This is a genomic window from Mucilaginibacter sp. KACC 22773 (assembly GCF_028736215.1).
Classification (GTDB): Bacteria; Bacteroidota; Bacteroidia; order Sphingobacteriales; family Sphingobacteriaceae; genus Mucilaginibacter.
Genome location: NZ_CP117883.1, coordinates 1,960,832 through 2,018,502, shown reverse-complemented (window position 1 = coordinate 2,018,502; position 57,671 = coordinate 1,960,832). Strand labels below are relative to the sequence as shown.

The window sequence follows — 57,671 nt, the reverse complement described above, 5'->3', positions numbered from 1 at the left end:
GCGTCTCTGTATTTAACGGCAAAAATTGTTTGAATGTAGATTTGATGATAAGTGTTTGCCATTTTATCGGGGCAATTGATGTTTACTATTTATTTTATATGTACCGAGCCTACGGCTCTCACTCTTCATTTATTTTTATACCACGGGTTGAAACCCGTGGCTACAAAATTGATCGGGGCTACGCCTCTGTATTATGTTTAGCCATATCTGCTCTGGTCAAATGCAGCTAAGGGCCATCGGCCCGAAACATTTTGTAGCCCCGGGTTTCAACCCGGGGTACATAAATACAAACAAGCATAAGTGCCGCAGGCACGGCCCATATTATCAGCCTGGTAGTTCTAAAATATTTATATCGCTGCCCTATTTCACCCCCATCGCCAAATATCCCGCCAATGCATTTATTCTGCCTGCAACCACCCCTATCTGCTCCTTTACTTCGTCCCAATTGCGTTGCTCAATTGCTTCGCGGATGCCGGGGATGGTTTTAACACCATAGCCGGTATAAAAGCCCGGCGCGTAAATGGTGTGTTTGTACCAGCCACGACGAGGCAACCCTTCGGCGGCAAGCAATTGCTGCTCGGCCTGGTACAGGAGTTTGTTTAGTTTATCGTGGTCGCCATCTTTCAGGGCGGCGGCGTTCCAGTAGGTGGCCAGTTTATCGGCGCTTTTCTTTAAGGAATCCAGCGCGCCGGTTAGTGGTTTAAAATCAATTGGGGGTACGGTATCTTTAGCAACCGGCGCTTTGTACAGGTGGGTTGGGTCGGCAGCCAGGGTGTAATCGTTAGCTTTTATCAGTTGGTTATCAATTTTGGTGGCTTCGCGGGTATCATCGGCCAGTTTGGTAAGTTCGGTGGCATATTTGGCAATGGTAGCTTGCAGGCTCCTGAAATCAAATGGCAATACTTCGGCATCGGCCATGCGCAATACCGAGTGGCCGGCAGTTTGCGCCAGGGCAACACCGTAGGCAAACTCCGGATCTTTAAAACGTTTGTAATCATCAAACGAATCATATATAGAGTGATATTCGCCACCGCCGTCTTCGCCGCCAAAACCAAAATCAAGCGTAGGGATACCCAAATGCTGCAGGAATGAAGAAAAATCAGATCCTGAACCCAGCGCTTCCAGCTTTTCGCCTTTACGCTCCAATATCTCTTTCTTGTCGCCGGTTGATTTGGCATTTACCAGTTGCATCGCCTTTTTCCTATCGAACACACTTACTTTGGTTTGTGGGTCGGTTACGCCATTCGTTACCTCGTCAATAAAACTTTCCAGCGCCTGCGAACCGCCTGCACCCAAAAAACCGCGGCCGTTACTATCCGAGTTGATATATACCACCGTTTTCTGCTGCAATTCTTTATCATGTGCCTCGGCATACTCTGTCGAACCTATTAGGCCGGGTTCTTCGCCGTCCCATGAGCAATATATGATACTGCGTTTGGGTTTCCAGCCGGTTTTTAGCAGGTCGCCAAGGGCTTTAGCTTCCTCAATCATGGCTGCTTGTCCGCTTATAGGGTCGTTGGCGCCGTTCACCCAGGCATCGTGGTGATTTCCACGCATTACCCACTCATCGGGATAAGTTGATCCTTTTATTTTGGCAATTACATCATAAGCGGGCACCATATCCCAGTTAAATTCCATTTTAAGGTGAGCTACAGCCTTGCCGCCGCCTATGTGGTAAGTTATAGGCAATGAGCCGGCCCATCCGCCGGGTGCAACAGGGCCATCAAGCGCGGCCAATAAAGGTTGTGCATCATGATAGCTTATAGGCAGTACCGGTATTTTTAATATCGTGGTCGCGTCTTTTCTATCTAAACGTTTGGCATCCTTGGTAGCGCCAACACCGGGCGTAAGCGGATCGCCGGGGTAAATCACCATGTCCATTACCGAGCCGCGCTGCACGCCAAATTCATTCTTGTACGCTCCTTTGGGGTATACATCGCCGGCAGAGTAGCCGTCATCAGCAGGGTCAGAGTAAATAATGCAGCCTATAGCTCCGTGCTCATAGGCTACTTTGGGCTTTATGCCACGCCACGAGCGGCCATATTTGGCAATTACAATTTTACCTTTAACATCAATACCCATGGCAGCCAGTTTAATGTAATCATCTGGCAAACCATAGTTTACAAATACCAGCGGACCGCTAACATCGCCATCGGCACTCCAGGCATTGTAAGTTGGCAGCTGATTGGGCTGGCCGGATGTGGCATCTTCGGGCACGGCCTGTTCTTTTAACACAGCTGTATAAGTTGTTGGTGCAGTAAGCTCAAGTACCCGCGCTTTGGGTGTTGGGAAAAGTACCGTATAGGTTTCTATATGCGCATCAAGCCCGTAGCTTTTGTACATGGCCAATATCTTTTCGGCCACAGCCTTACTACCGGGCGAACCGATATTATGCGGAAATGCCGAAAGTGTTTTAATGGTTTCGCCAATGCGCTGCGAACTTAAACCTGCATCAAACGTTTTTTCGGTTTCCAGTTGTTTTGCCGACGATGCCGGTGTAAAGCCAATTAATGTTTTTTGCTGCGCGAAACTTGCCGACGACAGCGCCAATAAGCCAAGGGTAAGGGTTTTCTTCATGACAGTGTATATGGTGATGCGTGAAGATAATAAAATTTGTTCATGGTTCATGGTTCATGGTTCATGGTTCATGGTTCATGGTTCATGGTTGATGGTTCATGGTTCATGGTTCATGGTTCATGGTTCATGGTTCATAAGTGGAATTCGATATCAATGCTATTGTTTTGGCTTTTTAATTTTTTTTCCCGGTTATCAAAAATCTTGCTACTTGATACTAACTACTTGATACTTTTTTGGGCGTTCCCTGCGGGCGGGCTTTACGCTGCAAGTCCTCGCAGGCCATCGCACCCTACCCCCTCGCTCCGGGCTTTCCGCTGCAATCCCTAACGCTTTTTTGTCTGAACCGCGATTCATCGGATTAGAGGATTACCGGGATTTTTTTGATTGTCTCGTCCTCCAAATCAAATCCAAATAATCCGAAAAGTCTGCTTAATCCGAGTTCAGACAAACTACCGGCATCAGTAAACAAATCAAAATTATTTGTCCTTGCTTTTCTTTCCTATCATTTTCTTTAGCTCATCTCCAAAAACAGCACCGCCCAACAACAGCACCAGCAACACCGAGCCAGCCATGGAAATATCTTCCCCAACATAATACGATGCCGGATGGAAAACAAACTCCACCTTATGCTCCCCTGCCGGGATTGAAGCCGCGCGTAGCAGGTAATTTGCACGGAAATATGGTTTCTCTATCCCATCAATCAGCATCTTCCAGCCTTTGTCATAATATATCTCCGAAAACACCGCTACACCACCTGTTTTTGACGCCGATTTGTATGTCATATGGTCGGGGTTATAGCTTACCAGTTTGATAACGGAAGTAGTATCGCCTGCCTGCAAATTGCCGGCAACGCTTTGATAACTTTTATCAGCCACGGCCTCGTTTTTTGGCGAGAAGCTGCTAAGTGCCTTCATTTCCGCGTCTGCGCCATCAACATATTTTATACTTTTTATAAACCAGGCATTACCGCATGCCTCGGGATTTGGCAATAACATTTGTCCTTGTTTAGATGAATCGGGCACGATGACATATTTGGCATTTAACATGTTCAATACAGCCGGATTTGCTCCCCTGGTAAATTGATTATCTATCAGCTCATCATATCGTTTCATTCGTGCAGCCGAGTACCCGCCTAAAGTTTTATGGAAAAACGGGTTCTGTACATCTTGTTTTATAGCGGCGGTGGCGTCGTATACCCTAAAATCAGGATCCGGATCTTTAGCTATCTCCACATCAACAGGTCTTTGCGGCACTGCCGATTCCTGTTTATCGGTAAAATTGGCATCCTTTAAATAACGTTTATCTACCTGCCAAAGGTCAACCAGTACGATAGCGAACAGCAACATAGATACTGTCGTGAGGCTTAGTTTTTGCTTTATAAGCGCCCAAACAATACCGAAAGTAATCAGCACAAATACCAGCGAACGGATGGCGTCGGAGCGTTCAAGATTAATCCGGTCTTTTACTACCGCATTGGCCAAAGCGTTAGCAGTTGCAGCATCGCCTTTTAAAGCCTGAGTTAAATTTGTGATACTGCTTAACTGGTCGCTTGGCCTGAAACTGAGCAGCAATTCGGGCACCAGGATCAATATCAGCACCAGCCCACCGGTTATATACAAGGCAAGCAATAGCTTTTTAACCAAAACCTTTTTATCAACCGTAATAATAACCTCCTGTATGGCCAGGAAGGCCAGCACGGGGAAGCAAAGCCCGGCCACCGCCAAAATAGATTCAACCGCACGGAACTTATTGTATAGCGGAAAGTACTTCAGAAATATATCGGATACATATGGCCAGTTGCCGCCGAATGACAGCAGCATAGTTAATACCACCGTACCCAACAGCCACCACTTCATTCGGTTTTTTACAATAATGAGGCCCAATACAAACAGGAAACAAATACTTGCACCAAAATAATAGGGGCCGCTGGTGCCCGGCCGTTTCTCGCCCCAGTAAAGTGACAGGCCAGGGAACGACGATATTTGCTGAGCGTAATTTAAAGCCTGCTCCGGCTGTTCGCCTTTATCTGTAAATACTTTAACAGTTTCCGAATTTTGATCAATCAATTCCGGCCCGGATGCACCACCCGAGGCATTTGGCACCAAAAAGGTAAGGCACTCGGCAACGCCCTGGCTATACTGGTAAATATAATCTTTAGCCAGGCCATTTTGCGGCTCTTTGGTGGCGGTGGTTAAATTTGATTTGCCACGGTAGCTATCCTTGCCGTATTCATAAGTGCTCCACAGGGTTGATGCATTTACCGCGAAGGCCAATAGCGATGCAGCAAGCAAATACCCTAACGATTTGAGGAAAGATGCTGTAGTTTTATTTTTGATAGCGTGATAAAGCTCGATACCAACCAAAATTAAAATGGCCAGCATCAGGTAGTAGGTCATTTGCAGGTGGTTCACCTTAATTTCGATAGACAGGAACAAAGCCAATAAGGATGCACCCAACAAATACCGCCTCCTTAAAGCCAGCATAATACTGGCTATTATTGGCGCAAAAAAAGCGATGGCAAAAGCCTGGTTAGTGTGACCGGCCGCCAGTAATATCATATTATAGCTTGTAAATGTAAAAGCCACAGCACCGGCAGCTGCCAGCCAGGGGCTGAGCTTTAACACATTAAATAAAAAGTAGGTACCAAACAAAAATACCAGCACCATACCAACCGGGTTAGGTACGGTGTAGCCAATAACACCTATAATGTGCGTGGCGATGTTGGCCTTGTAAGGTGCCCAGATCTGGTATGCGGGCATGCCGCCGAAGATCTGGTTCGTCCACAAAATGGTGGTATCGCGGGCGTGGTAATCCAAGATCTCTTTTTGGGTCGACTGCGCACCAAGCACATCCCCCTGGCCCAACGTTTTGCCCTGAAATGCAGGCGAAAAATATAAAAAACACAGTACCAAAAAAACACCCGCAACGGCAAAATGTATCCCGTTACGCTTTAGCCAATCCATCATAAGCAGTAATAATTATATAATTTTTAAAAATACAATTATTATTGGTCATTGGTCATTGGTCATTGGTCATTGGTCATTGGTCATTGGTCATTGGTCATTGGTCATTGGTCATTGGTCATTGGTCATTGGTCATTGGTCATTGGTCATTGGTCATTGGTCATTGGTCATTTAAGGGCAAGTTTGATTGGCAACGATTGTTTTAATTTTTTTAATAAATCTACCAATGACTAATCACAGCGCAGCGAAATGACCTATGACCAATGACAAGCGCAGCGTCAATGACTAATGACAAGCAAAGCGTAATGACCAATGACAAACAGGTTATGGTGTAATTTTATAACTCTCCTTAATAACTGCTTCATTTACGGCTTTTACCCTGTTTAACTCCATCTTTTCAACCGCGCGGTCGTAGGTTAATATGCCATTTACCTCATGCTCCACATCGGTGGTTTGGGTGTAGATGGCAACACTTAGCCCTTTGTATTTCATCAGCTGTTCCACTTCGTCCAGTAAAAACACATACCTATCGGTAAGGCGTGCCTTTGTTGGCTCATAATCATAGGCATTGTTTTCTACCGGCCACATATGGTTACGAACAAACATGCCAACGCCACCAAATTCGCCCAAAGATGCCGCGCGATGGTCGTCGGGCACCGAGGCATCGTATGGACCTACATAGATATGGGTATCTACATAATCGCCATTGCCGGGGTCGCCGTAAGCTTTTTGATACGAGGGGTTATTATTAAAGCCCGAATTGCCATTAACCAGCCGGGATGGGTCGTACTGCTTAACCCAGTTAGTTATATTTTTAACATCAAACGCGCCCCAGTTTTCATTAAAAGGCACCCAGGTAATAATGGACGGCGAATTATAATGATCGTCCATAATCGCCTTCAATTCCTTCCGGAATTCCTTACGGGTTTTAAGGGTATCTTCATTTTGATACCAGATGGCCGGCATATCCTGCCAAACAAACAAGCCCATTTTATCGGCCCAGTAATAAAACCGTTGCGGCTCGGTTTTCATGTGCTTGCGGATAAGGTTGAAACCCGCATTCTTGGTAAAACTGATGTCAAATTTAAGCGCCTCATCTGTAGGTGCCGTCAAAATCCCGTCGGGCCAATAGCCTTGGTCAAGCAGGCCAAGTTGCATGATAAACTTGCCGTTCACTAAGGGACGGATAACGCCGTTAACCTTACCCAATTTTATATCGCGCATCCCGAAGTAACTTTTCACTTCGTCGGCAACGCTGCCATCGGCATTTTTCAGGCTGATCTTTAGATCGTATAAAAATGGGTCATCTGGCGACCAAAGTTTAGGTGCTTTAATGGGCAGGTAAAAGTAAGTATCGCGGGCTGATTCTGCTTGCGATACCACTTTGTCGCCATCAAGTGCCACGGCAGTTAATTTTCCGCTCCCCTGTGTATTTACCTGCACTTTTAGCCGGTTATTTGCCAGGTCGGGCAGTAAACGGATGTTATCAATGTAGGTTTTGTTAACCGGTTCCAGCCAAACGGTTTGCCAAATGCCCGAGCAGAAGGTATAATCGCCACGCGGCCCGCTTTTTCCTGATGGCACACGGCCATCATTTAAATCATACGCCGCCACAACCACAGTATTGTTGCCCGCTGTTAAAAAGGGCGTTATATTAAAGCTGAATGCATCATAGCTACCGGCGTGTACTCCCGCTTTGTGGCCGTTTACAAATAAGGTGGTATGATGGGCTACGGCATCAAAATGAATGATCACCTGTTTATTTTTCCAGCCGGCAGGCACCTCGAAACTGCGACGGTACCACATATTAATTTCCTGCTTACGCTGAATGCCGGATAATACGGATTCCGGACAGTAAGGAACACGGATTTTATTTACTTCGCCGGCAAATGACAATGGCTTTTGAGGAGCAAGCGCATCCTGCACATTTTTTCCGCCCTGGTAATCCCACTGGCCATTAAGACACATCCAATCGCTGCGCTGCAATTGCGGCCTCGGATATTCGGGAAACGGAACCGGGGCGTCCATAGCCGCTTTTGTCCAGGCTGTGGGTAACACTGCCTCCTGGGCAAATAAAACAGAACAGCTATTAACGGTAAACAACAGGGACAACAATACCCGCTTAGTTTGTTTTTTAGTCATGGTTTATAGGTTTACTTTGATGTTAAGCCAAACTTAAAATAATTTATTCGATTAGCTGTCTTGATCTGTTTAGCTGTTTTCTTCCTGGTAGTAAAATAAAAATGGCCGGCGAAATATCCACCGGCCTTGAATCTTTTATTTAAAAATCATTGTTCCAAAACTAAGCTTCGCTTAGTTCAGCAAAGTACTTATGGAACAACGGGATAGTTTCAATCCCTTTATAGTAGTTAAAGATATCGTATTTTTCGTTGGGTGAGTGCAGCGCATCACTATCCAAACCAAAGCCCATTAACACTGTTTTAAGGCCAAGTTCGGCTTCAAACAGGGCCACAATAGGAATACTACCGCCGCCGCGTGTAGGTATAGGTTCTTTGCCAAATGATTCGGCGATGGCTTTTTGAGCGGCTTTGTAGGCAATGCTATCTGTTGGCGTTACGACGGGTTCGCCGCCGTGATGCGGTGTTATTTTCACCTTTACATTGGCTGGGGCTATACTCAGGAAATGTTTAGTAAACAGTTCAGTAATCTGCTCAAATGTTTGGTTAGGTACCAGGCGCATAGATATTTTTGCGTGGGCCTTTGATGGCAATACCGTTTTGGCGCCTTCGCCAATGTAACCGCCCCAGATGCCGTTAACCTCTAAGGTAGGGCGCGTACCTGTTCGTTCAAATGTTGAATAGCCTTTTTCGCCCCAAAGTTCAACAACATCAAGATCTTTCTTGTACTCAGCCTCATCATAAGGTGCGTTGTTAAGGGCAGTACGTTCGGCCGGGGTAAGTTCAATTACTTCGTCGTAAAAGCCGGGGATGGTGATATGGTTATTTTCATCATGCATAGCGGCAATCATTTTACTCAGGATAGTAATAGGATTAGCCACCGCTCCACCATAAACGCCCGAATGCAAATCGCGGTTAGGGCCGGTAACTTCTACCTCGACATACGATAACCCGCGCAGGCCGGTCTCTAATGACGGATGCTCCATGCTGATCATCGACGTATCCGATATCAGCACCACATCGGCTTTCAGTTTTTCTTTATTGGCCTTAACAAATATGGATAAGTTTGATGAGCCAACTTCTTCCTCGCCCTCAATCATAAACTTAATATTGCAGGGCAAGGTATCTGTTTGCATCATCAGCTCAAATGCTTTTACATGCATATAAAACTGGCCTTTATCATCGCAGGCGCCGCGGGCATAAATTTTACCATCGCGCACAGTTGGCTCAAACGGAGGTGTGTGCCAAAGTTCAATAGGATCGGCTGGTTGTACATCATAATGTCCGTAAACCAGCACGGTTGGCTTTGCGGCATCAATTATCTTTTCGCCGTAAACAATGGGATAGCCGGCCGTTTGGCATACTTCTACATTATCGGCGCCTGCGTCGCGCAGCTTTTGGGCTACATGGTCGGCAGTATTTAAAACATCTGTTTTGTATTTGGGGTCGGCGCTAACCGAAGGGAAACGCAAAAGGGCAAATAATTCGTCGAGTAAACGTTGCCTGTGCTCATCAACATATTGCTTTATGTGCTGCATGGTATTTAGTTTGGCGCAAATATATTGATGTTTATTGATTTGGGCGAACGCTGCATAACGACGGACGTTACAAAACCAAGCGCCCTATCAAACACAAATTCCCCGAAATATCCAGGGAATATAAAAGTGTTTCGGGAAAACGAACGCCTGTACCTTTAAAAGCTGAAGAGCACATCGGCCCACGTTAATTAATCGGCAGTGCCCAGGTCAGCTTTGGGACCGTGACCTGCTTTAGCAGTGAATGACACGGTTTGGTTTTTTGTAGTATCGGGAGTTGCCTTTGTTTCCTTATTATTTAATGAGTAGGCTGTAATTCCTGATGTTAATATGATGGCTATTGCGATGATGATCTTTTTCATGTTGTGGTGTTGTTATAAGCTGTCAAAATGGAGAGACAATTATGCTGTGAAGTCAGCATTGCCTAAATCTCTTTTTGGGCCACCGGTAAAATCTGCATTACCCAAGTCTCTTTTTGGACCACCAGTGAAATCTGCGTTACCCAAGTCTCTTTTAGGGCCACCGGTGAATGCAAAGTCAGCATTACCTAAATCCCTTTTTGGGCCACCTGTGAAATCTGCGTTACCTAAATCTCTTTTTGGACCACCTGTGAAATCTGCATTACCCAAATCTCTTTTGGGGCCGCCTGTGAAATCTGCATTACCCAAATCTCTTTTGGGGCCGCCTGTGAATGCGAAATCAGCATTACCTAAATCCCTTTTTGGGCCACCAGTGAAATCTGCATTACCCAAATCTCTTTTGGGGCCGCCAGTGAATGCGAAATCAGCATTGCCTAAATCTCTTTTTGGACCACCTGTGAAATCGGCATTACCTAAGTCTCTTTTTGGACCACCTGTGAAATCTGCATTACCCAAATCTCTTTTGGGGCCGCCAGTGAATGCGAAATCAGCATTGCCTAAATCTCTTTTTGGACCACCTGTGAAATCGGCATTACCTAAGTCTCTTTTTGGACCACCTGTGAAATCAGCATTACCTAAGTCTCTTTTTGGACCACCTGTGAATGCGAAATCAGCATTGCCTAAATCTCTTTTTGGACCGCCGGTGAAATCTGCATTACCCAAATCTCTTTTTGGACCACCGGTGAAAGCAAAATCAGCATTACCTAAATCTCTTTTTGGACCGCCGGTGAATGCGAAGTCAGCATTACCTAAATCTCTTTTTGGACCACCAGTGAAATCTGCATTACCTAAATCTCTTTTGGGGCCGCCGGTGAATGCGAAATCAGCATTACCCAAATCTCTTTTTGGACCACCGGTGAATGCAAAGTCTGCATTACCTAAATCTCTTTTTGGACCACCGGTGAAATCGGCATTACCTAAGTCTCTTTTTGGACCGCCGGTGAAAGCAAAATCAGCATTACCTAAATCTCTTTTTGGGCCACCTGTGAAATCTGCATTGCCCAAATCCCTTTTGGGGCCGCCAGTGAATGCGAAGTCAGCATTGCCTAAATCTCTTTTTGGACCGCCGGTGAAATCTGCATTACCCAAGTCTCTTTTTGGACCGCCGGTGAAAGCTGTTTGACTGGATGATAAGATTGCTGTTTTTTTATCTGCACTTACAAATGATGTAAGGATAGTGCTTAGTGCTAATGCTGCTATAATTGATTGCTTTTTCATGATTTTTATTTGAAGAAAGGGGATGTAGTATTTTGTTTGATTGTGAATGTTATTGATGTATATAATTTAGTCGGCCTGGCCTAAATCCTTTTTGAAACCCGATATTGACGGTGCAAGGGAAATAGCTTCTGGTTTTGCAGTTTGTTTAACAGTAGTTTGTGATGATAAAATACCTGTTGCAGCGGTTAAGCTAACAAGGGTTATGATGATGAACTTTTTCATTTCGTTTTTAATTTTTGAGTTCTTAAATGTTTTTACTGATCATTTTGAAAATTAATCTGCACTGCCAAGATCCCTGCGTGCACTGTTTTCGTACGAATGCAGTGACGCCGTTTCGCGGATTATAGTTTGCTTTTTACAAGACGAAATAACCGCGGTGAATAAAACTGCCAGGGTGAGGGTGATGAATTTTTTCATGATCATTATATATTTTGTGTACTTGTGTAGTCCAATTATTTTTTTCCGTTGCGCTGCCTGATAATCAATCGGCATTTGCCAGGTCTTTTTTAAAGCCCGAATCTACTTTTATGAAACTCGCGGCCTGCGGCAGCTCAACTCTTTTTTGCGAAACCAAAATCGCCGATGATAAAACTCCTGTGCTTGCTACAAGCAATGTTAAGAGTGTCAATTTTTTCATATTTATAAATATTTTATATTAAAATTATATTACTTTAAGTATTAATTAATCATATAGATCCAACAATTTGTAAAGGCTTTTTTTGATAGCCTGTAAAATCTCCCAGTTATATTTTATCCTCTTCTTTTTGCCAAATAATGCGCACTACTGTTAAAAATTGTTACATTTTTGTACCCAAATTGTACATATTTTATAAAATTAAATTGTTAGTTTTAAACATAAAATCCCGCAATTATCAACAAAGCAACTTTATACTTTATCAATTATATTTAAGCAACAGGCAGCATATTAACACACATATAATATTTCTTGATATTTTTCACTGCCTAAAAGCAGTTTTAAACGTCATTTTTATGCTAAAAAAATATTATTAAATTCACATTACAGTAATTTAATAAACTGTATATCAATCAATTAACAAGACAAATATAGATATGTTTTTTAATTTTCAAGAAAAATTCATAAAATAATTATCAACATCTTTTTCTTAAGGATTGCTAATATATTTCGGTATAATTTATAACTTTCACTTTCAATATATTGTAACAGCGCTTTAATGAAAAGAACCATCACATTTCTTTTATTTTTTCTTACCACATTTGCCTTATACGCGAAGGATCTTGATGGAGATGCAAAGGCAGATACGAATGAAATTATCCGCATCAATAAACAGGCGCTGGCAAATCGTTTAACCGATCCTGAACAAACAGTTATTGATGCTACCAAAGCCATGGACCTGGCGCGTAAATTAAATTACAACAATGGTATAGCCGAGGCATACCGCGTGTTGGGCCTGGCCAATTATTACCTTGATCAGCCCGAAAAATCATTTGAAAATTATTTAAGCGCCGCTACTTTTTTTACCAGGGCCGGAAACCTGGGCGGCGAAGCCAAAGTGTATAATAACATGGGAAATCTTTATCGTGACCATGACAGCAACAAATCACTCGATTACTTTTTTAAATCCCTGGCCATCGCCAACAAAATAAACGATATCCGTTTAATTGCCTCGCTTAATCTTAATTTGGGCAACGTTTATACCCGCAAAAACAGCTACAGCCAGGCACTTAAATATTACAATAACAGCCAATCTATTTTTAAATCGCTAAAAGACTCGGTGAACCTGGTGCAATGCGCACAAAATATTGGTGTGGTTTATTTTAAGCTGGGGCAATATGATAAGGCTTTAGTGATGTTACTGGAAGCTAATTCGAACGCCAAACGACAGGATTTAAACGAATCAATAGCCAGTATTGATTTAACGCTGGCATCGTTGTACATGAACCAGAAAAAATTTGATGAGGCCGAAAATATAGTAAACGAAGGCATAAACTATACCCGGCTGGTAAAAGACCCTAAACTGGAATACGATTACAAACATACCACATACGAACTGGAATATAACCGTAAAAACTACGCAAAGGCCATGTTTTACCTGCGCGAAATATATAAAATTGATAGCGCTACTTTTAAAACAAATACATCGGTACAAATGAAGCTGATTGAGGCCACACGAAAGCAGGAGGAACAGATAAAAGAGAACGAACGCATTGCCGAACGACAGGCGTATGACCGTACCAAATTTTGGGCTGTAACAGTAGTTGCAGGCCTTTTACTTGTTGTAATAGGGTTGTTGTTTGGCAACGTAAAACGTAAGGCAAAAACAAATGCCCAACTTACACTACTTAATGGCGAAGTATCAAGGCAGAAAGACAATCTTGACCGTATAAACCACCACCTTGAAGAGATCATAGATGAGCGAACCAAAGACCTCCAGATCAAAAACCGTAAATTATCTGAACACTCCTCTTACCTATCGCACCAGATACGGGGGCCTATAGCTACCCTGCGTGGCCTTATCAACCTTGAAAAAGAAGGACTTGTAGACGAAAAAGAATGTATAGCCATGATGGATAGATGTGTATCCGAAATTGATGAAAAAATCATCGAGATGAGCGATATGCTGCACAGCCCACCAAAATCCGGCGCAAGCTGATCGGTTAAAAAAATCAGCGCGGGCATTCGAAACAATAAAAAGGCGAGTTGCAATTATCTAAAGTTAAGCCACTTTTGTATACCGGGTAATTTTCAGTTTTAATCAAATAAACGAATTCGGTTAATGGCTCACAACTTAGCATTGTTACACTACAAAAGCTTTAAATTCATTAAAAATACAAAATCAAACGTCCGGATATCTAAATAAAACCGTTGCAACTAATTAAAATTAAAGGCCATTGGCAGCGTACTATGGATCTGGGCTTCAAAAAGCCCCAGGTAAATGCAGTACCATGATATCATTTGCAGTATAAGCAACTGGCGGTGCCTTTTGTAGCCTTGGGTTTCAAATGCGAGGGTTTCATCGCCTGCCGTAACAAAAAACGTTATTTCGCCTTTACGGGGTTTAAAAGTAGAGCGCAACATATCAAAAGCTTTAACTTTAAGCTTACTGTGCGGATCATGAATAGTACCATTTTTTAAAGCTTCGTTTTTAGAGATGGAAATCAGGTAATTAGACATATTGAGCATGTTTTTCAGGGTGAAAAACATGCCACAATTTTTACTCCAAAACCTAAAATTTATAGGCGATATAAAACTTTTATGTTTATATCGCCTATAAATTTTACAAATGTTTCCTGCTATTAAATATTATTAATCAATATTTAATAGCAAAAAAAAACGGATGAGCAATGTGTAGCAATTAGTGTATGGTAAACCCGGATGTGTAAGATTTACAACACAGCTATTAAATTTATACGGCTACAGCGCTTTTATTGCGCAATTCTTCATAAAGTAAGATTACTTTACGTTGCAAATTTGCAATCTCAGTTTCACGATCAACCAGCTTCTTTTGGGCAACGCTAAGGTTGGATGGTGTAAGATCAATTTCTTCGGCATCAAGTGCAAGCAGGTTAACTACGTTAAGCTCAAATATGTTTGCAATTTGTTCCAGGCGCGAGAGGTTAATATCCGTGACCCCAGTTTCAATTTTTGAAAAGGCAGGGATAGAAATGCCTAAACGGTTTGCTACATCTTCCTGGCTCCAGCCGTGCTGGTGGCGTAGGGTACGAATGTTTTTGCCGACAAACTTATTTGTCTTCTTTTTTGTGTTCTCGCTCATTTGGGGTATCAATAATAAATTAATTATTAAAACATATCCAAACGTTATGCCATCATTAATTTACCTTTAAATCTGTGTCGTCTCAACACAATCTATGTGGCGAAATTGGTGTGATTGGGGAAACAATTCCACAAAATCGGAATTAACTGTTAGTTTATATTGTTAATTATATACAGTTTAGCAAATTTTAGCAACAGTTGTTTTTGGCCTATTTCTTTAAAAAAGATAGTGGCCTTAACATCGGGTTTGCTACCTTCCAGGCTCAACACTTTGCCAAAGCCAAAGCGTTCGTGCTCTACCTCCATACCTACCTGCAGGTTTGAGGTATCTGATGGTTTAAACCCAGCCGATACCACGTGTGCCTTGGCCAATATTGATGTTGTTTTTACAGGTGCCGATGTTGCAGGTTTCGGTTTCGAGAAAGCATCAGGTTGTTTATTGCCCCCGCCGGTCCAGGCTTTGCGCTCGTCATCAAAAAACGGGTTGTTGCTGGTTGTTGGTTTGGCGCTATAATCAAGCTCAAGGTATTTGGCATCTATCTCATCCAAAAAGCGGCTTGGTTCGCAGCTAATAAGCGTTCCAAACTTAAAACGTGATGTGGCATAGCTAATGGTAAGTTTTGATTCGGCACGGGTTACAGCTACGTAAAACAAACGTCGCTCTTCTTCCAGGTCGCTGCGCGAGTTGAGCGACATTTGCGATGGGAAAAGGTTTTCTTCGAGCCCCACCACGTTCACCTGCGAAAACTCAAGCCCTTTTGATGAGTGGATTGTCATTAGCGATACCGTATCGGCATCCTTATCTTTATCCTTATCATCGTTGGTAAGCAGGGCAATATCCTGCATAAAAACATCCAGGCCTTTCTCTTCAATATCCTCGCGCTCGCTAAACTCTTTGATACCGTTCAGCAACTCCTGTATATTTTCGTAACGGTTAAGCCCCTCTACAGATTTATCCTCATACAGGTCTTTTAAAAGCCCTGAGTGCTGCGCAATATACAAAGCCGACTCGTAGGCTGATTTGGTTTTGGCCAGCACCTGGAAGCTTTGAATCATGGTTGCAAAGGCAGCAAGGGTCGATGGCGGCTTACCATCATAATATTTAGCCGGTTCGGCAATTACCTCCCAGGGGGTTACCTGGTGCGCATCGGCACTTACAATAATTCTGTCAACACTGGTATCGCCAATGCCGCGTTTGGGGTAATTAATAACGCGTTTCAGCGCTTCCTCATCATTGGGATTAAACGTGAGGCGGAAATAGGAGATTAAATCCTTGATCTCTTTACGCTGATAAAATGATAGTCCTCCGTAAATTTTATAAGGCACCCCCAACTTTCGTAACGCCTCCTCCATTGAGCGCGACTGGGCATTAGTGCGGTACAGGATGGCAAAATCGTTCCATTTTTTCCCCAGCCGACTCCTGTCTTCCATAATAGCCTCGGCCACCATTTTGCCCTCTTCGTTATCACTGAAGGCACGCATTATCTTTATTTTATCGCCGGCTTCTTTCTCGCTAAAAACGTTCTTTTTAAGCTGCTCTTTATTATTACTGATGATGCTGTTGGCAACATTCACAATATTCTGGGTCGACCGGTAGTTTTGCTCCAGTTTAAACACCTTCAAATCGGGGTAATCCTTCTCAAAATTCAGGATATTTTGAATATTTGCCCCACGGAAAGCGTAAATACTTTGCGCATCATCACCCACAACACATAAATTTTCATTAACAGCGGCCAGTTTTTTCACAATAAGGTATTGCGAAAAGTTAGTATCCTGGTACTCATCAACCATCAGGTATTTAAACTTGTGCTGGTATTTGTTAAGCACATCGGGGTGCAATTTAAGTAACTCATTGGTTTTGTAAAGCAAATCGTCAAAATCCATGGCGCCGGCACGGAAACAGCGGGTAGCATACATTTCGTAAATTTTCCCCAACTGCCCACGCCCTGTAGCCGTATCATCGGCCTGTATCTGCTCGTTCTTGTTATATTCCCTGAATGATATCAGGTTATTTTTTGATGCCGAAATACGGTTAAGCACAAAATTCACCGCATACAGTTTATCATCTACGTTCAGCTCTTTGATAATGGCGCGCAATACACTTTTGCTATCGTCTGTATCATAAATGGTAAAGTTGCTGGGGTAACCAATTTTTTCGGCCTCTACGCGTAAAATTTTGGCAAATACCGAGTGAAAGGTGCCCATCCAGATGTTTTTGGCCTCAGGGCCAACTACATGCGTGATACGCTCGCGCATTTCGCGGGCGGCTTTGTTGGTAAATGTTAAAACCAATATATTAAACGGATCAACACCCTTGCGGATAAGGTGTGCTACCCGGTAAGTGATCACCCTTGTTTTGCCCGATCCGGCGCCGGCAATAATCATTACCGGCCCTTCGGTTTGCTCTACTGCTGCCCTTTGTTCGGGGTTTAAACCCTGTAAATAATCCAAAATCTTTTCCTCTTTTTCTTGAAACAGCGAAATTAAGGTTTTGTGCCGAAAGGGGAAAGTAAGATTAGCATAGAAATACTAACAATGAGGTTTCAGATGTGCAAATTTCAGATTTAAGATGTGCAGATGGTGTCTGAACTCAGATAGCAATTTTCACATCTAAAATCAACATATCTGTAATCTACACATCCATAATTAGTTAGCCCTATTTTTTTATTTATTTCTCTTCTTTATTAACTATATATTTAATACATTCGTGTAATATATAGATTGAAGCAAAAAAACAGTCTAATAAATTAAAAACGTTTCTGTTTTTGATATTAAAATGACATTATAATACTCAAAAATCAAAACAAATTAACCTAAAAGAAACTTATCTTAATAACAATTAAAACACTGCACCATGGAAACCAGGGAAAAAGAAAAGAACGAGGCCACCAAAGAAATGCGCGACCCTAAAACTATCAAACAGGAAAAGACCGAGGCTGCAAAAATCCTTGCCAAAAGGTACAAGAGAAAGCCTTTGCTATAAACGCGCCACACAAAAAGCCTGTTGAACTTAAGCCAACGGGCTTTTTGTGTTTATAATTTACATTGCTTCCCGTATTTTTGCGAATGGTTACTAATACTGCATAAGCAACCTTCACAGCAACAATTTATATTTTTCACCTCACTACTCAGCATCGGGCTAAACTTATTTCCTACTATCGGCTTCGTCCGTACTATATATCTCAAAATAATTAAAACATCTGTACGTAGCAAAGCTGTTGCCAATTGAATAACAAACCCATTACCCCGAATTGCTAAATTTGACTAAAACCTTTTTATGAGCCAGATAAACAAAGACGACATTAAACAGGAGGTGTTCGACCTGTATGACGATTATGCACACAACCGGCTTAACCGACGCGATTTTGTGCAAAGGCTTTCGCTTTATGCAGTTGGCGGCTTAACTGTACCCGCCCTGATGAGTTTCCTGATGCCCGACTACCAGGGCAACGTGCAAATTAAACCCGATGATCCACGCTTAACATCAGGATATATCAATTATCCATCGCCAAAAGGCGGCGGGACAATAAAAGGCTTGCTATCAAAACCGGCTGAGGCTAAGAATAAGCTTGGGGGGATCATTGTAGTTCATGAAAACCGCGGCTTAAACCCCTATATTGAAGATGTAGGCCGAAGGGCCTCCCTGGCGGGCTTTATTTCACTCGCCCCAGATGCACTTACACCGCTGGGCGGCTATCCGGGCAATGACGATGCCGGCCGTGCCCTGCAAAGCAAGCGCGATAAAGGCGAAATGGAAGAAGACTTTATAGCAGCTTTCAATTACCTTAAAAACCATAAAGATTGTAACGGCAAGGTAGGTGTGGTAGGTTTTTGTTTCGGCGGAGGTATTGCCAATACCATGGCTGTACGCGTGCCCGATTTGGCAGCTGCCGTCCCTTTTTACGGTGCCCAGCCCGCTGCTGCAGATGTACCTAAAATTAATGCGCCGCTGATGCTGCATTATGCCTCGTTGGATACCAGGATTACCGAGGGCTGGCCGGCCTATGAGGCGGCGCTAAAAGAGAACGGCAAAAAGTACCAGACATTTATTTACCAAAACGTAAACCATGGCTTTCATAACGACACCACCCCCCGGTATGATAAAGCCGCCGCCGAACTGGCCTGGAAGCGTACTATTGATTTTTTTGGAGAGCAGTTGAAATAGGGTTGATCGGGAACACAGGTCGAAGTCTTAAGAAACTATGCCTTGGCCGAAGCAGTTCGAAGTATCCCTTCGAACTGCTATTTCTGTAGTTAGCAACTACAGAAATGCCTTAAGCCAGCCAATGGCTACAATAGTTATGTAACCAATTGGCTCATTATTATCGAGATTAAATGACATGATTGCTGTAGTTACAAACTACAGGCATAATCATCCGATTCGGCGAATCGGGAGCGGGCGGGGAACTAAATATTAAATAAATCCCGTGATAATGTTTATCTTCATGCCTGTTATGAAACGTTACCTTATCACCCTGATCATTTTTTGCAGTTTGTTTAACCAAGTTTGGGGGCAGTCGCCAACCGCGGCTATTGACAGCCTTATTAAATACCGGATTATAACCGTCAAACAGCGACCGGTGCTGAACAAGGAGATCAGCAGACATAAGGGCTACGCTTCTTCTCGCGTGGCTATTCTTTGGGGTTTGCAAAGTATCATACTGCAAAAAATATTCCATATAAGTTCGCATAAAGTAGGCAGCGTTTTTGTTTCTTATAGAAATACCTTTGTCAATAAAACAAGCCAGGACAGCATTAATACTTCTCTTCGCCTGCTTTTGAATAATATCAGGAAGGCAGGTTTGCTAACCGATAAAGTTTATACGCGTACGCTAAAAAGTATAGACAGTAATAGTTATTTGATGGATGTACAGATGGTTGGCAGCTTGGCAGAAATGAGTTCAAGACTGGAGTGGCTGACGCCAGGCAAATTGTTACCGGTTGCCGAACAATTGCATAAAACCGGTATTGTAAGCGATTCGTCATTTACACAGCTCCAAAACGATATTAAAAATGGTGTTATAGAATCGGGTAACGAATTAAACCGCTATTGCAAACGTGGCAAAACGCTCGATCTTAAAAAGTATCCGGACGAACCTCATCTTTGGATGGAGCAGCTTCATCGCGATATATCATCCGTAATGCCGGGGCTTAATTTTACCAATTTTAGTTACACCACAACACGCGATACAGACCGGACTTCGATGCCAGAGGGTATACCTGAAATAAAATTCAAAGTGAGCTTAACCTGCAACGGCCGTATTTACAAATATACGAGCGATACATTTGATTACGGTGCCCGGCAAGCTAAACTGCAACCTGAAGAAATCTTTGTAAAACTTTTTTTCCGCATCTTCAATAAAGTTTTGGCCGACCAGCAATCGCCGTTCCGGTTACATAATATCATGTTTAGCGACGGTAGTTTCGCCGAAGACAATTTGAGGTATTTGGCAGTTATTGCGCTGACTGGAGATCAAGCCGAAATATTTATGAACAATCCTTGTATGCGATATATGATGGTAAGTATGGACAGCTACGACAATACCCTTACATCGGGCAGAGTAGACAGCACCATTGCAGAGTGGAAAAAGATCGGCCTTTTTGCCCACCTTTCACAACTTGAAATAGAAAAAGCAGTTGATGACGCCAAAGCAGACAATTGGTTTTCGATAAACAATCTTCTGTCCAATTTTCCGCATGTGCTTTACCCGCTGCATACCGCATCGATGGAACCGCGTACTCCATATACCAGCATACTAAACCACTTTGCAGAGATTACCCACGGCGCATTTAATCCGACAGGAATTACCGAAAAAAAGGTAACCGGCGGTTATAAATTACAATATGTATTTAAAGGTAAAACTCATTCTTATACGTTCCACACCAAATACGGATGGCCCGACACCCAGTTTACTTTATTAATGAAAAGCCTGGGGCGGGATAATAATTTACCGGGCAATTTTTACCAGCTTAAATATGAAGACACCGTCATTTACCTGACGGATGAACAGCACATTTATGCAGTAAAAAATAATTTGCTGAATTTTGATGCAACAACGCCCTAAAGCGACACTGATAGAATTACCAACCTACAACCATTTACTAAACCAATCCAGCGTCATTTTAAAATGTTCCGGCGTAGATGTATGAAAAAGCTTCGGCGTTACATCGCGATTAATTTTATCAGTAGCTTTTTTGGAGGCATAGGACTGCATGGCCGATGCATAGGCGATGTTTGCACCGGGTAATGGGCAATTCGGGTCATTTTCGGTACCCACAATCAGCAGCGCTCGCGGCGCCATTAGCCGAAGCATGGAGGGGCAGTCAAATTCGCCGGTAATATTGGGCAGCAATTTATCCCATACCGCCTTTACGTTCCGTTTATTTAAAACGGAGTCACCAAGATCTTTAGCAGCTTGCAAGTGAGCGCCCTGGATAGTACCGGCCCGCGCCTGCCATTTATCATTATCTAACGACCATTTGAAGCTTTGTACCGAAATATCCAGCACAATTACTTTTATCCGCGTATCAGCCGATGCAGCAAGCCACGTTTCGATGCCGCCCATAGATATACCGCCCATGCCAATACGGTTTGCATCAACATCTGGCCGGCTCGCCAGGTAATCGGTTACCCGCCAAAGGTCAAAAGCGGTATCAAACAAAAATGGGTGAGTTTGGCGGGCTTTGTCCTTATTTTCCCAGGCCGCGGTAGCGGCTGCCACATACTCTGTTGAGCCATGTGCGCCGCCGGCAATACGTTCGCCATGAAAGCGGGCGTCAACGGCCACGCCCATGATGCCGCGTTTGGCCAACTGGTACAATATTTTCTTGTTATCCTCTTTGCGGCCGCCGGTGCCATGTAAAAAAATAACCGCCGGGTACGGTCCGGTTCCGGTAACCGGCTTGTAAATAAGCATGGGTACCCTTTCATTTTTTTCGCTGTAAATAAAACCATGCTCAATGATAACCGAATCTGATTTGGTTACTTCAAAAGCGGGATTTAACGAAACACGCGGCCTTTCAAGCAGCTTTTTAAAATCGGCTGCAACCTTATCAGCAGGCGGATAATTTATTTGCTGGGCGAATGAAGCAAGTGAGCACAACCACAACACAATGGCTGGGTAAAGTATCCTGGTTTTAAACAACATAATGGAACTGGTTTATGGGCACAATGTATAAAACATAGCGCTTAATATTTGTAACAATACCATTAGGTGTGTATCTCAGGGATTGCAATTTTGCACAAATGCGTTCGGCCCGGGGCTGGTATTTCAGCCAGCCGCAGGCCAAATGCATTTATTCATAAACAACGCTACCGCCCATTACAATACTTTATAAACTTGCCCCGTTTGGCTGCCCAGTACGCTTTTTAGGTACGCCTGCGTTACCCGGTGCATGCTCACCGGGATATGCCCATGAAAATATGGGAAATAGGCCGGCGATTCTTCTACCACATCAGGTGCCACAACATTTATGCGTACGTTGTTTTCAAGCTCAACCGCTGCTCCGCGCACAAAACCGTTGATAGCGCCGTTCATCGCGCTTAAATTAGCCCCTAACACAATCGGATCCTCGGCCAACGAGCCCGAAGTTAAAGTAAACGACCCTTTTGGGTTGATGTAGTGCTGGCCTATCAATACCAGGTTAACCTGCCCCATCAGTTTGCTGTTAACTCCAATCCTGAAATCAGCATCCTTCATACTGCCCAGGGGCCCAAAATGGCCATCTCCGCTTGCGCAAACCAGGGCATCAAACTTGCCTGCCTGTTTGTAAAAGTTTTCTATCGATTCGGGCGAAGAGATATCCACCTGCAAGTCGCCGCTTTTTGATCCGGCCTTTATCACTTCATTGTCCTTTTGCAATGCTTCGGTAATGTGTTTTCCAATTGTGCCTGTGGCACCTACAATAATTATTTTCATAATAGCTTTCTTTTTTTCAACAATATTAAGCCAATACTTTACTTTTGTCAAGTAATGGCACAGTTGTCAAGTATTGACAAATTTGTCACTAATGTTAAATACCAATATGTTAACAGCAGAAATAAATAAAAAATATATCGACCCGGTTTGCGATTGCCCCATAACGGCGGCTATTGGCATTGTAGGTGGCAAGTGGAAACCCGTTATTATCTGGATTTTGATAACCGGCCCCAAGCGGTTTGGCGAGCTACATAAAACAATACCAGGAATAGCGTTGAAAGTTTTATCGAGGCATTTAAAAGAACTGGAAGCCGATGGTATTATAACCCGTAAAGTATATGCCCAGGTACCACCGAAGGTAGAATACACGCTTACCGAAAAAGGACAGTCGCTAAACGATGTTATGCAGTTGCTGGCCGATTGGGGCCGCAAAAACATTGTGGTAGCGGAATAATCCCGTTGATAACATTTGCACCATACCACAGCCATATTTTATAATAGTTGACAGGATGTTAACGCAGCAAAATTAAACTTATCTTTAAACCATCCCTCAAATAGCCGTAAAATGGAACAATTAGTAGTTTTATTTACCCAAAAGTTAGGAATGGATATTCATCATTGGGAAACATTTTGTTGGCTGCTGAAAACAAAAGACTTAAAGAAAAAGGAGCATTTGATCAGCGAAGGTTCGGTATGTAATTTTATTGGTTTTGTATCGTCCGGAACGCTCAGATCGTATGTAAGGAACGATGAAGAGGAATTTAACAATGATTTTTATTTTGATAATGATTTTGTAAGTGCTTATACCAGCTTTTTAACCCAAACAGCCACCAATTGCAATATAGAAGCCCTAACCGACTGCACCATCCATTATATCAGTTACCAAAAGCTAAATAACCTTATTGCCCAGGATAGCGCTTTTCTTAAACTCGGCAAATATATTTCTGATACATACTTTATCAGGAAATGTAAGCGGGAAACATCGTTTTTAAAGTATTCGGCATCACAGCGACTGGAAAATCTGAACTCACTTTATCCGGGGATAGAACAGCGGGTTTCGCAATACCATATCGCGTCTTATTTAGGTGTTAAACCCGAATCACTCAGCCGCATCAAACTCTTAACATATATCAATAAATAAGGTATACTTTAAACTGAACTTCGTACTTCATTAATCACATTGAAGTATGCCAATAATCAATTTAAAAGTAAGCGGCCCCGAAGATCCTGCTTTAGCCCAACAGCTTGCAACTGAGATCAGCAGAATCACAAAAGATGTTTTAAATAAAAAGCCTGAGGTTACGGCAGTCGTCGTATCGTTTGTTCCGAATTATCTCTGGTTTATCAATTCCTTGTCCCTGGCCGAATTACAGGCAAAAAGCTTTCATCTCGACATCAAAATTACCGACTCATCCAACCTTAAAATTGAGAAGGCCAATTATATTGATGCTATACATATTGCCTTAACTACGCTTCTTGGCAATATCCACCCGGCAAGTTACACCGCCATCCAGGAAATGAAAGCAGATGCATACGGCTACAACGGCACAACTATGGAGTATAACTACATCACTAATCAAACAAAACCTAACACAGTTAGCCCAGGCGTTTAACGCCCTGTCTTATCCCGTTCGTCTGTATTTGTCACTCTATAAATCTTATAAAATCACCCGGAATGAAAACCATAAAACTCATCTTGTTAATACTATTAATAACCATACAGCAATCACACGCTCAACGCACCACAGCCAATAAAAAAGAAATAAGTACCCTTATAAACACCTACATAAAAAGCGTAATTGAAAAGGATTCCACAGCATTTTACAATTTGTTCAACGATGGCCCTGTTACCTGGTGTGCCGCCCTTAAAGACGAATCGCAAGCCAAAGAAATAGAACGGAAAGGAGCAAAAAAGGCAGGCAGTAATTATTTTTCGGGAAGCTACAAGGGCTTTTTCAGATCATTGTTCAGCTATAAAACAACCGAAGACAAGTTTGATAATATTCAAATTATTGAAGATGGAACAGTTGCATCCGTAACTTTGGATTATAGTTTTTGGGCCGATAATAAAATGACCAACTGGGGCAACAAATACCTGGGCCTGATAAAAAGAGATGGAAAATGGAAGATCACCAGTGTTATTTACTCCCTGGAACTCATCGAATACTTTAAACAGCCAGCACTAAAAAAACGGCAACAACTTACTGTACCGGGTGCCGCGCAATAAATTCCAGCCGGGATACCAAAGCATCAAACTTGCTGGTAATACCCCGATTTAAAATTTAACTTTCACTTGTAGCTGCAACGCCATATTGAATTGCAGCTGCAAGTACATCAAGGTTTATATTTTTTACTGTTTTAAACTTAATACAATAACCGGTTACGCTGGCCTTGCCCAATGTTTTTCCAAACGTTTGTGCTAAGTATGTTTTATCCTTAATGCCGAGGATGTAAACAGATATTCCGGTTGTGTTTGCGCTCAACCCAATCTGATAAAGCTCCCTGGTTTTGCCATCGGCATATTTAATAGTGTAAGATCCGTATCCTATATTAGGATTTGAAACCGTTTTATTTTCACTGTCTTTACCATCAAGAAACCATATTTTGCATCCTGGTAATACTCGTAGTATAAACTCATGCAACTCCTGCATTTCAACACGTTTGGGTTCGGGCTGGCCGGCGATGTACGTTTTGATTTCTTCTTGTACGTTCATATTAAATATTGAATTATGGGTTAATTAATCCTATTTTTCAAAGACTCACTTTGTTTTTGGTCATTCAGCAATTCGCCTCTTTTACGTTTTTTCGAAAGTGCCTTGTTCTTTGCTTTGATCCACCATCCAAATTTCAAGCTGGTAAAACCACCAGCCTGCAAGCCTTATATTTTTAAAAAACTTTCGTTTATTCAGGCAGACTAAAAAGGTAAAATAGCTTAAATTGCGTTAACAGATTTATATCAGATCGCTATAAACCAAAGCTAAGCTTAACAGATGGGAAATTCTGAAAAAAATACAGAGTCATTTGTTCACACAGTTATCCGCACAATTATTACTACAACAATAATTGCTGCCATTTTATATTGGGTTCACGTATTTCCATCCGGCGGAAAAAGCAAACTTGTGTTGTTTGAAATGATTTGGTCGGTAGTGTTTTGTATTGTTTTTTGCGGGCACTGGCTGGAATTGTTATTCATCAACCGCATAAAATTCTACTTACCCCAAAATATGCTATCGCTGTATTTTATAAGAATTGTTTACTGGTTTTTATGTGCTATGCCCCTATTTTTCGCAGCAAATTTAATTGCTGATTTATTTTCGGCCAGAACAGTGCAGATGGGCCGCTGGTGGATGTTTGGCTTTTTTTATATCGGCATTCAACTGCTGATGCATGCCATTATGCAGGTAAGGTTTAAAAAGAGTTTTTATAACGGAGTTTACTGAAGGTCTTTATACGCATAAGTTACCCGATAAAACCAGCAACCAAGCTTGCGGCACTATGTCCTGGCTAAGTCAGTAAAATAAACACCTCGGGTAATTGAGCCACACAGACAAGTAAATTGAGCCGTAAAAGACACCGGGCATAGGGTATAAAGCTGATCTTTGTATCGTTAAAAGATAAATATCAGCTATGAAAAACATAACAAAAATAAACCTTGGCAACAATGGGCCATTGGTTTCTAAACTCGGATTAGGCTGCATGCGCATGTCGTCGGTTTGGGGCGGACCGGTGAATGACGAAAGTGAGAGTATTGCAACCATTCAGGCGGCATTAGATAACGGGATTAATTTCCTGAATACAGGCGATTTTTATGGAAGTGGCCATAACGAGCTGCTGGTAGGCAAAGCCATCAAAGGCCGAAGGGACGACGCATTCATCAGCGTTAAATTTGGCGCTATTTTCTATAACGGCCAATGGATAGGGTTGGATTTGCGTCCCGCAGCCATCAAAAACTTCATCAACTATTCGCTGGTGCGTTTGGGGATAGATACCATTGACCTGTATCAGCCCTGCAGGCTTGATAACAGCGTTCCGATAGAGGATGTGATTGGCACTGTTGCCGATATGATTAAAGAAGGAAAGGTACGTTACCTTGGCGTTTCTGAAATAACTGCCGATCAGCTGCGTAAGGCCCATAGCGTACACCCTGTAACGGCGCTGGAAATAGGTTATTCATTAGCAGACCGCCAGATAGAAACCGACTTGCTACCTACAGCGAAAGAACTGGGTATTGGCGTAGTGGCCTTTGCCAACACCGCCGAAGGCCTGCTTACCGGTGACATGAAGGCACCGCTGGCGGCCAATGATTATCACAGCCACTTCTCGCGTTTCCAGGGCGATAATCTGGTAAAAAACCTGGAGAAGGTAGAGGTATTGAAAACAATGGCCAGGGAAAAAGGGGCCACTCCTACCCAACTGGCGATAGCCTGGGTGAATGCGCAGGGTGATGACATTATGCCATTGGTAAGCATGAGCCGCAGGACCCGCCTGCCGGAGAATATCCAGGCTATGGAGATTGAATTTACCCCCGGCGAGATGAATACACTTAACACGCAATTTGCTCCTGGTGCTATACTTGGAGGCACGTATCTGCAGCGATAAGGTTTTGCTGTGCAATTAGTTAAAATGGAAGATTGAAATATCGAACACTGAATGTCGAATATCGAATAATGAGGAAAAACTTCAGTGTTGGATATTCGACATTCAGTGTTGGATATTATTTCCCCTTTATTTTTTGCTTGCTGCGCTTTGGCCATAAGCCCCGCTTGTTTTATATCTTTACGTCGTGACAAATCCAACCGAAATAATACCAGGAGTAATATTTTATTCCTATCTCTCTACCCGGCAAAAGCATAGGGTGGGTTTTATGTCGCATCATACCCTGGTATTGCAGGTTTCCGGCCAGTTTACTTTAGAAACCTCGGGCCAAAAAATTTCGATGAAGAGGGGCGAGATGTTGCTGATAGGCAAAAATCAACTGGGCCAGATCACCAAAACGCCTCTACCTGATGAGGATTACGAAACCATCGTGATTTCGTTGCAGGAAGACTTGCTCAGGAAAATAGCGCTGGACGAGCATATAGATATACAGCATAAATACACTGGCCCTCCCAATATTCTTATTCCCGCAAACGATTTTCTGCAAGGTTATTTTCAGTCTGTAATACCTTATGTACGTAATCCGGCAGAAAAACTGACGACTGACCTGGGTATTTTAAAAGTAAATGAGGGTGTAAAGCTGCTGCTGCATATTATGCCCGAACTCAGGAACTTTCTGTTCGACTTCTCCGAACCGTATAAGATTGACCTGGAAAAATTCATGCTTCGCAATTTTCATTTCAATCTCCCCGTTGAAAAATTTGCGCAACTCACGGGGCGAAGCCTTGCCGGATTTAAGCGCGACTTCCAAAAAACATTCGGCATGGCGCCCAGGCACTGGCTGCAAGAAAAAAGGCTGACGGAAGCCCGCCATCTTATAGAAACCAAAAACAAAAGACCATCCGCCATTTACCTCGACCTGGGTTTTGAAAGCCTCTCTCACTTCTCGCATTCTTTCAAGAAAAAGTTTGGCAAGGCGCCTACGGGGTAGCAACCAGCCCTGAAATCTTCTTACTTTATCTGTGATGAATAGTTTGGTTTCACTTCAAAACTAAAGGTTTGGCTGCCCGCCTCGCCGCTTTGGGTTATCCCTTGTATTACGCCAACATAAGTACCGGGTTGATCGGATGTATAAAATGACAATTGTTGCTTACCATCGGCACCTGTATTTACAGATGGTGACCAGTAAAGTACATTCCTGAAATCGGGCATGTGGCTGGCAGCCTGCGCCTCGGTATCATAGGCCGGCGAGTAAAACCGGCGTTCCTGCTGCAACCCTTCATAATCGAGTACCACAGCATGCGGATCTATTTCGGCACCTCCAAGGTCGCCTTTGTAGCTGGTAAAACTAAATATCCCGTGCTCATATGATGGCCCCAGCGAGTAGTTATATGGTACATCCTCCAGTTTACGAATTTTGAGCGGATCAACCTTAAATACTTTATTCATATCAAAAAAAGGTACGCCATCTATCAGCATCATTGGGTCATCATCGGCCAGGAAACCTATGCCAATACCGGTAACCACTTTTACATGAAATTGGTTGCCGGTATGAAAAACGTTTGCCTCCCTGATGTATTCGCGCATTACTTCCTCCATCGTGGTAAAGCGGGTATAGTTATCCAACAGGTAAGTTTTATATGGTGTTCCATAAAATGCCGTGGTATCCGGATACGAGTCGACGAACTGCCTCATTTTTGCACCGTTGTAGATATTTTGCACCTGCATGGCTAATGCTGCATCTTCAAAAGTTGTTTGCAGGCCTGGTGTAACGTCAAAATGCGGCGTTGCCGCTTTAGCAAACTGGTCAGAGAATGGTGTCAATACATCTATCCGGTAATTGGTATCAACAGCGGTATTGGTTTCAACAACAATTTCATTTGGCCCGTAAAAGTTACGCATGTTAAATACCAGTTTACCACGTGCATCACTTTTAGCGGCATATAGCTGGATATGTTTACCAGGTATGCCCAGGTAGGCCTGGATATCTTTTTCGGGTTGGTTATTCAATTTATTAACCAGGGTAGCAGTAATAACCGGGCCATTTAACTCGGGTAAAAAATTAAAAGCCGGTGTTTTTTTATTTAACACATCGTCCCAGGCAAAACTTCGCCAGCCCTGGGTAAGCATCAGGTTGTCTGCAGCCTGGGTAACTGCCGCGTTTTGATCATTAAAATAATACCCCGGCGATTCAACCTCTCCCCTCAAATCCGATTTTAACCATAAGTAACTCAGGATATCTTCCTGTTGGTTGTGTTGCAACGAATCTATCCTGTAAACAGATACCGACAGACTGGCGGCAACCGGCTTTTTATCGGCACCTTGCGCAGTTAAAGCAACATCAGCTTTTTTACGTATAGCGTACTGTGCAGCGCTTGCACTGGCGCTGATAGATAGTTTTTTTGTTGGGCGTTTAAAATAAAGGCGTTCGCAAACAGGCTTTTTATCGGCGCTAAAAACTGTTATCTGCGATATCCCCTCACCAAGCCTGCCTTTATCTACAATAAAATTGGCTATACCGTTGTTTACAGCAGATGATTGCACTGCTTTAACCACCTGATGGCTTTGAGCAAAAAGAAAAACGTTGCCATCAGGCAGGTTTGTATTAACACTAACTGAAAGCTGGCCGCTGCCATTATCTTTTAAGCTCATTACATAGCCTTTATCGCTTATGGCCGGCATATCCTTTTGTATTACTTTCCCTTCAATTTTAATTAGGGCACGGTAGGTGGCATTAATTTGAGGCTTAAAAACAAACCGTCCGATTCCGAATTTCAAAGGCTCAAACCTGGCTACCGTATCATTGTTCTGATTAACAATGGCCCCCCTAAAATTTACGCCTTTACCAAATTGATCGGCAGCTTTTACCCCTACTATACTTTCCATACCACTAACCAGGTGGCCACCTTCAGGAAAAAACTGGATATCATAGGCGACCAATTGGGCTTTTTCTGCCTTTTCCGGGATCTTCAGCGGGTTTATAATGACCACCTTTTTTGAATAATAATAATCGGGGCTAAAGTTTTTCATCCAGCTGGTATAAGCCCGCAATACAAAGTTACCCGTTGGTAAATTTACCGGGATATACAATGATCCGTTACCGCTGCCATCCTTCATGGCAATTTTTGTTTGTAAAACCGGCGTTTGCTTATCATCAAGTACTTCAACATAAACCACCTTACTTAAACCAAGGGGTTTTATAAAAACACCATCCACATTATATACTTTAAACCAAAGTACTTCCCCCGCGGTATAGCCGTTTTTATCGGTATGTACAAATAACTTTTCCTGCAGCGCGTTTGATGTGTAATCATTAAAATTGGCCTGCACTTCGGGTAATACCTGCCCAAACAACCTGGTTATCGACATGATCGCTATTGCGAAAAAAATACTGGTAATTTTTTTCATGGTTTGGTGTTGTTTTATTTCCAAAATGATGGTTTTTTATTGGAGCCACGCAAGGTACAATCAACACAAATAGGTGTTGATGCGGTGTAGCCTCCTGGCGCATAATCAACCGATAATGTTATACCCGAATAAATAAGATTGTATACTTCATTAATATATATGGGAGGGATATTTGGAATGGTGCTTGTTACCTTACGGGCATAAAGCAATGTATCTAAATGGCAGCTGCCGTAAGGAGTTTCGGCCACCCAATTTGCCGGCAGGCTTGTTTTATCAACAAAAATTCGTTTTTGGGTTACTTGTCCTACGGTAACAAAACCGATAACAGGCTCGTTAGGGTTGCTGATACAATGTAAATTGCCTGTTAGCTCTGATGGTTGCGGGTCAAAAATTCCGCCAATCTGTTCTGTATTTTTCTTCAGCAACTCAAAATAGTTATATGCATCAGACGTAATTGCATACTGTTTTACAAGCATGCTATACCTGAATCTAAGTTTTTCTGAGTTAGCGAGAATCAACGCCAGTGGTGCGTTACTTACTTTATCAGCTGAAAGCTTGGCCGTTGTAGTGGTAATTATAGTGTTGGAGGTGTCACTTATCCAACAATTATATATTTTTTGTGCAGGAGTCCGGACATACTGAAAATCGGGCGGGGGCGCCGTTGGGTTTTGAACCACTGTAATTAATGATTCAAACGCACTTTGAATCTGGTAGGTTTCTGTATATTCCCATCTGTAATATTTGCTATTATTAGTTGCATCATGTGTATCAACCCCAATTTGCAAGCCAACATTGGTTATGGCAGTCCTCACACTGTCAATTGTCGGCGAGTTTTTTACCGGTACAAAATCCGAAGCATATTTCCCACCGTTTACCGTGGTGATTTTTAGGCTGTATTTTTCGGCAGCAGACAAGTTTAACGGCGCCGACACATAAGTTCCGTTACCTTTACCAATCAATTTGTAAATTGCTCCGCCTGCGCTTTCAACAGTAACTACAGCCCCCAATTCGGGGTTGGCTTTTGCGTTACTATCCAGGTTTACCGTACGGCGTAATGTTATGGTGGTTGAATCGCCCAATGCGATATTGCCATCAACTACCAAATAGCTGGTTACTTTGGCCGAGGGAGCAATGGTGATTTGCTTTTTACAAGCCGTTGCTCCCATTAATACTAATAATATATTTAGTATCCTTTTCATCGTATTAATCCCTCAATAGCATTGTTAAATAAATCAACCTCGCTGTCATTTGTCCTTCTCATCAACATTAAAACCTTATATTATAATTTATAAACGGTATCGGCCTGGCAAAAATGGATAGCTGGTACGAGTTAATTACCCCGCCCTGTTGCTGAAAAAATGTTGAATATGCATTTTGCCTTCCTGTTAAATTGTACACCCCTACCGTCCATGAATTATGGAAGGTTTGGTGTATTTTATGGTTACCATCTATATTGATAGAAAAATCGGACCTGAAATAGTCCGGAATTCTGTATTCGTTCCGTCCGGAGTAAAATACACGCTCGGCTCCATTTGAATAATATTTGGCAATGGGTAATGTTATGGGTCGGCCGGTACTATAGGTAACATCCAGCGAAACACTGTAACGGTGCGTTATGCGGTAATTACCGGTAAAATTAAAGCTGTGTGGTTTATCGTAATTGGCCGGGTAGTATGCCCCGCCGTTTATCAGTTGGCCGGCAATGGCATCGTCCTGCTTTAAAAATGTGCGCGAGTAAGTATAATTAACCCAGCCGTTTAACTTGCCGGTAGTTTTACGAACAGATAACTCAACACCATAGGCCTTGCCCTGGGTATTTAAAACTTCCTGCTCAATGGCATGGCTCATTACCAGTTTTGCCCCGCTTTTATAATCCAGGTAATTATCGATGTGTTTGTAATAAACCTCTACCGAAGTTTCGATGGTGTTTTGTTGCGCGTTTTTAAATATACCAAAAGATACCTGGCTGCCATACTGTGGTTTGATGTTGGGGTCGCTCAGCTTGTAAATATCAATCGGCGATATAGCCGTGGTGTTTGAAAGCTGGTGAATATACTGCGCAAGCGTATTATAACCGGCCTTTAATGACAAGTCATCCTGGATATTGTAACGGGCAGAAACCCTGATTTCGGGTCGGGAATATGTTTTTATTATTTTGCCGCCGCCATAGTTGGTGCTATCAACAACGTTCTGCGGGGTACGCGGTAATCCGGGCGCATAATTACGTGCAGTTTGCGCGCCAAGGTAGTTAAACAGCGAATACCTGATACCTGCGCTGATAGTAAAATCGGGCGTAATATCAATTTTATCGCCCAGGTATAAGGCGCTTTCCAGGGCCTGCTCATCCGCTACCTTATCGGGTATTATTAACGAGGATGAGCTATTAGGCGTCTCGCTCCCCGGGTTTAGCTTATAATAAATAGAACTTAAACCAAAATTAAGGGTATTGTTGCGGTTAAGGTAGTAGGTAAAATCGGCTTTAAAATTGGTTTGGTTAATGCCAAATTTAAGTTTGTAGGCATTAACAGGGTTTGCCGTACTGGCAATATCATATTTATAACCATCGTAACCAAGGCTTAACAAGCTATATAACTTACTGCTAAAATTATGCTTCCATTTAATGTTGGCGTTCTTGTTGCTGTAGTTATAAGTGGTATCGCTGTTTAACCTGAAATTGTCGTTGCTTAAATAGGTAGTAATATAAATGTTATTATCCTTATTAACCTGGTGACTTAAATCGAGGTTAAAATCATAAAACGACGCATGGCTGTGTTTGTATTCCTCTGGTAATAATTTTAATAACCAATCTGAATAGCTGGTACGGCCGCCAAAAATGAACGACGTTTTATCCTTCACAATAGGCCCCTCAACATTAAGCCTGCTGGTAAGCAGGCCTATACCTGCCGAACCTGTAAAGTTCTTTTTATTGCCCTCACGGTCGGTAACTTCCAATACCGATGATAAACGCCCGCCAAATTTTTCGGGGATGGTACTTTTGTACAACTCAATCCCTTTTACAATATCGGGGTTAAAGGCCGAGAAGAAACCAAAAAAATGGGCGGGGTTATAAATCGTTTTATCATCAAGCAGTATCAGGTTTTGATCCGCAGCGCCCCCTCTTACGTTAAACCCGGTTGTGGCTTCGCCAACAGTTTGTACACCGGGCAAGGTTAATACAATGCGCAAAACATCGGCCTCGCCAAAAACAGCGGGCACCTGTTTTATACTTTTAATATCCAGCCTGCTTACAGCCATTTCGGTACTGCGTACATTAGCCACTTTATCTGCCGATATTTTTACTTCTTTTAACGTGGTAACCTGGTCCTGAAGTTCAATATTCAATTGACCATCGGTATAAAGCATAATTTGTCGGCGCGCATCTTTCATCCCTATCCCTTTAACTATCAGCAAATGTTTGCCGCGCGGCAGCGCCAGTGTAAAATAACCAAACTGGTCTGTTGTAACCCCAATGCTGGTATTGCTTACATAAATACTTGCGCCTGCAATAGGCACGCCCGATTTGGCACTTTTTACATAGCCTGATAAAGCTGCTTTGCCGGGTTTTAACTCGTTGCTTTTTATACCAATCTCATACAGTTTGTTTTCGATGGTTGATTCAATTACCGTTTTTTTAACGGGCGCCGTTGTAAAATCAATTAAAGGCGATGGCGTAACCGGCTTGCTTTGCCCCGGTTTTACATTAAAATAACCTTCGGCCGGCTGCGTACGGATCTCTTTACCAAGGGTTAAAAAAACCTGCATTTTTGATGCAACTATAGCATATTGAAAGGCAGAGTTATGAAAAGCCTGCCTAAGCACCTCTTCCAGCGGCTGGTTATTTACCTGTAGCGTTATTTTCAAGCTATCAAACTGGGTACGGTCGTAATAAAACCGGTAACCTGTTTTAGCCTCAAGGTCGCCGGCAAACTGATCAATATCGGCCTGTTGAAAATTAACACTGATGCTTTTTGAAGTAACCTGTGCATGCAATAGTTTAACCGCCAATAAAAGAATAATAGCCAGGTAAATTTTTTTCATATTATTGGGTTATACTATCATAATAAGCCGTTACTGAAGTCAGCGCCAGTTCGGGCAGATCAACAAACTGTAAGTGCTTGTCTTTTATATATTGCTTAAGTTCCTTCTTCTTGTCGGCAAACAGCTCGAGTACCGAACTTTGGTTGCTCACTTTATAATAAACAGACCCTTTTTTGATGTAATAATCGGGCGCCTCTTTAAAGGGCACAAAAAACCGCTCCCTGCCGTTGCTGCCCGATGTAGATTTGAGCAATTTTTCCGTCCTTTTTATTAATTGCGACTTGCCGCCATAAAGCTGTTCGTAAAAACCGGCTTTTATGCCGCCATTACTGTTAGGCAACCTAACAAAATGCCGTTGGTGTAAATCAAAACCGGAAACTTTATCGGTTATTAAAGCAATTGGCGAAGCGTGATTGTAGAGCAGTACCACCAGCTGATCGGTGTACAGATCATAGATCATCGACACATTTTCAAAGCTTTGCCCATCATATTCAACCGAGCCTGGCCGCCAGGCATCAATATCATCAAGGTAAGGACTGCCTTTAATGGATGAGTCATAAGAGTCATAAACCAGGCCGTTATACAACCGCGATTGCTCGCCGACGCCTTGGTAAAACCGGCTTGTTATATTGGTTAGCGCGGCCTCGTAAGCCGAACTATCTGCAGATTGTGCAGATGCCGTTTTATACAACAGGGCAACAACAAAACAAAGTATTATTTTAATTGGATAATGGACAGGCATCGGTTAATATTTATTCAGTAATTAAACCATTTTTAACCGCAAAACCAAATTTTTATTAATTTGACAGCTGCTTAAGTGTAATATAATAAATTTGTTACAGTATTTAATATCATATTACCAATTCGATGCCTAACATTTTATTAGTAATGCAGCCAAGGGTCGAAAAACATGCCTCTGCTTTTTTGTCGGGCCCGTAGCTGGTATTTTCAAGCCGATCTTTTTTAGTTTGCATTAACTGTAGCATTTAGTATCGTAATAACGTTATATGACATATAATGGTCGATTAATATAATACACTTATATTAATTTATAAACTAACAAACTAAACTTATCATGAAATTAATTTACAACTTTACATGTATCATAGCTTGTATGGCTATAATGGCTTGCCATAAGGATAAAAACATGGGAGATAAAGGTACTGTTAAGCAACTAACTGCGGCCGATGCCGGCAGCAAAGCCTCGGTTACCATAGGGCAAACCATTTCGTTAACCTTAGGAAACCCCGGCGATGGTGGCTACCAGTTTAACAATCCCAAGTACAACACTTCGGTATTAACGTTGGTGAGCCATCAGGAACATGTAGGTGTACACCCGGGCCTAATAGGCGATTTTGGTAAGGATATTTGGACGTTTACCGCAAAAGGAAGCGGCACAACTACGCTCGAAGTAACCGCCCACCGTGCCAGTACCGAGACTATATCAATGTTTACTAACCAGATCGTCGTAAAATAAAAATTATCAAAACGATGTTGGCTGGTATCCCAATTAAGTTAAGGAATTAAGGATAGCTTCATATCGAACACCGAATGTCCCAATATCGAATAATGAAGAAAAACTTCGGTGTTGGAAATTCGAAATTCAGTGTTAGATATTATTCGCCCTTCTATTTTCTTAACCTAACATATCCTCACGCGGGTATTTTCAATTACCTGTTACGGGTGTATTGCAATTCAGCTAATCGCCATTAACCAGCGGAATAACCTTTTTGCCAATCAGTTCGATAGAGCTCATTAACTGTGCATGTGTTAACCCGGCATTATCCATTTGGAAGGTAAACCTGTCTACCCCGCCCAATGCTTCGCTGTGGCGCAGCAGCTTTTCGGCTACCTGTTCCGGACCGCCTAATACTAAGACACCTTTTGGCGCTGCCAGGCTATCAAATTGCGCTTTGGTTACCGGCGGCCATCCGCGTTCGCGGCCCAGCTTAGTCCAAAGCTCTGCATAGCCGGGGTAATAGTCGGCAATCGCTTCCTCGTTGGTTGCCGCTACATAACCTGGCGAATGCAGGCCCACTTTTAATTGCTCAGGGCTGAAACCTGCCCGACGGCCGGCCTCGCGGTAATGGTCAACCAGGGGCCTGAACCTGTGCGTTTCGCCACCAATAATGGCCACCATCAAGGGCAGCCCCAGCGTACCGGCACGTGCAAACGACTCTGGGGTACCACCCACGCCCAACCATACCGGCAACTTTGGTTGTAAAGCCCTTGGATAAACCGGCAGATCGGCCAAGGGAGCACGGAACCTCCCTGACCAGGTAACAAATTCACTATCCCTAACTTTAAGCAGCAAATCCAATTTCTCCTTAAATAACGCATCATAGTCGTTCAGGCTGAAACCGAACAAAGGATAGGCCTCAATAGACGACCCGCGGCCAACCACCATTTCGGCGCGGCCTTTTGAGATCAAATCAAGCGTGGCAAAGCTCTGGTACACACGCACCGGGTCTGCAGCGCTTAGTACAGTTACCGCGCTTGTAAGTTTAATCCGTTTGGTGCGCGTGGCAGCAGCGGCCAGGATCACCGCAGTGGCCGAATCCAGGAACTCCTTTTTATGATGTTCGCCAATCCCAAAAACGTCCAAACCCACCTCATCAGCAAAAGCAATGCGGTTAAGCAGTTGTTCCATCGCATCAACGCCGCTCAACTCGTTACTGCCGTACATCGCCGAAGCAAAGCTATCTATTCCTATTTCCATTATATCACCTTTGAATTGAATGTTGAAACATTCAATTCAAAGGTCGTAAGTAATTTGGTTTTAAGCAAGTGAGTAATAGGTATTAAGTGTCTGATTTATGACATAAGTTTTGAACTATAAAAGCCTTTGATCTCTCAACCAAAAGCTTTTATAGTTTACCACATATTTAACCGTACGCAGGCGTATTAGATGTCAGAAACCGTAAATTCTGCTTTTGCCGAAGCCGGGAATTGAGTACTCATACTAACGTCCTCATCGCACACCAGCGGATTTGAAAAGTCGACATTTTCAGCAATCTGCTCATTTCCATCTATTTTTATAACCACAGTACGATGCCCGGTAACTGTATAGGTACTTTTGAGCTGCCACCACATAAAGGATGCCCGCGGCACCTGCGTTTTGGCATTGAAGGTTTTCTTTTTAGTAACCACTTCGGCAAGTGTCACTTCTGCCGAAAGTTCCAGGGTTAGTTTTGCGCCTATATCTATAAACGATGCCACTTTTAAACCAAGCGAGGCCGAAAATTCCTCACGGGCGCCAACACTTAGCGCTACGCCGATACTTACCGAGTCTTCCTGCGAAAAAGGTGTATCAGGTGTAATGGTGCAACTGTTTACACGTACCCATTGTTGCTTGAATTCCAATTGCTGGTTGGTAAGCCGTTTTTCCCAGATGATTTTAAAGCCCACCATCTGGATTTCTTTGATAACTATGGTTTGATCGGGCAGGGGTACTTTCAATATTACTTTTGCCTGTGGCGGAAGCGGGAAGTCATTAATCCCATTAGGGGCCGGTGGGTCCGGCAATAATTTAATTGTTGATGTTGTCATAATCTGATGTTTTAAGTTGCTGCAAAATAGCGTGTCGCCATTTTACACAACAGGGTTAAAAACACCTTTTTGTAGGATAGGAAAAGGGTTTAATGAGGGTGCTGTAAAGCTTGTGGCGGGTTTTTGTTGGCGAATCCTCCAGGAAGTTAAAGGGTAAAAAAAAACCTCCAAAATTGAGTTTGAACAACCGATATTTAAGCCATGTTGTTTAATGAGCCTAATAAACCAGCCATCGCCCCCCCCCATTTAAGCTAAAGAGCTTTTGTAACGCACATTAACGACGTGTTGTAAAACCCGCCGAAGCCTTCAACTTATCCCAGTTGAAGCTTATAGTTCCGCCGTTACTACCGGCAGTAACTATTTCAAATGTCAAAAGCTCTGCAGGCTGCTTTAAGGTTTGCATTTGCATCGGGATCTTTAAAAAATCATAATCCGCATTATGCTCAGTTCCCCAAATGTTGGCTTGCTTGTTAAATATCAACGTAAAACCGGTTGGAGTTGGCATGGTAAATATGGAGTAGGTGCCCGCAGGAAGCTCTTTCCCGTTGAAGTAAAGCGGCTTGCTTAAATAAATTTTTGTGGCCGCATCTGCCCCTGTCCGCCAAATGCGGTTCCATGGCACAACTTCACCAAAAATAAGCCTGCCCCTTACCGACGGACGGGAGTATTCGATTTTAATACTGGCCTCGTTAATGGTTGCTTTTACCGAATCGGGCTTGTTGATCATGGCCAACCGCGGATGCAGGCGCTGATGGTTAACGTTTGCAGCAATCACAGAATCGATATTTAAATACGCACCTGCCTTACCTTTAACATTAAATGATGTGCCAATGCCGTCTACCGCTTGCAGGCTGCCATTTTTATCCAAAAATATAGTAAACATGCCCATTACAGCGCTGCCCAGCTGCAGTTTTTGGCTGCCCGTTTTTTTGATCATAAACTTCCTGGCACTATTAAATACAATATGACTGCTCAACACACTGTCGCCTAACCTTTTGGGTGCAAAATGGACCAGCAAAGCAGGCATAAAAACAAGCACATCGCCGCCAAATGCGTTGGCTTCCATAATTTTCACAGGATATTTACGCACGCCGTTCCGGCTGGCATTTTTTGTTTCAATAAAGGTAGTATCCCTAACGTAATTTAATGTGTAAGTGTAAATCAACGAATCTTTGCCCTTTGCCGGCTCATAATTAAGGCCCTCCAGGTGCATAAGCTGGCCATCGGGGAAAAACGTTCCTTTTACTTTACTTACATTCACACCCGGGCTCATGGACACTATTGTCAGTGCAAATTCGCTTCCATTTAGTTCAAAATCGCCTGTTGCCGTGGTATCCGGCCCCAGGGTATAAGTTAAGCTTCCTTTAAACTGGTGTGGTTGCTGGGCACTTGCCGATATAAAGAAATGAAGCAATAGCCCCAAAAAAAATATTTTTATTCGCATAAATTGTTTGGGCGAATTTAACGTTTATATAAAATTTTAATTATAATTAATGTGCCATAATAAACCAGCCAGCAATTTAAACTTCATTACTTTTATAAAAGTATACTACAGCAAACGGGCCTTCAAAGAACCATTCCCGCCGCTGTTCGATTTCCAGACTTACAACCACTATGCCTACGGCCTCTGGCTACAGCATAAGCAACTTCCTTTATAACATTCGATAGTGATGCGGTGACAACGTCGGCCATTGGCTGAAATTGAAATAGTGAAAGAAGTCAAAAAAGATCTGAAGTATCCGGACTGTTATTCTTTTTAAAACTCTCATAGCAATTTTTGATGTAGATAACCAGGTCGTAATCATTCATCACGTCAATTTGTTTGAGGCTGGGCATATATTTTAACTCAAAGCTCTCCAGTTCACTATCTGCTATGGGTATAGCTTTTTTTATACTTTCATCATTAAAACGTGCAGAAACTTTGCTCGCAGCTACCTGTTTGCTCGCAAATTTATTAAACCGGCGTGCATCTTTAACCTCACTTTTAAAGTTTTCATAAATAAAAGTCATTGGCTTCAAAAAAAGATAATAGTAATGTGGCGTGCCGGTATAGAATACACTTTTTTCCCTATAGCCTCTTTGTACTTCCTTGATATCGCTTTTTAATGAATTCTCCTTAATTACCACCTCGCCAAGTTGAATTATAGGAGTCATGAATATTACCTGATCTGCAAAATCCTTTACTACAAATTCCGTGGCTTGAAAATTATCATTTTTAAACTGCAAAGTATCACCGGACTGCGAGGCTATACTAAAAACGCCATAAATGTTCGAACGCGCTTGCGTCATCGTTCGTTTATTTAAAACAACAACACTTCCAAGCCTTAAATTAGTTCCCCTTTTAAACAATATCCCCTTTTGAATTTGGATATTTTGAGCAAATAAGGGGCACAGGTTCACAACCCCAATCACACATAAAAGAATAAGCTTTTTACTAGTCATTTATTGGCGATTGAAAACACTCATCTTATTTACCCTGCTAAAAGAATATTATAAAATTAAGAGATTCGCTTGCCGATCCGTTCAATAAAAAGGTTAAAATTTGTTAAACTGAAATTTGTTATCGCCAACCCAATGCAGGGGCAACATGCTCTAAAATGGCCGATAGCACATGAACATTGTAATCAACGCCCAAAGTGTTCGGTATAGTAAGCAGCAAAGTGTCTGCTTCCTGTATCGCTTCGTCCTGGGCCAGTTCTTTGATGAGCTGGTCGGGTTCGGCTGCATAGCTTTTGCCGAAGACTGCACGTTTATCAGCCTCGATGTAACCAAAGCTGTCGGCTCCTTTTCCCTGCTGTCCAAAGTAAAGCCTGTCCTGCTCGGTTACCAGTGCAAAAATGGAGCGGCTTACCGATACCCTCGCTTCGCGCTGGTGCCCGGCGTTTTTCCAGGCTTCTTTATATAGCCTGATCTGTTCTGCCTGCTGGATGTGGAAAGGCTTGCCGCTTTCGTCATATTTCAGGGTCGAACTTTGCAGGTGCATGCCGTTTTCGGCAGCCCAAACCGCGGTTGCATTAGATGCAGCTCCCCACCAGATGCGTTCCCGCAGCCCTTCCGAATGCGGTTCCAGCCGTAACAAGCCGGGCGGATTCGGGAACATCGGGTAAGGGTTAGGCTGGGCAAACCCCTCTCCTTTTAACTTATCTAAAAAATCCAGGGCCTTTTTTCGTCCCATATCAGCATCGTTTTCCCCGGCAGCAGGCTCGTAACCAAAATAACGCCAGCCCTCAATCACCTGCTCTGGCGAACCCCGGCTGATGCCCAATTGCAAACGCCCGCCCGAAATCAGGTCGGCAGCGCCGGCATCTTCTACCATATACATGGGGTTTTCATAACGCATATCGATAACACCCGTCCCAATCTCAATCTTGCTGGTTTTTGCCCCAATAGCCGAAAGTAGCGGGAATGGCGATGCCAACTGCCGCGCAAAATGATGAACCCGGAAATAAGCCCCATCCAAACCAATTTCTTCCGCGGCAACAGCCAGATCAATCGACTGCAGCAAGGTATCACTGGCAGTACGGGCCTGGTACGCGGGATGGTTGGACCAATGCCCGAATGATAAAAATCCTATTTTCTTCATCATTAAATTCGATAATTTATCTGCAAATGTAAGTAAACGGGTGGTGGACGGAGGTCACGGGTTGGTAATAATGATTTGGTTTGTGAGGTTAGATATTATGGCATTGGTTGTGGCAGATCAGCGTTGCTGTGGTGTCATTTTAGCATAGGTCTTGTGTCGTGGCCTGGACATTGGCTGACCTGCCCTTTTTTCAGCGCAGTTCCTGTGTTATGGGTTATGCAATGGCGGACCTGTGCTTACGATGTGATTGGTTTGCAAAAATCACAAGCGATCCCCGCTCATGCAGTAGCACAACATTTGCGCTAAATGGGATGGCGGGCCTGTTCTTTGTGTGTATTATAAAAAAAATCACAAGTGATTCTCCCCCATGCAGCCACACAACCTTGCGCCAAAGTGGTCGAAATAAGACGGCATGGCTAAGGTTCATACAGCGTTTTCAGCATGCGTTCTGCTAAAGTCCCACATTTTTTTTTAAACTTTCCCTATCCAAAGCCTCCATCCTGGTAATTTTTGACTTGTTTACTTTGCCATTAACGTCAATAACCACATAAGTTGGGAATCCCCCTTCCGCATTAAGCACAGTTTTTAGCCTGGCGATGATTTTATCATTCACGTAAATATGCGTACCGGGGATCTGCATCTCTCCTATTCTGTTTTTCCATATATCAATACTTGAGCTACTGGTGGTACATAGATAAATGTATTCAACAGGCAGATCTTTATTTTTTTGGTGCAAACTTTTGCTGAACGGCATGTCGGCTATGCAGGGGGCGCACCAGGTTGCCCAAAAATCAATAATAAGAGCTTTGTTGGGGAATTTTGCCTTTAAATTTAATATAAAGCTATCGATATTTGCTATAGTATCTAACTGGTATAAGCTGGCATCAAAAGGTAACCGAATTAAGGGGGTACCAATATCCGCCTTTTCTAACTTTGTTGATAAAGCTAAAACGCTATCTATTCTCTTTTGGTTATCATCAACCTTAATCATTTCATCTGCAGCGATTTTTTTGCACCAGGCTGTTTTGATACTGCTGATGATCATGGGGTAAGTGCGGGCATAATTATCTTTCTCCGATTCTAAAAGAAATAGTTTTAAAAGATCTGATCGCTGCTGCGTATATAAACTATCACATAGCATCATGATACTGTTGAGCGCCGATTCTTTTTTAAAGCGCTTTTTGGCCATTGTATAAATGCCCAGGTATTTGTAAAACATCACACCATCGTTACTTGTAAATATTGGCTGGTGCGCGTTTATCTGCTTAATAAGCTGGCCGGGTATGGTGTCATTCCAATAGGCGATGCAAATTTCACCGTAAAACTCCGACAAGGTTTCATTGTTAACAGCCCATCCATATTTAGGGTAACCGCTGATGAATTCGCTATCTATACTTTTCAATAGCCTTAAAACAGAATCGGTTTTAAAAGTGAAGGCATCTGCAGTGTATTTTTTTCTCCAGTTACATACGGCCCGCAGATCATTAACCAAACGCTCCCTTTCTTTCTTTTTAAACAACACTTTTTTGTTCATTACGGTATTTAATTCGCCGTCGTAACCAGAAAAGGTAATCCCCTCGCCTATCATATACGCGCCATCTTTAGGTACTTTCCGCGTGTCTACTGTAACAGTAAGCCCTTTATCCACATATATCCCTGTATATAAGTAGTTACCTGCGTCTAACCAAATTTGTTGGTAAGGCAAATTCTCATCAAGAATTATTTTTACCTGGCCGGTGGCATCTGTTTCTGCATATTTAGTTGCCTGCATGCTTCCGCCGAGTTGTACAAGGGTATATTTGATATTTATTTTTTTAACGCTATCGGGCAGGTTTTTTATTTGCACGGTTAATGTTGCGGGCTTCCTGTTCATCAGATAGGCGTCCATTTTTTTATCCTCGATGGCAATAGCTGGTAAATTTTGGGCACTTAAGTAGCTGCTGCAGAACACTAATGCTGCCAGTAATAGGTTTTTCATGATATGATTTTTTTTATTTTTTTATAGTGTGTAAGCGTTTTATTACGTTCTCTTTTTTGTTCCTGGAGATGGGGATGCGGGTATTATCGTCCATTAATAAATAGCCCGAATCTTCCTTGAGTAAACTTTTGATAAACTTTATATTCACCAGGTGCGATTGATGGCACCTGATAAAATCGTAGCTGCTTAATAATTCGTCGTATTCAAAAATTGGTTTTGATACCATAATACTTGTTCCGTCTGATAAAAAGAACTGGGTGTAAGCATTTGATGATTCGCAACGGATGATATCCCCGGTGTGCACAAACCTGATCTCTTTAGTTGAAGACAGGGCCAATTTGTGATCCTTTTTCGCGTCCTTATCTTTTATAAATTCCATTAAGTTTTCAAGCTGCAGGTTAGCCTTCTTTTGCATCAGTTTAGCCTCCACTTTGCTTACCGATGCTTTTAATTCTTCCGGATCTATCGGCTTCAGCAAATAATCTATAGCCGAAAATTTAACGGCCTGTATCCCGTAATTGTCAAACGCGGTAACAAAAACAACTTCAAACTGTTGATGTGGCAAAGCTTTAAGCACTTCAAAGCCATTCTTATCCGGCATCTGGATATCTAAGAACAACAAATCGGGATTGCTTGCTGTAATCAAACTAACCCCGTCATCGGCATTGGTGGCTGTGCCCACAACTGTTACCGGCAGCTCATTCTTTTTTAACAGGTGCACAATATTTTCGATATTGTTTTTTTCGTCGTCTATAATTACCGCTCGTATCATATTAGCCAATTTTTAAAATGGATAATAACCTGGGTTACATTATCCGTCCGTTTTACCAAAAACTCTATGTGCTGCCCGTTCAATGTCTGGTTCAACAATTTTATGCGCTCTTTGGTTAGCTGAAGGCCAAAGCCGTTAGCGTTATCATTGGGGTTAAAGCCTTTGCCATTATCATTTACAGTAACTACCATGTCGTTATCCAATTTCTCAAACAGCACAATCAGTTGCCCGTTTTCCTGCAGGGCCGATATACCATGCTTTACCGCATTCTCTACCAGGGGTTGTAAAAATAAAGCGGGCATTTCAATGGCGCTGGCATCTATTTCTCTGCTCACTTTAATTTGATAATCGAAGCCAAACCGTAGTTTTTCGAGTGCCAGGTAGTTTTCCAATATCTTTATTTCGGTAAAAATGTTTACAAATTCCTTGTCACTGGCTTTCAGTGAATCGCGCATTAGATTGCTAAACTCAATTAAATATTTCGACGCGTTTTGCGAATCGTTTTTGGTGATAAGCCCTTGTATGGAGCTAAGGGCATTAAACACAAAATGCGGGTTAAATTGCGACCGGATGGACCTGAGCTCGGTTTGTACCAATTGCTTTAAGGTACTTTCTTCTTTAAGCTTTGCTGTCTGCTTCCTTGATCGCCAGAGTAGCAGTACAAACCCGACGGCAAATACAACAAGCATACTTAAGGCTACTTTTGCCCATACCGTTTGATACCAGGCTGCTGTTACAGTAAATGCATAGGTGCAAATATTATTGCGCTGTACGCTATAACGTATTTTTAACTGATAATGCCCTGGCGACAGATTTTTGAGCCACACTAAGTTAAAATCAAAATCATTAACCGTCCAGCCGGTGCTGTCTTTTCCGTTCACCAGGTTATATTCAATAATACTTCGCGACTTAATAATATCATCCAAATAAAAAATCAGGTTATTTTCGTTGTACCGGAAGTCTTTTCTCAACTTCAACAAAACAGTGTCCTTACTCCAATCGCTTTGGCTTGGGTCTTCCAATGGGCTTCTCCATTGCTTTTTAAAAAGGCTTAAAAATTCGGGGAGCTGCGAAAACGTGAATACGCCTACAACCCTTGGCTGCCATTTTACCCAATACGCCGAGATAGAAGATTCAATACTATCGGGCGTATTAATCCTGCGTACCTGGAAGGTGAGCGCTTTGCCATAGGCCTCTTTAAATTGGCCTAAATATGCAGATAGCTCATCAATCGTACCGATTTCGGCAATTTGAGTCATCAGGTAGGCTTTGCAAAACAACTTTGGCTTTGTCCAAGGTAATACCACTTTCTGCTTATCCTCTATAACCCTGAATTGAAATTGGTTTACGTTTTGCGGGTTAATGCCATTAACGGTTATGACTATCCCCGACGAATCAAAAATAGGGATGGCATATCTGCCCGCATAGCCATCAAAATTTTGAATATATGATTGCGACCCGGGGTTGCCATATTCCTTTAGCCTGGGTATTTTTTGTACAGCCTGCCGATAGTTTACCGCCAGTTTATTGGAGTAAAATGCGGTAAGCAGCACTTTTTTATTTTTAGGGTGAAAGCTTTGGTAATTAAAAAATGTCATGGAAAAATACTTCCGGATAGAGTCGCCATGACTATCGTACCGGATGACCGGGTTGATACTATCCAGGTACATTACCGGCTTTTGCGCCTGGCAGCAAAGCCCCAGGAAAGCACAAAATATAAATATGATGATACTGCGCATCAGCTCCATTTGATTTTATGCAACAAAGTAAAGCTTTTAAACCCTGGTTAAGATACGCTGATTTGAATATGGCAGGAGTTATTTTGAATTGGGTGGTATGGACGAATTCACTTCAAGTAAAACCTTCATCAACGGATGCTATTAAATGAACATGGTTGCTTATAATTACATATGCATGAAGGTGCAGCCTTTTTTTTGCTGACAATATTTTAACGATTCAATTACCAAATCGTGGTATTGCTGCCGGATGAATCAGTCTATCCAACCCACAATTGTAAATGTCATATAATAAACTGCTTGATGATCGTGGATAACGGAGCCTTTTTTGACCATGATATTTTTGCAGATAATTATAAGATGCGGTTACTGTAGTTGCAAACTACAGGCATAGACGTTCGAAGTCAGAGACTTCGAACAGCGGCAATTGCAATGATGTTAGTTTTTCGAATTCAACCGCCGGGTAATCTTTTTGATGTCGTCATTTACAATTCCCACCTTTTCCAATTCACCAAAATCCTCAAGAAACTCTTCTTTATAGGTTGCATGGGTTTTATCAAAGGGCCTATTCCTGTATTTTAAATAAAGTGCCTCTGCCTCGGGGTAATGGCCTTGTAATAATAGAAGCAGGGGCAAATTAGCTTGTGGATATACGTAGCCTGGTTCAAATTTTAAACTTTGATCCAGGTAGTATTTTACGTTATCGAGTTTTTGAGTAACAATGCTGTACCAGGCAAGACTGTTGTAGTGATTCGCCATTTGCGACCGGGTGAGACTGTCGGGAGCAATATTATAATAGGCAGAATCGAGCGCGACCAGGGTACGGTAGTATTCCCGTATATCCCAATCGGATTTTAAGTTTGACGTTCCTTGTTTCAAAACGCTTTCCCGGTATTTTTTTAATTGGTCGACGCCAGGGGAGAATTCATCATAAGTAGCTTTGGCAATATCGGCGATCAGCAAATCTCTTTTCCTGGCGTCACTATACGAATCCATTAAAAAAATGGCGACAGCCAGGTGTCTGCCATCAGGCAATGTGATAATGCCCACATCGTTTGTTGCCGGCGACAAACCCTGTTCGTTTGTTCCGGAAGTACCGCTCCTGTGTGCAAGCGGCGTCCCCTTTGGCAGCCCGGCCCTAATGCGGCCCGATGCTACATAGGTTGATAACATCAGCTGCATCAGCAAATCATTGCTTTTTTTTGATAGCACCGCTCGCTTAAAAATTAAACCCAACAATTGCATCTGGGCCGATGGCGTCGACCAGCTTTTGTATTGAAGCCCCCAATCAGCCTGCATTTCGGCTTCATTGCCTTTAATCTGTAAATGGCTTACGCCTATGGAGTGAATATCTTTCGTTATTTTTTCTGGGCCTCCTAAAAGTTTCATTAAAATATCGCAGGCATTATTGTCGCTAAGGGTGACCATATCGGTTAGTATCTCTCTAATGGAAACTTCAACATTGCCTTCAGGGTATTTTTCCCGTAGTGCGCTTACGGTTTTATGCAACTCTGCTTTGGTTATCAGCACTTTTTGATCAAGGCTGATGCCGTCCTTATCAACTGCACGTAGTAAACTCACGGCGATGGGGAATTTAAAAACACTTTGCATCGGGTAATGCTGTCCATTATTAAAACTGAGGGTATCATTATCTTCCAGCAATTTTATTGACACGCCTACTTTGCCGGAGGTGGATTTCGCCAGCCGGGTTATCTCGGCCCGCAGATGCTTGTGGTTCGAATTCTGTGCAGACGCGATAAAAGATAATAGTAACAGCAGAAAAGTCGCGGAGTATGATTTGCAATGAAGCATTCGTTTATAATTTATTGTCGGCAAATATAGGTTTTCAATAGGATTGACTATCCCCCGCTGTCCAGATCCTGCGCTTAACGCGCTTTGAGGTATGCGCGGTTACGACGGATTTGATCGGTCTATAACAACTCGAATTGCCCTCCTGTTGTTGGTAGTGTTCCACTGTTTCGATTTCTGAACGGCATTGCGTACTCTATTCGCGAAACAACTGCTTTAAATACCTAGTAGTCTCCCCACGATGTCTGTAGTGTTCCGCTGTTTGAGTTCCCCGCAAACAGCGGAGCACTTCAAAAACAGCTACAATATTAACGATAACTTCACTGCATCCTGTGGTCTGGAGACTACAGGCATAATTATCCAAAGTAAGAGAATCAGATAGCAGGATCATCTATTAACCACTTTAAAAAATATTCACATGCATCATTTTCCGAATCGAACTCTTTTACAGATACCGCCGATCCCCGCTCGCTGTAATAAGTTTTCCAAATACCATTTTTTTCGTCAAGACAATAGGCTTCATTAGGCAAGCCCCCATTGAGTGAATAAGTATCTGGCCTTATATTTTTATTAATTAAAAACACTTCTAATTCTTTCCTTTCCATCATTTATCCCTTTGTTATCGGTCCCTCACTCCAATCCCATCCGCATCTCCACCATATGTTTCCCAAACCCAACTTTTTCATAAGCCCGTACAGCGCCTTCGTTATCAGCATAAACCTGCAAGCGTAATTCGGTGAGGCCTTGTGCTTTGGCCCATTCTTTTAACCTGTCGATGATCAGTTTATTAATTCCCTTGCCTCTGTGTTGCGGCAAAACGTACATAAAACCAAGATAGGCAAAGCGTTCAAAATCAAAATAAACCTTTTCGCTTTGTTTAATGCGGGCGTAGCCGCTGCCTACCAGTTGGCCGTCCAATTCGGCCACTAAAAGTTCCACATCGGGCGAAGTGATAAACATTTCCAGGTCGTAATATTTGATGTCGCCGGGCACCAGCGTTGGATCGAAGGGGCGCTCGGCAGTGATAACGCCCTGCTCAAATTGCAGCAGGGCCGGGATATCGGTGAGGGTAGCGGGGCGGATTTGCATGGAGTGGTTTGGTTATTTTGTTATAGTTGTGTTTAATGTACTAAGGGTAGTTGAGCACGGGTTTTGCATGGCAGCGAAGACTCACCCGACTATGCTTCGCCCGTCACCCTCTCTTCGCTTCGCCGCGGAAAGAGGGGCTTGAACAATGGCATTTTGAATAATTATTAATATCACCATTCGTACTTTTGGATGTGGCAAAACCGACCGCAATTCCCCTTCCAAGCCCCTCTATGCGGCGATAGCCGGAGAGAGGGTGCCGCCCGCCAAAGGCGGGCTGGCGGATGAGTCTTCGCCGCCTACACCCTAAAATGCCCGCAGCTCTTCAAAAACTCGTCATCCGCATCGGCGCCAATGCCTATTGCGTCGTCAATATTCAATTTATAGCCATCATAAGCAACACCGCCAATGCAGGGGTCAACCAGGTGACCCAGCATGCAGGTGTCCATATCGTAAAATTTAATGTTGGGGCTGGCGTATACAAAATGGAGCTTGGCGCTCAGGGCTATACGGCTTTCCAGCATCCCGCCCATCATACAGGCAATGCCTTTGGATGCGGCTTCGTCGTGGATGGCTTTGGCTTCGAGCAGTCCGCCCGATTTGGCCATTTTGATATTGATATAGTGGCAGCTGCCGCTGTTGATCTGTTTGCGGGCATCGTGGTGGTTGTATACGCTTTCGTCGGCCATAATTTTTACGGGCGATAGCTGCATCAGTTCAGGCAGGCGGTCATCGTACCAGGTGCGCATGGGCTGTTCGCAAAATTCAACGTTGTACTCGCCCATCGCCTGCAGGGCAAAAACGGCATCGTCAAAGCTCCAGCCCTGGTTGGCATCAATGCGGATGAGCATTTCGGGGCCAACCGCTTCGCGGATCTGTTTAACCCGTTCCACATCGGCAGCTGCATTTTTGCCCAGTTTTACCTTCAAAATATTTGCCCCCGAGGCTTTAAAGTACAACGCCTTCATGGCCATAGTTGGCGGGCTATCAATGCCAATGGTGATATCTGATTCCACAATGCGTTTTTCGCCGCCTAAAAACCGGTATAATGGCAAGCCGGCATTTTTGGCAGCTAAATCGTGCAGGGCAATGTCAAAGGCGCTTTTAATGGTGGTATTGCCTGCGGCGGCGGCGTGAAGCTGCTGCATGCGTGCGGGTATATCAAGCGCATCTTTACCAATCCACAGCCGGGCAAAATCTTTAGCCATCACCAGGCAGGTATCCTGCGTTTCGCCCACAATCATCGGGAAGGCCGAGCACTCGCCCACCCCGTAAAACCCGGCATCGGTATGCACCCGGATAAACACATTTTGAGCATGGTCCATAGTGCCGGTGGCAATAGTGAACGGCTCCATGGGGATGCTAAAACGATAAACATCGATATGAGTAATGAGTAGTTTGTTTTGCATGGATACGGTATTCGTTTCTCTGCCCACCGTGTCATGCTGAGGAATGAAGCATCTATTCCCAAACTTTGCATGTTGGCCATGCTTGGTGGTTAACAGATGCTTCATTCCTCAGCATGACAGGCGGGTTATGTTGCCGCAAATTACATATTTTTCTAATGCATGTAATTGATACGTGAGGCATCGGCTCTTTTTTTTATTTGCACATTATATAACTATAATATTATATTTGCGTTACTACTATTCAAATACAATTCAATTTTAGCCTCCTGGGCCCTTGTTACACAGGGAAAAGACGCATGGCTAACTTAAAACTTTCTTAAAACATTATTAATTGCATGGCACAAGAAAACACGCCTATATTTGACTATAATTCAACCAGGAATAAATTAATCCTGTCGGAATATGGCCGCAACGTACAAAACATGGTTAAGTACATAGTTGCACTACCCACTAAAGAAGAACGTAACCGCTACGCACAGGTAGTAATTGACCTGATGGGTTTTTTAAACCCGCACCTGCGCGATGTGGCCGATTTTAAACACAAGCTATGGGATCACCTGCACATTATATCTGATTACCAGATTGATGTGGATGCCCCCTACCCCAAACCAACGCCCGAGGCTATCCACCTGAAGCCGCAACCACTGCGTTACCCCCACCAGCGCATCAAATACAAGCACTATGGCAAAACCATTGAGCTGATGATTGAAAAGGCCAAGGCAATTGATGAGCCGGAGCGCAAACGCCACATGGTACAGGCTATAGCCAATTTCATGAAAATGGCCTACGTACAATGGAACAAAGATTCTGTTACCGACGAAAGCATTATTGCCGATTTATACGCCTTATCTGGCGGCACCTTAAAACTGGATGAAAACGTTAACCTTAACCGCGTTGAGTTTAGGCCAAACAACAACCAGCAAAACAACAACAATAACAGCCGTGGCCGTAACAACCAGCAAAACAACAATAACAACAACCGTGGTGGCGGTGGCGGCCGTGCTAACAATAACCAAAACAACAACGGCCCGCGCAACAATAACCAAAACAACCGTAACCGTAACCAGGGAGCTAAAAAATATTAGTCCTGGTTGGTTTATTAGTTCACTGGTTCATTAGTTCATTGGTCTTGCCTAATGGATTTTTTGGTGAGGATGATTTTTACAATCGGCGGTTGATACACCGGTAAATTATTACGATAAATACTGCAACCCCGTTCTTTGATAGAGAACGGGGTTGTTTGTTTTGCCGACTTTTTAAACTAAAAAAACTTGCATTTTCTTCGAATTTTTCTGGATATTTCTCGCCAAAAATTGCCCTTTTCTATCACCTTTTTGATCATTTATTGCATTCTTATACGTAAAAAGGCTTATTTAAAAAGTTTACGCCAGCAAAGCCCTCAAAACCGCCACGCAAGACCAATGAACTAATGAACCAGTGAACTAATGAACAAACCGAACTAATGAACGAACAATCAGGAAAAATTATAATCTTTGCCGGATATAAAAACACATTTAACACTTTCGGGTGTTCACAACATTTGAAGCATTTGACCTATCAATTATAAACACCCATGACTAACGCATTTGTGATAAACGGCGGCAAACCGCTAAAAGGTGAAATTACCCCTCAAGGGGCCAAAAACGAAGCACTACAGGTAATTTCGGCGGTACTGCTTACCGAAGAAAAAGTTACCATCAGCAACATACCTGACATTAAGGATGTTAACAAACTCATTGAGCTACTGGGCGATATGGGTGTTATCACCGAAAAAACAGACGAGTCAACTTATACCTTTATAGCCAAAGACATCGACCAGGATTTTTTCCAGTCGGAGGCTTTTAAAACCAAGGGTGGTGGCTTAAGGGGCTCTATCATGATTGTTGGGCCGCTGCTGGCGCGTTTCGGCAAGGCATCCATCCCCAAACCCGGCGGCGACAAAATAGGCCGCAGGAGGCTGGATACGCACTTTCTGGGCTTCGAGAAGCTTGGTGCCCGCTTTGATTATAACCCCGAGGATGGTTTTTTTAATGTAGATGCATCCAACCTGCAAGGCACCTATATCCTTCTGGATGAGGCATCTGTAACCGGCACCGCCAACATTGTGATGACTGCCGTGCTTGCCAAAGGTACCACCACCATTTACAACGCTGCCTGCGAACCATACCTGCAGCAGCTTTGCAAAATGCTTAACCGCATGGGTGCAAAAATCAGCGGCATAGGCTCAAACCTGCTTACTATCGAGGGTGTTACCAAATTAGGCGGCACCGAACACCGCTTGCTGCCGGATATGATCGAGATTGGCTCATTCATCGGCCTTGCTGCCATGACAGGGTCCGAGATCACCATTAAAGATGTGCATTACAAAGAGTTAGGCATGATCCCGGATGTATTTAAACGCCTGGGAATCAAGTTAGAGTTACGTGGTGACGATATTTACATTCCTGCACAGGATCATTATGAAATTGAAACCTTCATCGACGGTTCTATCATGACCATTGCCGATGCCCCATGGCCCGGCTTCACTCCAGATCTGCTGAGTATTGTATTAGTAGTGGCAATACAGGCCAAAGGGTCGGTTTTAATCCACCAGAAGATGTTCGAGAGCCGTTTGTTCTTCGTAGATAAACTATTGGATATGGGCGCCCAGATCATCCTTTGCGATCCGCACCGGGCTACAGTTATCGGTTTAGATAAACAAGTACAATTACGCGGCATCAGCATGACCTCGCCTGATATTCGTGCCGGGGTTTCCCTGTTGATAGCGGCATTATCGGCACAAGGTAAATCAACCATTTACAATATAGAACAAATTGAGCGTGGCTATCAGCACATTGATACCCGTTTAAAGGCTTTAGGGGCCGATATAACCCGGATATGAGGTAAAAAGTAAAAGGCGAAAGGTTAAAGGCAGCTGCAAAGAGTTTCCCACTTTTCGCCTTTAACCTTTCTCCTTTTACCTCTCTCTGGCCTCTTTTGCTTTTTACCGGTAAAGAATTATCTTTACCCTCCAGCATCAGGCTTTCAGCTTGCTGCATTCAGCCTTAAGCTACCTAAAACATGCCCTACAGAAACCGGAAGTCGACGTACGTTTATTTCATATTGATTTTTGTATTTATAAAGGTCGTTTTAAATCTGTTTGCCATTGGGCATTTCGGCTTTCACCGCGACGAGTTTTTGCATCTTGTACTGGCCGATCATTTGGATTGGGGTTATAAGGAAGTACCGCCATTTATTGCACTGCTGGCCAAGCTAACTATCACCTTATTTGGCAATTCGGTTTTTGCCGCGCGCATTTTCCCCACCGTATTTGCAGGGCTCATTATCTGGTTTACAGGCCGTATTGTAGTTGAATTTGGGGGCCGCAGGTTTGCCATTACCCTGGCCTGCCTCGCCCTGATATTTTCGCCGGCCTTTGCCGCAAGCGATTACCTTTTTCAGCCGGTAGTGTTTGATCAGTTTTGGTGGGTTTTAACAGTCTGGCTGTTTATTAAGTACCTTAATACAACCGATGTAAGATATTTATACTGGTTGGGCATGGCAGTTGGTTTTGGCATGCTTACCAAGTATACCATGTTGTTTTTCACCATCGCCCTTATAGTGGGCATCCTCATTAGCAAACAGCGTAAGCTATTATTTAACAAGCACATATTGGGCGCAATGGCTTTAGCCATGCTCATATTTTTGCCTAACTTTATATGGCAGGTAACGCACCATTTCCCGGTGATAACCCACATGAAAGCACTCCGCGAGGAACAACTTGATTATATTACCACCGGCGACTTTATCAAACAGCAACTTACAGTTCATGGCATCGCTTTATTTGTTTGGTTCACGGGGTTTGTGTTTTTAATCTTTTCGTTCAAGCTGCGCAATTTCCAGTTTCTGGCTATCGCTTACGTACTGATATTCATTTTTTTACTCGAAATGGACGGTAAAAACTATTACCTTTTCGGGGCCTATCCTATGTTGTTTGCAGCAGGTGGCTTTGGGTTTGAACGATGGTTAAAAACAAGTGGTTACGCTTTGCGTACTTTAACTATTGCCTGCTTTACCATCCCTAATATGCTGTTGCTTCCTTTGGTACTACCCATTTTACCGTTGCAACAAACGCTGGCTTTTTTCAGGTTCACCGGCAAAAACCTGCCTCCATTTAGGTTTGCAATGACCTGGGAAGATCAAAAATTGCACCCTACAACGCAAGATTATGCCGACATGCTGGGCTGGGACGAAATGGCCAAAAAAGTTGGTGTCGCTTACAACAGCCTTACGCCTGAACAACAGAAACAAACCATTGTATACGCCGACAACTACGGCGAGGCCGGCGCATTGCATCACTACCGCAAACGATACAACTACCCGGATGTAGTATCCCTTAACAGCAGTTTTACCCTTTGGGCACCGGATACGCTTAACTGCAAATACATGATTTACGTGGATGATAATGGCGGTGAAAATATTCGGCAGTTTGTGGCCGGCAACATGATAGGCTCCTACAAAAAAATCGGCGAAGTGGAATATAATCTTGCCCGCGAAAAAGGCACCGGTATTTACCTGCTTACAGATATCAAGTTCCCGCTGAAGGAAAGGTACCGTAAGGAGTTGATCAGGAAGAGAATGGAGTAGTTATTTAGGCGAAAGGATAAAGGTCAAAGGCGAAAGGTAGAAATTTCGATGATTTTCTGCAGATCTAACAGCGGGCATTCTGACATCTATGCCATTCACCCAACAACAATCTGCACCCTTTGCGTTAAAATAGGTAAATATTGCATTGAATGGCTTTTCTTATATAATAAAAAACCATGCTAAAAAGGGGAATTACTTTATTGCTTACACTGCTTACCTGCCATAGTTTAAGCGCACAGCATGTATCGAAGCCTTTTCCCCAGCATACAATTTATACAAAAGGTTCCATCCTGCCCAATCACATCAATCAGCAAAACCTTGATAATAGCGTCCTTACTTTTTATTGGCAATGGAAAAGCCGATATGTAAAACAGGCTGCGGATAAAAGCCAAAGCTACATCTGGTTTGAAAGGCCGGGCAACAAACAATGCGTATCCGAGGGGCAAGGTTACGGCATGATTATAGTAGCCCTGATGGCCGGGGCCGACGCTTCTGCAAAAACAGCGTATGACGCGTTGTTCCGATATTATCAATTGCATCCGGCACGCAAAGGACAAAACCTGATGGCATGGGCGCAGGATAAAAAAGGCAATAACACCGATCATTCTTCGGCAACAGATGGTAATATGGACATCGCCTATTCATTATTACTGGCCGATAAGCAATGGGGTAGCCGTGGTAATGTTAATTATTTAAAAGCAGCTAAATTGCTGATTGCCGATATCATGAAATATGAAATTAACCGGCAGCAGTTTACCATCCTGCTTGGCAATGATGTTGAAACCGATAGCGATGATTATTTTGATACCCGCACATCAGATTTTATGCCATCGCATTTTAAAGCTTTTAAGGCCGCTACAGGCGATGTACGCTGGGATAAAGTAATTGATAACACCTATCGCCTTTTCGCCCGCCTGCAGCAAAAATACAGCCCGGATGCAGGCCTTGTGCCCGACTTTATACAGCAGGTAAACAAAAGCCCGCGTCCGGCCAGGCCTATGTACCTGGAATCGAAGTATGATGGCTGTTATAATTATAATGCCTGCCGGGTACCCTGGCGCATAGCCGCCGACTATTTGTTATATGGCGATGAAAGGGCGAAAGTAATAACCGGCAAAATTAACCGGTGGATCCGGTCGACAAGCAGCAATAATCCTGATAACATATCTGCAGGCTACACATTAGCCGGTAACGACCTGGCCACCCGCCATTTTGAAGCATTGAGCTTTATAGCGCCTTTTGCTGTTTCGGCCATGACAAACCTCAAAAACCAGCAATGGCTAAATCATACGTGGGATTACCTGCTCCATTTTAAGCTGAAAGATTATGACTATTATGATAACAGCATTAAAATGTTAAATATGATCATACTCAGCGGCAATTACTGGAAGGTTTAGCTATTTGCCTCAGGGCAAACGCATGTAAATTGGGTTAACATAACTTAACACATTTCAGGCAAAATATCATACAAGCATCTAATAATCAATAATTTATCATTTATCCATGGTTAACATTAAACTGATGTTTCATGTATACTGCCTGCCTCAATTATAAAAATTTTACCTTAATTTAAGCCATTAAACATTTGAATGAAAATTAGCGTATAAACCACGTGCTGAATATCCCTGTATAATGTTCAATAAACCCCTGTTAACATTTCTCCTGTTCTTGCTGCTCTTTCTAAACAGCAAGGTTTTTTCACAGGACATCGGTTTAAAAATGAGCCGGGTTAACAGCTCAAACAGTATCTCACAAAATTCGATATCAAGCATATTAAAAGATAGTTATGGCTTTATGTGGTTTGGTACCCAGGATGGTCTTAACAAGTTTGATGGGTATCAGTTTACCGTGTATAAACATCAGTCAAGAAACAGCAAAAGTTTACAAGCCAACAATATTTTAACTATTTGCGAAGATAAAAAAGGTAATATCTGGGTTGGTACCCGCATGGGTGGGCTTAGTAAATACGATAGGGAAAAAGATGAATTCGTAAATTTTAAAGCCGACCCTAAAAAACTGTCGGCATTAAGCAATAATAATATCATCAGTCTTTTTAATGATGCTAAAAACAACCTTTGGATAGGTACCGATAGCGGTTTAAATCTGCTTGCAAATGGCAAAAACAGCTTTAAACGCTTTATTCATAACCCCAAAGATACCAACAGCCTTAGCAGCGCGTCTGTGTATTCCATTTGCGAGGATGGTTACCACCGGTTGTGGGTTGGCACAGATAATGGCCTGAACTTATACAACGAAAAAAGAGGAAATTTTAAACGGTTTACACACAATCCTAAAAACAGCAAAAGCATCAGCAATAATTCAATAAATGCCATTGCCGAAGACGAATACCACAACGTTTGGATAGGAACAAACAATGGCCTGAACTTAGTTAACAGGAACAACCTGACATTTAACCGCTATGCTAACGAGGCCGATCGCTACAGCGCTACCGGCAATAATCCCATTTATAGTTTGTCGGCCAATAAAGCGGGAAAACTTTGGGTTGGCACCAATACTACATTACAACTGTTAAATGTTGATAAAAAAGCTTTTATACC

General features: G+C 42.9%; 48 protein-coding genes (1 of these 48 cut by a window edge). 17 read left to right on the top strand and 31 right to left on the bottom strand.

Annotated features, from left to right (window positions below):
• Nucleotides 1–360: 360 nt before the first annotated feature.
• From PQ469_RS08780 to PQ469_RS08740, 9 genes are all read right to left on the bottom strand, one after another.
• Entirely contained in the window at nt 361–2,577 is a 2,217-nt protein-coding gene (locus PQ469_RS08780; RefSeq protein WP_274212616.1) for a transferrin receptor-like dimerization domain-containing protein, read from the bottom strand.
• 476 nt (nt 2,578–3,053) lie between these two features.
• Nucleotides 3,054–5,543, bottom strand: a complete 2,490-nt coding sequence (locus PQ469_RS08775; protein ID WP_274212615.1) for a YfhO family protein — start codon at nt 5,541–5,543, stop codon at nt 3,054–3,056.
• A 321-nt stretch (nt 5,544–5,864) separates the two neighbouring features.
• Nucleotides 5,865–7,682, bottom strand: coding sequence for a glycoside hydrolase family 2 protein (locus PQ469_RS08770; RefSeq protein WP_274212614.1), 1,818 nt, complete (start codon nt 7,680–7,682; stop codon nt 5,865–5,867).
• Between the two features lie 160 nt (nt 7,683–7,842).
• Nucleotides 7,843–9,216: a dipeptidase gene (locus PQ469_RS08765; protein ID WP_090649296.1), complete on the bottom strand. Its 1,374-nt coding sequence runs from the start codon at nt 9,214–9,216 to the stop codon at nt 7,843–7,845.
• A gap of 188 nt (nt 9,217–9,404) precedes the next feature.
• Nucleotides 9,405–9,575, bottom strand: a complete 171-nt coding sequence (locus PQ469_RS08760; RefSeq protein ID WP_177183825.1) for a hypothetical protein — start codon at nt 9,573–9,575, stop codon at nt 9,405–9,407.
• Nucleotides 9,576–9,614: 39 nt separating this feature from the next.
• On the bottom strand, nt 9,615–10,850 hold the full coding sequence (locus PQ469_RS08755; protein WP_274212613.1) for a hypothetical protein: 1,236 nt from the start codon (nt 10,848–10,850) through the stop codon (nt 9,615–9,617).
• A 66-nt stretch (nt 10,851–10,916) separates the two neighbouring features.
• Nucleotides 10,917–11,072, bottom strand: coding sequence for a hypothetical protein (locus PQ469_RS08750; RefSeq protein ID WP_177183823.1), 156 nt, complete (start codon nt 11,070–11,072; stop codon nt 10,917–10,919).
• A 51-nt stretch (nt 11,073–11,123) separates the two neighbouring features.
• Nucleotides 11,124–11,267: a hypothetical protein gene (locus PQ469_RS08745; protein WP_177183822.1), complete on the bottom strand. Its 144-nt coding sequence runs from the start codon at nt 11,265–11,267 to the stop codon at nt 11,124–11,126.
• A gap of 64 nt (nt 11,268–11,331) precedes the next feature.
• Nucleotides 11,332–11,487: a hypothetical protein gene (locus PQ469_RS08740; RefSeq protein WP_274212612.1), complete on the bottom strand. Its 156-nt coding sequence runs from the start codon at nt 11,485–11,487 to the stop codon at nt 11,332–11,334.
• A 556-nt stretch (nt 11,488–12,043) separates the two neighbouring features.
• On the opposite strand from PQ469_RS08740, the gene PQ469_RS08735 reads away from it, so the two are divergent.
• Complete coding sequence (locus PQ469_RS08735) at nt 12,044–13,483, top strand: tetratricopeptide repeat protein (protein ID WP_274212611.1); 1,440 nt, start codon at nt 12,044–12,046, stop codon at nt 13,481–13,483.
• A 218-nt stretch (nt 13,484–13,701) separates the two neighbouring features.
• Here the strand turns inward: PQ469_RS08735 and PQ469_RS08730 are convergent, their stop codons facing one another.
• The 3 genes from PQ469_RS08730 to PQ469_RS08720 form a co-directional block, all read right to left on the bottom strand.
• The gene (locus PQ469_RS08730; protein ID WP_143065449.1) at nt 13,702–14,004 is read right to left on the bottom strand and encodes a hypothetical protein; all 303 of its coding nucleotides are present in this window, start codon (nt 14,002–14,004) and stop codon (nt 13,702–13,704) included.
• A 232-nt stretch (nt 14,005–14,236) separates the two neighbouring features.
• A complete protein-coding gene (locus tag PQ469_RS08725) occupies nt 14,237–14,605 on the bottom strand; it encodes a helix-turn-helix domain-containing protein (RefSeq protein ID WP_274212610.1) in 369 nt (122 codons plus the stop codon).
• 149 nt (nt 14,606–14,754) lie between these two features.
• Nucleotides 14,755–17,055 carry an ATP-dependent helicase gene (locus tag PQ469_RS08720; RefSeq protein WP_274212609.1) on the bottom strand — a complete coding sequence of 767 codons (2,301 nt, stop codon included), beginning with the start codon at nt 17,053–17,055 and terminating at the stop codon, nt 14,755–14,757.
• 403 nt (nt 17,056–17,458) lie between these two features.
• Here PQ469_RS08720 and PQ469_RS08715 point away from each other — a divergent pair, with 403 nt between their 5' ends.
• The 3 genes from PQ469_RS08715 (at nt 17,459) to PQ469_RS08705 (ending at nt 20,669) form a co-directional block, all read left to right on the top strand.
• Nucleotides 17,459–17,587: a hypothetical protein gene (locus PQ469_RS08715; protein ID WP_255369849.1), complete on the top strand. Its 129-nt coding sequence runs from the start codon at nt 17,459–17,461 to the stop codon at nt 17,585–17,587.
• 294 nt (nt 17,588–17,881) lie between these two features.
• Complete coding sequence (locus tag PQ469_RS08710; protein ID WP_274212608.1) at nt 17,882–18,769, top strand: dienelactone hydrolase family protein; 888 nt, start codon at nt 17,882–17,884, stop codon at nt 18,767–18,769.
• 289 nt (nt 18,770–19,058) lie between these two features.
• Nucleotides 19,059–20,669: a hypothetical protein gene (locus PQ469_RS08705; RefSeq protein WP_274212607.1), complete on the top strand. Its 1,611-nt coding sequence runs from the start codon at nt 19,059–19,061 to the stop codon at nt 20,667–20,669.
• A gap of 24 nt (nt 20,670–20,693) precedes the next feature.
• On the opposite strand, the gene PQ469_RS08700 is transcribed toward PQ469_RS08705, so the two are convergent.
• Complete coding sequence (locus PQ469_RS08700; protein WP_274212606.1) at nt 20,694–21,752, bottom strand: alpha/beta hydrolase; 1,059 nt, start codon at nt 21,750–21,752, stop codon at nt 20,694–20,696.
• 174 nt (nt 21,753–21,926) lie between these two features.
• Entirely contained in the window at nt 21,927–22,523 is a 597-nt protein-coding gene (locus PQ469_RS08695) for a short chain dehydrogenase (RefSeq protein WP_274212605.1), read from the bottom strand.
• A 106-nt stretch (nt 22,524–22,629) separates the two neighbouring features.
• On the opposite strand from PQ469_RS08695, the gene PQ469_RS08690 reads away from it, so the two are divergent.
• The 4 genes from PQ469_RS08690 (at nt 22,630) to PQ469_RS08675 (ending at nt 24,750) form a co-directional block, all read left to right on the top strand.
• Nucleotides 22,630–22,977 carry a winged helix-turn-helix transcriptional regulator gene (locus PQ469_RS08690; protein WP_274212604.1) on the top strand — a complete coding sequence of 116 codons (348 nt, stop codon included), beginning with the start codon at nt 22,630–22,632 and terminating at the stop codon, nt 22,975–22,977.
• Nucleotides 22,978–23,088: 111 nt separating this feature from the next.
• Complete coding sequence (locus PQ469_RS08685) at nt 23,089–23,664, top strand: Crp/Fnr family transcriptional regulator (protein WP_274212603.1); 576 nt, start codon at nt 23,089–23,091, stop codon at nt 23,662–23,664.
• Nucleotides 23,665–23,710: 46 nt separating this feature from the next.
• A complete protein-coding gene (locus PQ469_RS08680; protein ID WP_274212602.1) occupies nt 23,711–24,136 on the top strand; it encodes a tautomerase family protein in 426 nt (141 codons plus the stop codon).
• 62 nt (nt 24,137–24,198) lie between these two features.
• On the top strand, nt 24,199–24,750 hold the full coding sequence (locus PQ469_RS08675) for a nuclear transport factor 2 family protein (RefSeq protein WP_274212601.1): 552 nt from the start codon (nt 24,199–24,201) through the stop codon (nt 24,748–24,750).
• A gap of 55 nt (nt 24,751–24,805) precedes the next feature.
• Here the strand turns inward: PQ469_RS08675 and PQ469_RS08670 are convergent, their stop codons facing one another.
• Nucleotides 24,806–25,237, bottom strand: a complete 432-nt coding sequence (locus PQ469_RS08670) for a DUF1801 domain-containing protein (protein WP_274212600.1) — start codon at nt 25,235–25,237, stop codon at nt 24,806–24,808.
• A gap of 276 nt (nt 25,238–25,513) precedes the next feature.
• On the opposite strand from PQ469_RS08670, the gene PQ469_RS08665 reads away from it, so the two are divergent.
• The 3 genes from PQ469_RS08665 (at nt 25,514) to PQ469_RS08655 (ending at nt 28,110) form a co-directional block, all read left to right on the top strand.
• On the top strand, nt 25,514–25,963 hold the full coding sequence (locus PQ469_RS08665; RefSeq protein WP_274212599.1) for a hypothetical protein: 450 nt from the start codon (nt 25,514–25,516) through the stop codon (nt 25,961–25,963).
• Between the two features lie 187 nt (nt 25,964–26,150).
• On the top strand, nt 26,151–27,122 hold the full coding sequence (locus PQ469_RS08660; protein WP_274212598.1) for an aldo/keto reductase: 972 nt from the start codon (nt 26,151–26,153) through the stop codon (nt 27,120–27,122).
• 265 nt (nt 27,123–27,387) lie between these two features.
• The gene (locus PQ469_RS08655; protein WP_274212597.1) at nt 27,388–28,110 is read left to right on the top strand and encodes a helix-turn-helix domain-containing protein; all 723 of its coding nucleotides are present in this window, start codon (nt 27,388–27,390) and stop codon (nt 28,108–28,110) included.
• Nucleotides 28,111–28,130: 20 nt separating this feature from the next.
• Here PQ469_RS08655 and PQ469_RS08650 read toward each other — a convergent pair whose 3' ends face one another.
• The 4 genes from PQ469_RS08650 to PQ469_RS08635 form a co-directional block, all read right to left on the bottom strand.
• Complete coding sequence (locus tag PQ469_RS08650) at nt 28,131–30,527, bottom strand: hypothetical protein (protein WP_274212596.1); 2,397 nt, start codon at nt 30,525–30,527, stop codon at nt 28,131–28,133.
• A gap of 14 nt (nt 30,528–30,541) precedes the next feature.
• Complete coding sequence (locus PQ469_RS08645) at nt 30,542–31,726, bottom strand: DUF4249 domain-containing protein (RefSeq protein ID WP_274212595.1); 1,185 nt, start codon at nt 31,724–31,726, stop codon at nt 30,542–30,544.
• Between the two features lie 67 nt (nt 31,727–31,793).
• Entirely contained in the window at nt 31,794–34,565 is a 2,772-nt protein-coding gene (locus PQ469_RS08640) for a TonB-dependent receptor (RefSeq protein ID WP_274212594.1), read from the bottom strand.
• A gap of 1 nt (nt 34,566) precedes the next feature.
• Nucleotides 34,567–35,307 carry a hypothetical protein gene (locus PQ469_RS08635; RefSeq protein ID WP_274212593.1) on the bottom strand — a complete coding sequence of 247 codons (741 nt, stop codon included), beginning with the start codon at nt 35,305–35,307 and terminating at the stop codon, nt 34,567–34,569.
• A 333-nt stretch (nt 35,308–35,640) separates the two neighbouring features.
• On the opposite strand from PQ469_RS08635, the gene PQ469_RS08630 reads away from it, so the two are divergent.
• Entirely contained in the window at nt 35,641–36,042 is a 402-nt protein-coding gene (locus PQ469_RS08630) for a protease inhibitor I42 family protein (protein ID WP_274212592.1), read from the top strand.
• Nucleotides 36,043–36,264: 222 nt separating this feature from the next.
• On the opposite strand, the gene PQ469_RS08625 is transcribed toward PQ469_RS08630, so the two are convergent.
• From PQ469_RS08625 to PQ469_RS08570, 12 genes are all read right to left on the bottom strand, one after another.
• Nucleotides 36,265–37,284 carry an LLM class flavin-dependent oxidoreductase gene (locus PQ469_RS08625; protein WP_274212591.1) on the bottom strand — a complete coding sequence of 340 codons (1,020 nt, stop codon included), beginning with the start codon at nt 37,282–37,284 and terminating at the stop codon, nt 36,265–36,267.
• Between the two features lie 185 nt (nt 37,285–37,469).
• Nucleotides 37,470–38,114: a hypothetical protein gene (locus tag PQ469_RS08620; protein ID WP_274212590.1), complete on the bottom strand. Its 645-nt coding sequence runs from the start codon at nt 38,112–38,114 to the stop codon at nt 37,470–37,472.
• A 274-nt stretch (nt 38,115–38,388) separates the two neighbouring features.
• Nucleotides 38,389–39,558: a DUF2911 domain-containing protein gene (locus PQ469_RS08615; protein ID WP_274212589.1), complete on the bottom strand. Its 1,170-nt coding sequence runs from the start codon at nt 39,556–39,558 to the stop codon at nt 38,389–38,391.
• A gap of 275 nt (nt 39,559–39,833) precedes the next feature.
• Nucleotides 39,834–40,403: a hypothetical protein gene (locus PQ469_RS08610; protein ID WP_274212588.1), complete on the bottom strand. Its 570-nt coding sequence runs from the start codon at nt 40,401–40,403 to the stop codon at nt 39,834–39,836.
• 271 nt (nt 40,404–40,674) lie between these two features.
• The gene (locus PQ469_RS08605; protein WP_337993765.1) at nt 40,675–41,697 is read right to left on the bottom strand and encodes an LLM class flavin-dependent oxidoreductase; all 1,023 of its coding nucleotides are present in this window, start codon (nt 41,695–41,697) and stop codon (nt 40,675–40,677) included.
• A gap of 451 nt (nt 41,698–42,148) precedes the next feature.
• Nucleotides 42,149–43,675: a TlpA family protein disulfide reductase gene (locus tag PQ469_RS08600; RefSeq protein ID WP_274212586.1), complete on the bottom strand. Its 1,527-nt coding sequence runs from the start codon at nt 43,673–43,675 to the stop codon at nt 42,149–42,151.
• A gap of 13 nt (nt 43,676–43,688) precedes the next feature.
• Nucleotides 43,689–44,447: a LytR/AlgR family response regulator transcription factor gene (locus tag PQ469_RS08595; RefSeq protein ID WP_090649214.1), complete on the bottom strand. Its 759-nt coding sequence runs from the start codon at nt 44,445–44,447 to the stop codon at nt 43,689–43,691.
• On the bottom strand, nt 44,444–46,195 hold the full coding sequence (locus PQ469_RS08590) for a sensor histidine kinase (RefSeq protein ID WP_274212585.1): 1,752 nt from the start codon (nt 46,193–46,195) through the stop codon (nt 44,444–44,446). Before PQ469_RS08590 ends, PQ469_RS08595 begins: the two co-directional genes overlap by 4 nt.
• A 426-nt stretch (nt 46,196–46,621) precedes the next feature.
• Nucleotides 46,622–47,995: a class A beta-lactamase gene (bla, locus tag PQ469_RS08585; RefSeq protein ID WP_274212584.1), complete on the bottom strand. Its 1,374-nt coding sequence runs from the start codon at nt 47,993–47,995 to the stop codon at nt 46,622–46,624.
• A 371-nt stretch (nt 47,996–48,366) separates the two neighbouring features.
• Complete coding sequence (locus PQ469_RS08580) at nt 48,367–48,600, bottom strand: hypothetical protein (protein WP_274212583.1); 234 nt, start codon at nt 48,598–48,600, stop codon at nt 48,367–48,369.
• Between the two features lie 22 nt (nt 48,601–48,622).
• Nucleotides 48,623–49,081: a GNAT family N-acetyltransferase gene (locus PQ469_RS08575; RefSeq protein WP_274212582.1), complete on the bottom strand. Its 459-nt coding sequence runs from the start codon at nt 49,079–49,081 to the stop codon at nt 48,623–48,625.
• Between the two features lie 296 nt (nt 49,082–49,377).
• Entirely contained in the window at nt 49,378–50,487 is a 1,110-nt protein-coding gene (locus PQ469_RS08570) for a mandelate racemase/muconate lactonizing enzyme family protein (protein ID WP_274212581.1), read from the bottom strand.
• Nucleotides 50,488–50,822: 335 nt separating this feature from the next.
• Here PQ469_RS08570 and PQ469_RS08565 point away from each other — a divergent pair, with 335 nt between their 5' ends.
• From PQ469_RS08565 to PQ469_RS08545, 5 genes are all read left to right on the top strand, one after another.
• Nucleotides 50,823–51,572: a DUF4290 domain-containing protein gene (locus PQ469_RS08565; RefSeq protein WP_090649202.1), complete on the top strand. Its 750-nt coding sequence runs from the start codon at nt 50,823–50,825 to the stop codon at nt 51,570–51,572.
• A 488-nt stretch (nt 51,573–52,060) separates the two neighbouring features.
• Nucleotides 52,061–53,368 (top strand): UDP-N-acetylglucosamine 1-carboxyvinyltransferase, encoded by a 1,308-nt coding sequence (gene murA / locus PQ469_RS08560; RefSeq protein ID WP_090649199.1) that lies wholly within the window; start codon nt 52,061–52,063, stop codon nt 53,366–53,368.
• A gap of 179 nt (nt 53,369–53,547) precedes the next feature.
• Nucleotides 53,548–55,113: an ArnT family glycosyltransferase gene (locus PQ469_RS08555; RefSeq protein ID WP_274212580.1), complete on the top strand. Its 1,566-nt coding sequence runs from the start codon at nt 53,548–53,550 to the stop codon at nt 55,111–55,113.
• A 176-nt stretch (nt 55,114–55,289) separates the two neighbouring features.
• Nucleotides 55,290–56,510, top strand: coding sequence for a family 8 glycosyl hydrolase (locus tag PQ469_RS08550; protein WP_274212579.1), 1,221 nt, complete (start codon nt 55,290–55,292; stop codon nt 56,508–56,510).
• Nucleotides 56,511–56,832: 322 nt separating this feature from the next.
• A protein-coding gene (locus PQ469_RS08545; RefSeq protein WP_274212578.1) for a hybrid sensor histidine kinase/response regulator crosses the window boundary here: on the top strand, nt 56,833–57,671 show its 5' end (the start). 3,301 nt of this gene lie beyond the right edge of the window; 839 of the gene's 4,140 nt are visible here — the first part of the coding sequence; it begins with the start codon at nt 56,833–56,835; its stop codon lies off the right edge, out of view.

What these genes read in the sequence shown, in the direction of transcription:
- PQ469_RS08780 (WP_274212616.1), bottom strand. Translation starts at nt 2,577, where the DNA reads ATGAAGAAAACCCTTACCCTTGGCTTATTGGCGCTGTCGTCGGCAAGT.
- PQ469_RS08775 (WP_274212615.1), bottom strand. Translation starts at nt 5,543, where the DNA reads ATGATGGATTGGCTAAAGCGTAACGGGATACATTTTGCCGTTGCGGGT.
- PQ469_RS08770 (WP_274212614.1), bottom strand. Translation starts at nt 7,682, where the DNA reads ATGACTAAAAAACAAACTAAGCGGGTATTGTTGTCCCTGTTGTTTACC.
- PQ469_RS08765 (WP_090649296.1), bottom strand. Translation starts at nt 9,216, where the DNA reads ATGCAGCACATAAAGCAATATGTTGATGAGCACAGGCAACGTTTACTC.
- PQ469_RS08760 (WP_177183825.1), bottom strand. Translation starts at nt 9,575, where the DNA reads ATGAAAAAGATCATCATCGCAATAGCCATCATATTAACATCAGGAATT.
- PQ469_RS08755 (WP_274212613.1), bottom strand. Translation starts at nt 10,850, where the DNA reads ATGAAAAAGCAATCAATTATAGCAGCATTAGCACTAAGCACTATCCTT.
- PQ469_RS08750 (WP_177183823.1), bottom strand. Translation starts at nt 11,072, where the DNA reads ATGAAAAAGTTCATCATCATAACCCTTGTTAGCTTAACCGCTGCAACA.
- PQ469_RS08745 (WP_177183822.1), bottom strand. Translation starts at nt 11,267, where the DNA reads ATGAAAAAATTCATCACCCTCACCCTGGCAGTTTTATTCACCGCGGTT.
- PQ469_RS08740 (WP_274212612.1), bottom strand. Translation starts at nt 11,487, where the DNA reads ATGAAAAAATTGACACTCTTAACATTGCTTGTAGCAAGCACAGGAGTT.
- PQ469_RS08735 (WP_274212611.1), top strand. Translation starts at nt 12,044, where the DNA reads ATGAAAAGAACCATCACATTTCTTTTATTTTTTCTTACCACATTTGCC.
- PQ469_RS08730 (WP_143065449.1), bottom strand. Translation starts at nt 14,004, where the DNA reads ATGTCTAATTACCTGATTTCCATCTCTAAAAACGAAGCTTTAAAAAAT.
- PQ469_RS08725 (WP_274212610.1), bottom strand. Translation starts at nt 14,605, where the DNA reads ATGAGCGAGAACACAAAAAAGAAGACAAATAAGTTTGTCGGCAAAAAC.
- PQ469_RS08715 (WP_255369849.1), top strand. Translation starts at nt 17,459, where the DNA reads ATGGAAACCAGGGAAAAAGAAAAGAACGAGGCCACCAAAGAAATGCGC.
- PQ469_RS08710 (WP_274212608.1), top strand. Translation starts at nt 17,882, where the DNA reads ATGAGCCAGATAAACAAAGACGACATTAAACAGGAGGTGTTCGACCTG.
- PQ469_RS08705 (WP_274212607.1), top strand. Translation starts at nt 19,059, where the DNA reads ATGAAACGTTACCTTATCACCCTGATCATTTTTTGCAGTTTGTTTAAC.
- PQ469_RS08700 (WP_274212606.1), bottom strand. Translation starts at nt 21,752, where the DNA reads ATGTTGTTTAAAACCAGGATACTTTACCCAGCCATTGTGTTGTGGTTG.
- PQ469_RS08695 (WP_274212605.1), bottom strand. Translation starts at nt 22,523, where the DNA reads ATGAAAATAATTATTGTAGGTGCCACAGGCACAATTGGAAAACACATT.
- PQ469_RS08690 (WP_274212604.1), top strand. Translation starts at nt 22,630, where the DNA reads ATGTTAACAGCAGAAATAAATAAAAAATATATCGACCCGGTTTGCGAT.
- PQ469_RS08685 (WP_274212603.1), top strand. Translation starts at nt 23,089, where the DNA reads ATGGAACAATTAGTAGTTTTATTTACCCAAAAGTTAGGAATGGATATT.
- PQ469_RS08680 (WP_274212602.1), top strand. Translation starts at nt 23,711, where the DNA reads ATGCCAATAATCAATTTAAAAGTAAGCGGCCCCGAAGATCCTGCTTTA.
- PQ469_RS08675 (WP_274212601.1), top strand. Translation starts at nt 24,199, where the DNA reads ATGAAAACCATAAAACTCATCTTGTTAATACTATTAATAACCATACAG.
- PQ469_RS08670 (WP_274212600.1), bottom strand. Translation starts at nt 25,237, where the DNA reads ATGAACGTACAAGAAGAAATCAAAACGTACATCGCCGGCCAGCCCGAA.
- PQ469_RS08665 (WP_274212599.1), top strand. Translation starts at nt 25,514, where the DNA reads ATGGGAAATTCTGAAAAAAATACAGAGTCATTTGTTCACACAGTTATC.
- PQ469_RS08660 (WP_274212598.1), top strand. Translation starts at nt 26,151, where the DNA reads ATGAAAAACATAACAAAAATAAACCTTGGCAACAATGGGCCATTGGTT.
- PQ469_RS08655 (WP_274212597.1), top strand. Translation starts at nt 27,388, where the DNA reads ATGTCGCATCATACCCTGGTATTGCAGGTTTCCGGCCAGTTTACTTTA.
- PQ469_RS08650 (WP_274212596.1), bottom strand. Translation starts at nt 30,527, where the DNA reads ATGAAAAAAATTACCAGTATTTTTTTCGCAATAGCGATCATGTCGATA.
- PQ469_RS08645 (WP_274212595.1), bottom strand. Translation starts at nt 31,726, where the DNA reads ATGAAAAGGATACTAAATATATTATTAGTATTAATGGGAGCAACGGCT.
- PQ469_RS08640 (WP_274212594.1), bottom strand. Translation starts at nt 34,565, where the DNA reads ATGAAAAAAATTTACCTGGCTATTATTCTTTTATTGGCGGTTAAACTA.
- PQ469_RS08635 (WP_274212593.1), bottom strand. Translation starts at nt 35,307, where the DNA reads ATGCCTGTCCATTATCCAATTAAAATAATACTTTGTTTTGTTGTTGCC.
- PQ469_RS08630 (WP_274212592.1), top strand. Translation starts at nt 35,641, where the DNA reads ATGAAATTAATTTACAACTTTACATGTATCATAGCTTGTATGGCTATA.
- PQ469_RS08625 (WP_274212591.1), bottom strand. Translation starts at nt 37,284, where the DNA reads ATGGAAATAGGAATAGATAGCTTTGCTTCGGCGATGTACGGCAGTAAC.
- PQ469_RS08620 (WP_274212590.1), bottom strand. Translation starts at nt 38,114, where the DNA reads ATGACAACATCAACAATTAAATTATTGCCGGACCCACCGGCCCCTAAT.
- PQ469_RS08615 (WP_274212589.1), bottom strand. Translation starts at nt 39,558, where the DNA reads ATGCGAATAAAAATATTTTTTTTGGGGCTATTGCTTCATTTCTTTATA.
- PQ469_RS08610 (WP_274212588.1), bottom strand. Translation starts at nt 40,403, where the DNA reads ATGACGCAAGCGCGTTCGAACATTTATGGCGTTTTTAGTATAGCCTCG.
- PQ469_RS08605 (WP_337993765.1), bottom strand. Translation starts at nt 41,697, where the DNA reads ATGAAGAAAATAGGATTTTTATCATTCGGGCATTGGTCCAACCATCCC.
- PQ469_RS08600 (WP_274212586.1), bottom strand. Translation starts at nt 43,675, where the DNA reads ATGAAAAACCTATTACTGGCAGCATTAGTGTTCTGCAGCAGCTACTTA.
- PQ469_RS08595 (WP_090649214.1), bottom strand. Translation starts at nt 44,447, where the DNA reads ATGATACGAGCGGTAATTATAGACGACGAAAAAAACAATATCGAAAAT.
- PQ469_RS08590 (WP_274212585.1), bottom strand. Translation starts at nt 46,195, where the DNA reads ATGGAGCTGATGCGCAGTATCATCATATTTATATTTTGTGCTTTCCTG.
- bla (WP_274212584.1), bottom strand. Translation starts at nt 47,995, where the DNA reads ATGCTTCATTGCAAATCATACTCCGCGACTTTTCTGCTGTTACTATTA.
- PQ469_RS08580 (WP_274212583.1), bottom strand. Translation starts at nt 48,600, where the DNA reads ATGATGGAAAGGAAAGAATTAGAAGTGTTTTTAATTAATAAAAATATA.
- PQ469_RS08575 (WP_274212582.1), bottom strand. Translation starts at nt 49,081, where the DNA reads ATGCAAATCCGCCCCGCTACCCTCACCGATATCCCGGCCCTGCTGCAA.
- PQ469_RS08570 (WP_274212581.1), bottom strand. Translation starts at nt 50,487, where the DNA reads ATGCAAAACAAACTACTCATTACTCATATCGATGTTTATCGTTTTAGC.
- PQ469_RS08565 (WP_090649202.1), top strand. Translation starts at nt 50,823, where the DNA reads ATGGCACAAGAAAACACGCCTATATTTGACTATAATTCAACCAGGAAT.
- murA (WP_090649199.1), top strand. Translation starts at nt 52,061, where the DNA reads ATGACTAACGCATTTGTGATAAACGGCGGCAAACCGCTAAAAGGTGAA.
- PQ469_RS08555 (WP_274212580.1), top strand. Translation starts at nt 53,548, where the DNA reads ATGCCCTACAGAAACCGGAAGTCGACGTACGTTTATTTCATATTGATT.
- PQ469_RS08550 (WP_274212579.1), top strand. Translation starts at nt 55,290, where the DNA reads ATGCTAAAAAGGGGAATTACTTTATTGCTTACACTGCTTACCTGCCAT.